Source organism: Sphingomonas sp. DC1600-2 (assembly GCF_049897605.1).
GTDB lineage: Bacteria > Pseudomonadota > Alphaproteobacteria > Sphingomonadales > Sphingomonadaceae > Sphingomonas.
Genome location: NZ_JAFCWO010000005.1, coordinates 54,547 through 112,217, shown reverse-complemented (window position 1 = coordinate 112,217; position 57,671 = coordinate 54,547). Strand labels below are relative to the sequence as shown.

At 64.7% G+C, this 57,671-nt stretch carries 44 protein-coding genes and 1 tRNA gene (1 of these 45 running past the window's edge); 25 read left to right on the top strand and 20 right to left on the bottom strand.

Annotation, left to right across the window (positions count from 1 at the left end; all coding sequences use genetic code 11):
- Positions 1-44: 44 nt before the first annotated feature.
- The 10 genes from ACP7BL_RS11930 to ACP7BL_RS11885 all read right to left on the bottom strand — a co-directional run bounded on the left by ACP7BL_RS11930 (position 45) and on the right by ACP7BL_RS11885 (position 14,384).
- Positions 45-2,444 carry a TonB-dependent receptor gene (locus tag ACP7BL_RS11930; protein ID WP_426258418.1) on the bottom strand — a complete coding sequence of 800 codons (2,400 nt, stop codon included), beginning with the start codon at positions 2,442-2,444 and terminating at the stop codon, positions 45-47.
- A gap of 122 nt (positions 2,445-2,566) precedes the next feature.
- Positions 2,567-3,787 carry a CaiB/BaiF CoA transferase family protein gene (locus ACP7BL_RS11925; protein WP_426258417.1) on the bottom strand — a complete coding sequence of 407 codons (1,221 nt, stop codon included), beginning with the start codon at positions 3,785-3,787 and terminating at the stop codon, positions 2,567-2,569.
- Entirely contained in the window at positions 3,784-5,724 is a 1,941-nt protein-coding gene (locus ACP7BL_RS11920) for an acetyl/propionyl/methylcrotonyl-CoA carboxylase subunit alpha (protein WP_033964082.1), read from the bottom strand. The genes ACP7BL_RS11925 and ACP7BL_RS11920 overlap by 4 nt, the downstream gene beginning before the upstream one ends.
- 1 nt (position 5,725) lies before the next feature.
- Positions 5,726-6,214: a nuclear transport factor 2 family protein gene (locus ACP7BL_RS11915; RefSeq protein WP_033964081.1), complete on the bottom strand. Its 489-nt coding sequence runs from the start codon at positions 6,212-6,214 to the stop codon at positions 5,726-5,728.
- 9 nt (positions 6,215-6,223) lie between these two features.
- Positions 6,224-7,825, bottom strand: coding sequence for a carboxyl transferase domain-containing protein (locus ACP7BL_RS11910; protein ID WP_426258416.1), 1,602 nt, complete (start codon positions 7,823-7,825; stop codon positions 6,224-6,226).
- A 169-nt stretch (positions 7,826-7,994) separates the two neighbouring features.
- Positions 7,995-9,146, bottom strand: a complete 1,152-nt coding sequence (locus ACP7BL_RS11905; protein WP_426258415.1) for an isovaleryl-CoA dehydrogenase — start codon at positions 9,144-9,146, stop codon at positions 7,995-7,997.
- 158 nt (positions 9,147-9,304) lie between these two features.
- Positions 9,305-9,378, bottom strand: a tRNA-Gly gene (locus ACP7BL_RS11900).
- A 172-nt stretch (positions 9,379-9,550) separates the two neighbouring features.
- Complete coding sequence (locus ACP7BL_RS11895; RefSeq protein WP_426258414.1) at positions 9,551-12,037, bottom strand: glycoside hydrolase family 3 N-terminal domain-containing protein; 2,487 nt, start codon at positions 12,035-12,037, stop codon at positions 9,551-9,553.
- Between the two features lie 78 nt (positions 12,038-12,115).
- Positions 12,116-13,369, bottom strand: coding sequence for an MFS transporter (locus tag ACP7BL_RS11890; protein ID WP_033964014.1), 1,254 nt, complete (start codon positions 13,367-13,369; stop codon positions 12,116-12,118).
- A gap of 4 nt (positions 13,370-13,373) precedes the next feature.
- On the bottom strand, positions 13,374-14,384 hold the full coding sequence (locus ACP7BL_RS11885; RefSeq protein ID WP_081988630.1) for a LacI family DNA-binding transcriptional regulator: 1,011 nt from the start codon (positions 14,382-14,384) through the stop codon (positions 13,374-13,376).
- A gap of 384 nt (positions 14,385-14,768) precedes the next feature.
- On the opposite strand from ACP7BL_RS11885, the gene ACP7BL_RS11880 reads away from it, so the two are divergent.
- The 5 genes from ACP7BL_RS11880 (at position 14,769) to ACP7BL_RS11860 (ending at position 23,832) form a co-directional block, all read left to right on the top strand.
- Positions 14,769-17,906: a TonB-dependent receptor gene (locus ACP7BL_RS11880; protein WP_426258413.1), complete on the top strand. Its 3,138-nt coding sequence runs from the start codon at positions 14,769-14,771 to the stop codon at positions 17,904-17,906.
- Positions 17,907-18,023: 117 nt separating this feature from the next.
- On the top strand, positions 18,024-18,800 hold the full coding sequence (locus ACP7BL_RS11875) for a SapC family protein (RefSeq protein ID WP_126845359.1): 777 nt from the start codon (positions 18,024-18,026) through the stop codon (positions 18,798-18,800).
- Positions 18,797-19,801, top strand: a complete 1,005-nt coding sequence (locus tag ACP7BL_RS11870; RefSeq protein ID WP_426258412.1) for a cupin-like domain-containing protein — start codon at positions 18,797-18,799, stop codon at positions 19,799-19,801. Before ACP7BL_RS11875 ends, ACP7BL_RS11870 begins: the two co-directional genes overlap by 4 nt.
- Complete coding sequence (locus tag ACP7BL_RS11865) at positions 19,798-21,300, top strand: tryptophan halogenase family protein (protein ID WP_341203689.1); 1,503 nt, start codon at positions 19,798-19,800, stop codon at positions 21,298-21,300. The genes ACP7BL_RS11870 and ACP7BL_RS11865 overlap by 4 nt, the downstream gene beginning before the upstream one ends.
- A gap of 153 nt (positions 21,301-21,453) precedes the next feature.
- Positions 21,454-23,832, top strand: coding sequence for a TonB-dependent receptor (locus ACP7BL_RS11860; protein WP_426258411.1), 2,379 nt, complete (start codon positions 21,454-21,456; stop codon positions 23,830-23,832).
- Positions 23,833-23,868: 36 nt separating this feature from the next.
- Here the strand turns inward: ACP7BL_RS11860 and ACP7BL_RS11855 are convergent, their stop codons facing one another.
- Both ACP7BL_RS11855 and ACP7BL_RS11850 read right to left on the bottom strand, forming a co-directional pair.
- Positions 23,869-24,975, bottom strand: coding sequence for an S-(hydroxymethyl)glutathione dehydrogenase/class III alcohol dehydrogenase (locus ACP7BL_RS11855; RefSeq protein WP_426258410.1), 1,107 nt, complete (start codon positions 24,973-24,975; stop codon positions 23,869-23,871).
- A 108-nt stretch (positions 24,976-25,083) separates the two neighbouring features.
- Positions 25,084-27,630 carry a TonB-dependent receptor gene (locus ACP7BL_RS11850; RefSeq protein ID WP_209516529.1) on the bottom strand — a complete coding sequence of 849 codons (2,547 nt, stop codon included), beginning with the start codon at positions 27,628-27,630 and terminating at the stop codon, positions 25,084-25,086.
- A gap of 119 nt (positions 27,631-27,749) precedes the next feature.
- Here ACP7BL_RS11850 and ACP7BL_RS11845 point away from each other — a divergent pair, with 119 nt between their 5' ends.
- From ACP7BL_RS11845 to ACP7BL_RS11825, 5 genes are all read left to right on the top strand, one after another.
- Positions 27,750-27,932, top strand: coding sequence for a hypothetical protein (locus tag ACP7BL_RS11845; RefSeq protein ID WP_033967126.1), 183 nt, complete (start codon positions 27,750-27,752; stop codon positions 27,930-27,932).
- Positions 27,933-28,074: 142 nt separating this feature from the next.
- A complete protein-coding gene (locus ACP7BL_RS11840) occupies positions 28,075-29,256 on the top strand; it encodes an efflux RND transporter periplasmic adaptor subunit (protein WP_426258409.1) in 1,182 nt (393 codons plus the stop codon).
- 6 nt (positions 29,257-29,262) lie between these two features.
- Entirely contained in the window at positions 29,263-32,457 is a 3,195-nt protein-coding gene (locus ACP7BL_RS11835) for an efflux RND transporter permease subunit (RefSeq protein ID WP_033967125.1), read from the top strand.
- Complete coding sequence (locus ACP7BL_RS11830; RefSeq protein WP_426258408.1) at positions 32,454-33,935, top strand: efflux transporter outer membrane subunit; 1,482 nt, start codon at positions 32,454-32,456, stop codon at positions 33,933-33,935. The genes ACP7BL_RS11835 and ACP7BL_RS11830 overlap by 4 nt, the downstream gene beginning before the upstream one ends.
- 141 nt (positions 33,936-34,076) lie before the next feature.
- The gene (locus ACP7BL_RS11825) at positions 34,077-34,613 is read left to right on the top strand and encodes a GNAT family N-acetyltransferase (RefSeq protein WP_426258407.1); all 537 of its coding nucleotides are present in this window, start codon (positions 34,077-34,079) and stop codon (positions 34,611-34,613) included.
- Between the two features lie 54 nt (positions 34,614-34,667).
- Here ACP7BL_RS11825 and ACP7BL_RS11820 read toward each other — a convergent pair whose 3' ends face one another.
- Positions 34,668-35,000 (bottom strand): phasin family protein, encoded by a 333-nt coding sequence (locus tag ACP7BL_RS11820; protein WP_052192537.1) that lies wholly within the window; start codon positions 34,998-35,000, stop codon positions 34,668-34,670.
- A 243-nt stretch (positions 35,001-35,243) separates the two neighbouring features.
- Here ACP7BL_RS11820 and ACP7BL_RS11815 point away from each other — a divergent pair, with 243 nt between their 5' ends.
- Together ACP7BL_RS11815 and ACP7BL_RS11810 are read left to right on the top strand one after the other, a co-directional pair.
- Positions 35,244-36,272, top strand: a complete 1,029-nt coding sequence (locus tag ACP7BL_RS11815; protein ID WP_426258406.1) for a hypothetical protein — start codon at positions 35,244-35,246, stop codon at positions 36,270-36,272.
- A gap of 63 nt (positions 36,273-36,335) precedes the next feature.
- Positions 36,336-36,839 (top strand): bactofilin family protein, encoded by a 504-nt coding sequence (locus tag ACP7BL_RS11810; protein WP_052192536.1) that lies wholly within the window; start codon positions 36,336-36,338, stop codon positions 36,837-36,839.
- 84 nt (positions 36,840-36,923) lie between these two features.
- Here the strand turns inward: ACP7BL_RS11810 and ACP7BL_RS11805 are convergent, their stop codons facing one another.
- From ACP7BL_RS11805 to ACP7BL_RS11785, 5 genes are read right to left on the bottom strand one after another with little or no spacing between them, the layout of a single operon-like run.
- Positions 36,924-38,339: a hypothetical protein gene (locus tag ACP7BL_RS11805; protein WP_426258405.1), complete on the bottom strand. Its 1,416-nt coding sequence runs from the start codon at positions 38,337-38,339 to the stop codon at positions 36,924-36,926.
- A gap of 40 nt (positions 38,340-38,379) precedes the next feature.
- Positions 38,380-39,774 (bottom strand): dihydrolipoyl dehydrogenase, encoded by a 1,395-nt coding sequence (gene lpdA, locus ACP7BL_RS11800; protein ID WP_426258404.1) that lies wholly within the window; start codon positions 39,772-39,774, stop codon positions 38,380-38,382.
- Positions 39,767-40,177, bottom strand: a complete 411-nt coding sequence (locus ACP7BL_RS11795; RefSeq protein ID WP_209516533.1) for an acyl-CoA thioesterase — start codon at positions 40,175-40,177, stop codon at positions 39,767-39,769. Before ACP7BL_RS11795 ends, lpdA begins: the two co-directional genes overlap by 8 nt.
- Positions 40,170-40,382 carry a hypothetical protein gene (locus ACP7BL_RS11790; RefSeq protein ID WP_033967106.1) on the bottom strand — a complete coding sequence of 71 codons (213 nt, stop codon included), beginning with the start codon at positions 40,380-40,382 and terminating at the stop codon, positions 40,170-40,172. Before ACP7BL_RS11790 ends, ACP7BL_RS11795 begins: the two co-directional genes overlap by 8 nt.
- Before the next feature lie 7 nt (positions 40,383-40,389).
- Positions 40,390-41,676: a pyruvate dehydrogenase complex dihydrolipoamide acetyltransferase gene (locus ACP7BL_RS11785; RefSeq protein WP_341203676.1), complete on the bottom strand. Its 1,287-nt coding sequence runs from the start codon at positions 41,674-41,676 to the stop codon at positions 40,390-40,392.
- 135 nt (positions 41,677-41,811) lie between these two features.
- On the opposite strand from ACP7BL_RS11785, the gene ACP7BL_RS11780 reads away from it, so the two are divergent.
- The 3 genes from ACP7BL_RS11780 (at position 41,812) to ACP7BL_RS11770 (ending at position 44,332) form a co-directional block, all read left to right on the top strand.
- A complete protein-coding gene (locus ACP7BL_RS11780; protein ID WP_126845347.1) occupies positions 41,812-42,267 on the top strand; it encodes a universal stress protein in 456 nt (151 codons plus the stop codon).
- Between the two features lie 78 nt (positions 42,268-42,345).
- Entirely contained in the window at positions 42,346-42,948 is a 603-nt protein-coding gene (locus tag ACP7BL_RS11775) for an anthrone oxygenase family protein (protein ID WP_426258403.1), read from the top strand.
- Positions 42,949-43,021: 73 nt separating this feature from the next.
- Positions 43,022-44,332, top strand: a complete 1,311-nt coding sequence (locus tag ACP7BL_RS11770) for a M28 family metallopeptidase (protein ID WP_426258402.1) — start codon at positions 43,022-43,024, stop codon at positions 44,330-44,332.
- 9 nt (positions 44,333-44,341) lie between these two features.
- On the opposite strand, the gene ACP7BL_RS11765 is transcribed toward ACP7BL_RS11770, so the two are convergent.
- Both ACP7BL_RS11765 and ACP7BL_RS11760 read right to left on the bottom strand, forming a co-directional pair.
- Complete coding sequence (locus tag ACP7BL_RS11765; RefSeq protein WP_033967069.1) at positions 44,342-45,238, bottom strand: RcnB family protein; 897 nt, start codon at positions 45,236-45,238, stop codon at positions 44,342-44,344.
- Between the two features lie 113 nt (positions 45,239-45,351).
- A complete protein-coding gene (locus tag ACP7BL_RS11760; protein WP_209516548.1) occupies positions 45,352-45,837 on the bottom strand; it encodes a GAF domain-containing protein in 486 nt (161 codons plus the stop codon).
- A 96-nt stretch (positions 45,838-45,933) separates the two neighbouring features.
- On the opposite strand from ACP7BL_RS11760, the gene arfB reads away from it, so the two are divergent.
- The 10 genes from arfB to pyrF form a co-directional block, all read left to right on the top strand.
- Positions 45,934-46,356: an alternative ribosome rescue aminoacyl-tRNA hydrolase ArfB gene (gene arfB, locus ACP7BL_RS11755; RefSeq protein ID WP_033967061.1), complete on the top strand. Its 423-nt coding sequence runs from the start codon at positions 45,934-45,936 to the stop codon at positions 46,354-46,356.
- An 80-nt stretch (positions 46,357-46,436) separates the two neighbouring features.
- On the top strand, positions 46,437-47,051 hold the full coding sequence (locus ACP7BL_RS11750; RefSeq protein ID WP_033967062.1) for a TetR/AcrR family transcriptional regulator: 615 nt from the start codon (positions 46,437-46,439) through the stop codon (positions 47,049-47,051).
- 327 nt (positions 47,052-47,378) lie between these two features.
- Entirely contained in the window at positions 47,379-47,774 is a 396-nt protein-coding gene (locus ACP7BL_RS11745; protein WP_033967064.1) for a hypothetical protein, read from the top strand.
- Entirely contained in the window at positions 47,771-49,045 is a 1,275-nt protein-coding gene (locus tag ACP7BL_RS11740; RefSeq protein WP_426258401.1) for an efflux RND transporter periplasmic adaptor subunit, read from the top strand. The genes ACP7BL_RS11745 and ACP7BL_RS11740 overlap by 4 nt, the downstream gene beginning before the upstream one ends.
- Before the next feature lie 256 nt (positions 49,046-49,301).
- Positions 49,302-52,499 (top strand): efflux RND transporter permease subunit, encoded by a 3,198-nt coding sequence (locus ACP7BL_RS11735; RefSeq protein WP_426258400.1) that lies wholly within the window; start codon positions 49,302-49,304, stop codon positions 52,497-52,499.
- 8 nt (positions 52,500-52,507) lie between these two features.
- Positions 52,508-53,911, top strand: coding sequence for an efflux transporter outer membrane subunit (locus ACP7BL_RS11730; protein WP_426258399.1), 1,404 nt, complete (start codon positions 52,508-52,510; stop codon positions 53,909-53,911).
- Positions 53,912-54,044: 133 nt separating this feature from the next.
- Entirely contained in the window at positions 54,045-54,737 is a 693-nt protein-coding gene (locus tag ACP7BL_RS11725; protein WP_340054485.1) for an endonuclease/exonuclease/phosphatase family protein, read from the top strand.
- On the top strand, positions 54,737-57,031 hold the full coding sequence (locus tag ACP7BL_RS11720; RefSeq protein ID WP_426258398.1) for a patatin-like protein: 2,295 nt from the start codon (positions 54,737-54,739) through the stop codon (positions 57,029-57,031). The genes ACP7BL_RS11725 and ACP7BL_RS11720 overlap by 1 nt, the downstream gene beginning before the upstream one ends.
- Before the next feature lie 170 nt (positions 57,032-57,201).
- Positions 57,202-57,525, top strand: coding sequence for a hypothetical protein (locus tag ACP7BL_RS11715; RefSeq protein WP_341203665.1), 324 nt, complete (start codon positions 57,202-57,204; stop codon positions 57,523-57,525).
- Positions 57,522-57,671: the 5' end (the start) of an orotidine-5'-phosphate decarboxylase gene (gene pyrF / locus ACP7BL_RS11710; RefSeq protein WP_426258397.1), read on the top strand. The gene runs 525 nt beyond the window's last position; the window shows 150 of its 675 coding nt (coding positions 1-150); it begins with the start codon at positions 57,522-57,524; its stop codon lies off the right edge, out of view. The genes ACP7BL_RS11715 and pyrF overlap by 4 nt, the downstream gene beginning before the upstream one ends.

The following is a 57,671-nucleotide window of genomic DNA, read 5'->3' as shown; positions in this document are numbered from 1 at the left end:
CCCGCTGCCGCCGCTCTTTGCGAGCGGCGGCAGGCCAGGCCGTATCAGAAGCTGATGCTTACCGTCCCGAACACCTGACGCGGGGCCAGCGGGAACACGCTGTAGGTGTTGGTCGCCGATCCGATGCTGAGCGACGATGCCGCCTTGCGATCGGTGATGTTGGTGACGTTCACGCTGACGTGCAGCGCCTTCGCTACCAACCGTTGGTCGAGCGGGATCGTCGCCCCGATCTGCCCTGCCAACGTGAAATAGCCCGCCACCGAGAGGTCGTTGGTGTAGGTTGCGTAGCGGCGACCGATATAATCGCCGATCAACTGCGCGTCGAAGATCCCGTGCCCAACCGACAGCACGGTCTTGTTGAGCCAGTCGGGCGAACCGGGCACGTTCTTGCCCTGCGTCGGCACCGTCGTCGTTCCGCTGATATAGTCGGCCTTATATTTCGAGGTGTTGTACGAAAGCGCATTGTACAACGACACCCGCGGCCCGGCGTGCAGCGTGAACGCGAAATCCACGCCATTGGTCTTCACGCCACCGACGTTCTGAATGATCGCAGCGCCGCTGGTGATCGAGTTGACGATCGGGTTGGGCGAAATGCCGAGCAGCCGGTTCGAGAAATCGACGTGATAGACGCTGAGCTGCCCCTCAATCGACAGGCCGCCCCCCAGTTGGTGATGCGAGCGCACGCCTCCTTCATAGGTCCAGCTCGTTTCGGGCTGGACGGTCGAGGAAAACAGGTCGAACGCCCCTTGGCTGCCCAGTGCGAAGGGCGACAGGCCAGCTGCGGCGCTCGTCTGGAACTGGCGGATGTTCTTCTGCGCGTTGACGAACAGCTGATCGTTGGGGGTCACCTCCCACACCGCACCGACTTCGGGCAAAAACACCTTGGTCGTCTCAAGCGCGCCATTGGGAAGCGCGACGGTTCCAGCGAACGAACCCAGCAGCGGCTGGACCTTGATACGCTGCGTGGCGAATTGATAGGTGGACTTGAAGCCGCCGAGGATCGTCAGCGTCGGCAGCACATGCCAGGCATCCTGCACATGGCTCTGCAACTCGTCGACGCGCACTTCGCTATAATATTGGGTGATCAGCGGGTTGAGCGTGTCGCGCGGGCGCTGGTATGGCGTCGACGGGTTATTGATGTCGAGCGCGTACCAGCGACGGAAGGCCGAAGAGCTTTGCCGCTCGAACCAGCCGCCAAATTCGATGTCATGGTTGCCCAGCGACAGTTTCAGCGTCTGGGCGATGCCACCGCGATCGATGCGATATTCGGTCGTGCGCGTCGCGAAGCCCGATCCGCCGAACACGGTCGAGAGGTTCTGCCCCGGATAGTAGACCGAGAAGAGCTGCGGCAGGCCAGCGACCGTGATCGGGCCCGCGACGACACCGACACCGTCATTGTGGTGATAATAGACCTTGGCGTCATAGGTCACCGCGCTGCTCAATTTCGCCGTCATCGCGACATAGCCGAGATAATCGGTGCGTTGCGCGTCGCTGTAATAGTTACGGTAATTGTCCTTGGCCGCCGCATATTCGGCCGAGGTCAGATAGGCGACCGCGGTCTTGAAGTCGGGGTAGAGGAATGGGCGCGTGTACGGCACATTGCCCGGCGTCTCGCCCTTGGAGATATTGACGACGGTCGCGTCCTCATTCGGTTCGGTCTTGTCCGAATAGGCGAAATAGCCGGTCAGCTTGATCGATCCGCTATCGTGCACGAATTTGCCATTCGCTTGATAGCCGCCTTGGTGGCCATTGAAATCCCACGCGCGCGCATCCTGTCGCACGCCCGAAACGTAGAAAGCGTTGCCGCCGCCAAGGTCGCCGCTGTCGAGCCGCACATAGGTGCGAAACGCGCTGTAGCTGCCAACGGTCTGTGCCACGGTGCCGCCGAAGGTATGCTTGGGATCGCTGGAGAAGGTGTCGATCGTGCCGCCAAGGTTGCTGGTGGACGCGGTGCCGAGATCGCCCGCACCGCTCGCCAACGTCACTTTGCCGACGTTTTCCGAAATGATCGCACGTTGCGGCGATAGGCCGTTGTAATTTCCGTAATTTTGATCGCCGAGTGGGATCCCGTCCAGCGTGTAGCCAAGCTGCTGCTGGTTGAAGCCGTGAATGAACAGCGAGATATTCTGCTCGTTATTGCCCCACGGATCGGCGGTCAGATAGGTTACGCCGGGGAGCGTCTGGATCGCCTTCAGCGGATTGATGCCGGGCAGGATCTTCTGGATCTCGGTGCTGTCGAGCTGGGTTACCGATCGCGTGCTGCGGCGCGCAGTGACCAGAATGTCGGTCGGTGCCGAATCGTCGGGTTGCGCAGCGGGGGCCGCCGCAGGTTCGCCAGGCACCGGCGCTGGTGCGGCGTCCGGGGTCGCCGCATTGGCGACGTTGGACACGCCCGCGAGCAGCCCAAGCGCCAACGCGACTCGCGAAACAGTGTGAAACGACATCGGAAGAAACCCCTTGTGCAATGCAACAATCGGGGCGTTACGAGCCTTGTGCGACGCATTCGCTACTAGGCAACGTCATTTTCATGACGCCAGGATTTCAGTTTTGCTACGTTGTCAGAGGTTTAGCGCGGAATCACGCCCTTCGCCGCCAGTTGGGCCAGCGCTTCTTCGGAAAGCCCCAACGTCTCGCTCAACGCCGCGCGCGTATCCGCCCCGGCACGCGGTGGCACGCGATCGTAACGGGCTGGGGTCCCCGACAATTTGACCGGGAAAGCGACGACATTCAGCGCAGTGCCGTCCTGCCGCGCCATCGGCTGGACGATCGCGCGGTGCACGACATGGGCATCGGCCAGAATTTCGGGCAGGCCGTTGACCTTGCCCGCCGGGAGCTTGGCTGCCTCCATCGCCGCGACCAGATCGTCCGATCGCCACCGCGCAACGGCGGGGGCGAGGTGCGCGTGCAGCGCCGCACGATTGGCGCTGCGCAGCGCCACGCTGGCGAAGCGCGGGTCCTCACCCAGCGTGTCCAGCCGCAACACGCGCAGGAAATCGCGAAACTGCCGATCATTGCCGAGCGCGACGACGATCTCGCCGTCGGCGGTCGCATAGTCGCGATAGGGCACGATATTGGGGTGGTCATTGCCCATCCGCCCGGGCACCGCGCCGCCGTTGAGATAGTTGGACGCCTGGTTCGACATCATCGCCAATTGCGTGTCGAGCAAGGCGCAGTCGATATGCTGCCCCTGCCCTGTGGCGTCGCGGTGGCGCAAAGCGGCGAGGATCGCGACGGTCGCATAAGTGCCGGTGAACAGATCGACGATCGGCACGCCGACCTTCATCGGCGGGCCGTCCGCTTCGCCGGTGACGCTCATCAGCCCGCCCATCGCCTGGATCAGGAAGTCATAGCCGCCCTTGTCCTTATACGGCCCGTCCTGGCCGAAGCCGGTGATCGAGCAATAGACCAGGCGCGGGTTGATCGCCGAGAGCGCGGCATAATCGAGCCCATATTTGGCAAGCCCGCCGACACGAAAATTTTCGACCACCACATCGCTCTCAGCGACAAGGCGGCGGATCAGATCGGCCCCCTCCGGCTGGGCGAGATCGATCGCGAGCGAGCGTTTGTTGCGATTGGCGCACAGGAAATAGGCAGAATCGCCGGAGTCATCGGCGAGCGCAGGTGGCCCCCAGCGGCGGGTGTCGTCGCCCTGCCCCGGCTGCTCGATCTTGAGCACCTCCGCGCCCAGATCCCCCAGTATCTGCGTCGCCCACGGACCGGCGAGCACGCGCGACAGATCGAGCACCTTGACGCCGGCCAGCGCGCCGGGTTTCGGGCCCTCGGTCATACGCCGGTGTCGAGCCGCACCAGCACGACGCCCTCCTGCACTTGCCCGCCAATCTCTGCGTTCAGCTCGGCAATCGTGCCGTCGAACGGGGCGGTGAGGCTATGCTCCATCTTCATCGCTTCGAGCGTGACGAGCTTCTGGCCCTTGGTGACGGTGTCGCCTGCGGCCACGTCCACCGCGATGATGCGGCCAGGCATCGGCGAGAGGATCGCGCCGTCGGCGGCGGTGCCTGCTACATTACCGCGCGTCGCCGATGCCGCAAACCGCCACGTTGCGCCCTGCAGCGTTGCAAAGACGGCTTCGCCTGAAACGTCGAGAATCGGGTAGGCGCGCTGATCGTAGGTTATCAGGCCATCGGTAGCACCGACATATTCACGGTCGCGGTCCATCATTCGGACGCTGTGACACTCATGCCCATTCAGGCGAAACCCAGTGGGCGCGATGTTATGTCTCGCTGGCGCTATCAGTTCAACGGCGACTTGATCGAGTATCCACTGTGGAGGATCAACCTCATAGATCACGTCGTCCTGATGTTGCTCGATAAAACCAGTGTGAACTCTTCCGCGCATAAAGTCGGGGTTCACCAATAAGGCATGAAGAAACGTCGCGTTGGTACGCAGCGGCCAAACCTGTGCGTCACCAACCAATATTGCCAAACCTAGCGCCGCGTCGCGCCGACCTTCGGCGTGGCAGACGATCTTGGCGATCATCGGATCGTAAAAGGAAGAGACCTCGCCTCCTTCAGCAACGCCGGTCTCGATTCGGCCAACGAAGGGATAATCGTTTTCATATTCGACACCGCGCACGGGGTGCCGCCAGCGAGTGGATCGCACTTTATTTGGCAAACGGAAGCGATCCAATCTCCCCACGGACGGCAAAAATCCTTTTAAGGGATCCTCCGCATATAGCCGCGCTTCCATCGCCCAGCCATTGATCGACAGCTCGTCCTGCCGCTTCGGCAGCGCCTCGCCGCTCGCCACGCGTAGCTGCCATTCGACCAGATCGACGCCAGTGATTTCCTCGGTCACCGGATGTTCGACCTGCAACCGCGTGTTCATTTCCATGAACCAGATGCGGTCGGCGCGGAGGCCCTCGCTCGCATCGGCGATGAACTCGATCGTGCCCGCCCCGACATAATCGACCGCTTTGGCCGCCTTCACCGCCGCCGCGCAGATCGCTTCGCGGGTCGCGACGTCCATGCCCGGCGCGGGGGCTTCCTCAATCACCTTCTGATGGCGACGCTGAAGCGAGCAATCGCGCTCGAACAGATGGACGACATTGCCGTGCGTGTCGCCGAACACCTGCACTTCGATATGGCGGGGCGAGAGGATGTATTTCTCGATCAGGACATCGGTATTGCCGAAGGACGACGCCGCCTCGCGCTGACACGACGCAAGCGCATCGGCGAAATCGGCGGGATTATCGACGCGGCGCATGCCCTTGCCACCGCCGCCCGCCACCGCCTTGATCAGCACCGGATAGCCGACCTGTGCGGCCTCCGCCGCCAGCCGTTCGGGGGCCTGATCCTCGCCGAGATAGCCCGGCGTCACCGGCACGCCCGCCGCGATCATGCGTTCCTTGGCGGCATCCTTCAGCCCCATCGCGCGGATGCTGTCGGGCTTGGGGCCGACCCACACCAGCCCGGCATCGAGCACCGCCTGCGCAAAGTCCGCATTTTCGGAGAGGAAGCCATAGCCGGGGTGGATCGCCGCCGCACCCGTCGCCTTGGCTGCGGCGATGATCTTCTTGCCCACCAGATAGCTTTCGCGCGCCGGACTGGGGCCGATATGCACGGCGTCATCGGCCTGGCGGACGTGCAGCGCGTGCGCATCGGCATCCGAATAGACCGCGACCGTGCGGATTCCCATCGCGCGCGCGGTGCGGATGATGCGGCAGGCGATCTCGCCGCGATTGGCGATGAGCAGCGACTGGATCACCTTAGCCCTCGCAACCGGTGGTGCGCGACGACCAGGTCAAATTCTGAATTTTCCAATGGCCGTTTTCGCGCACCAGATCGAAATGGTCGTATCCGCAATGGTGCACCTTGCCGTCGATCAGGAAGGTGTAGGGCCCCCACACCATCGCGATGTCCCCGTCGATTTCGATCGCGGGGTCGCCAAGCCGCTCCTGAAAGCGCTCGGGCCCGGGCGTGAAGCGCGCCAGCAACTCTGCGCGAGTCTTGTGCGTGATTGTCGAAGCGCCCGCTTGTTCGGTCGCGATCGTCGCCGTCGCATCGGGGCGCAGTGCCTCGCCGATCGCCGTCGCATCGCGCGCGGCGATGCCGTTGAGGAGCGCCGTGACCGGGGCCATCACTTGCGCTTCCTCGGTTCCGGGCGGCGGCAGGCCGGTGCCCTTGGGCAGCGGCTGCACCGGCGTCGTCATCGGCGACATTTGCGCGGCGAGGGCGAGGGCAAAGATCAGGGGCATGAAGAGTCCTTACATCCGGAACACGCCGAACGCCGGGCGCTCGGGGATGGGGGCGTTGAGCGTGGCGGCAAAGGCGAGGCCGAGCACGTCGCGCGTCTGCGCCGGGTCGATGATGCCATCGTCCCACAGCCGCGCGGTCGCGTACCAGGGGTTGCCTTCGTCCTCATATTTCTGGCGGATCGGAGCCTTGAAAAACTCGGCCTCTTCCTCGCTCCAGCCATCAGCATCGCGGTGAACCGTCGCCAGCACCGACGCGGCCTGCTCCCCGCCCATCACGCTGATCCGGCTGTTGGGCCAACTGAACAGGAAGCGCGGGCTATAGGCGCGCCCGCACATGCCGTAATTGCCAGCCCCAAAGCTGCCGCCGATCAGCACGGTGATCTTGGGCACGGTGGAGGTGGCGACGGCGGTGACGAGCTTTGCGCCATGTTTGGCGATGCCCTCGGCCTCATATTTACCCCCGACCATGAAGCCCGAAATGTTCTGCAGGAACAGCAACGGAATGCGCCGCTGGCAGGCGAGTTCGATGAAATGCGCGCCCTTCTGCGCGCTCTCGGAGAACAGCACGCCGTTATTGGCGAGGATCGCCACGGGGATGCCCCAGATATGCGCGAAACCGCAGACGAGCGACGTACCGTAGAGCGCCTTGAACTCGTGGAACTCGCTGCCATCGACCAGCCGCGCGATGATCTCATGCACGTCATAGGGCGCGCGGACGTCGGCGGGCACGATGCCGTACAGCTCCTCCGCGTCGAATTTCGGCGGGCGCGGGTCCTTGAGGTTCACCGCCGCCTGGACTTGCGGCTGAAGCGTGGAGACGATGTCGCGCACGATCGTCAGCGCATGCTCATCATTCTCGGCGACATGATCGACCACGCCCGAGCGGCGACCGTGGGTGTCGGCACCGCCCAGTTCCTCGGCCGAGATCACCTCGCCGGTGGCGGCCTTGACCAGCGGGGGGCCAGCGAGAAAGATCGTGCCCTGCCCGCGCACGATGATCGTCTCGTCGGACATGGCGGGCACATAGGCACCCCCGGCGGTGCAAGACCCCATCACGCAGGCGATCTGCGGGATGCCCTTGGCGCTCATGTTCGCCTGGTTGAAGAAGATCCGCCCGAAATGGTCGCGATCGGGAAAGACCTCGGCCTGGTGCGGCAAGTTCGCGCCGCCGCTGTCGACGAGGTAGATGCAGGGCAAGTGGTTGGCCTCGGCGATTTCCTGTGCGCGCAGATGCTTCTTGACCGTCAGCGGGTAATAGGTGCCGCCCTTCACCGTCGCATCGTTGCACACGATCATGCACTGGCGGCCCGAAACGCGCCCGATTCCGGCGATCATGCCCGCGCCGGGGACTTCATCGTCATACAGGCCATTGGCGGCGAGCTGGCCGATTTCGAGAAAGGGCGAGCCGGGGTCTAGCAGTCGCTCGACCCGGTCGCGCGGGAGCAATTTGCCGCGCGCGGTGTGGCGTTCGCGCGACTTTTCATTCCCGCCCAGCGCGGCCCGCGCAACGTCAGCGCGGAGGCGTTCGACCAGTGCGCGGTTATGCGCGGCGTTGGCGCGGAAGGTTTCGCTTTCCGGCGAGAGCGCGGAGGTGAGGACAGGCGCGGTCATGCGGCAGCTCCTCCCCGGCACGGGGAGGGGGACCATTTCGCCCCTTCCGGCGAAATGGTGGAGGGGGCGTGCAACGGGCGTAGCGCTTGTGGCAGGCCCCCTCCACCATTCGCTAAATGCTCATGGTCCCCCTCTCCGTTCCGGGGAGGATGAGAAGCAACGCGCGCCATCATGCCGCCCCGATCAGTTCGCGGCCGATCAGCATCCGGCGGATTTCGTTGGTGCCAGCGCCAATGTCGAGCAGCTTCGCGTCTCGGTAATAGCGTTCGACCGGCCAATCCTTGGTATAGCCCGCCCCGCCCAGCGCCTGCACCGCTTCGTTCGCCACGCGCACCGCATTCTCACTCGCCAACAGGATCGCGCCCGCCGCGTCGAAGCGCGTGGTCTTGCCCGCGTCGCACGCCCGCGCCACCGCATAGACATAGGCGCGCGCCGAATTGAGCGCGACGTACATGTCGGCGATCTTGCCCTGCATCAGCTGGAACGCGCCGATCGGTTTGCCGAATTGCTGGCGTTCGCGGACATAGGGCACGACCACGTCGAGACACGCCTGCATGATGCCGAGCTGGATCCCGGCGAGCACGGTGCGCTCATAATCGAGCCCGCTCATCAACACGCCGACCCCGCCATTGACCGGGCCCATCACATTCTCTTCGGGCACTTCGCAGTCGGTGAAGACGAGTTCGGCGGTGGGGCTGCCGCGCATCCCCATCTTGTCGATCTTCTGGCCGATCGCGAAACCGGGCATGTCCTTTTCGATCAGGAAGGTGGTGATGCCACGGCTGCCCTCGCCGGTCTTGGCGTAGACGACCAGCGTGTCGGCATACGCCGCGTTGGTGATCCAGAATTTGGTGCCGTTCAGGACATAGCCGCCCTGCACCTTGTCCGCCTTCAGCTTCATGCCGACGACGTCCGACCCCGCGCCGCTTTCGGACATAGCGAGGCTGCCGACATGCTCGCCCGAAATCAGCTTGGGAAGATATTTGGCCTTCTGCTCAGGCGACGCCCAGCGCGCGATCTGGTTGACGCACAAATTGGAATGCGCGCCATAGCTGAGGCCGACCGAAGCCGAAGCGCGGCTGACCTCTTCGCACGCCACGACATGTTCGAGATAGCCGAGACCCAGCCCGCCATCCGCTTCCGGCACGGTCACGCCGTGCAGACCAAGCGCGCCCATTTCGGGCCACAGGCTGTGCGGAAACCAGTCCTCGGCATCGACCCTGGCCGCGATCGGCGCGATCCGGTCAGTCGCGAAGCGCTGGGTCGTGTCGCGGATCATGTCCGCAGTTTCGCCCAGCGCGAAATCCATCTGGCCTATCATGTGCCTCTCCTCATCCTCGCTTTGCGCACCCGATAGCGCGTGTCGATTCAAATCGTAAGGCCTTGTGCCGACAGCGATTGAACGCGAAGAGCGATGGAGAAAATAACGCCTGCCCAGCAGGGCCCGGCGACTCGCACGACGATGTTTCAGCGAAGCGATGGAGCGGGTGAAGGGAATCGAACCCTCGTCGTAAGCTTGGGAAGCTTCTGCTCTACCATTGAGCTACACCCGCAAAGCCGACGCCTTGCGTGCAAATCGAAGGGGTTATCTCCCTCGCTGCCCGCCGCGTCGTCGATCCGGCGTCACTGGCACATTCGTGGGCGACAGGTCAACGCATTCTCGGTAATTTGCCGCCACTGCCGCTCGCCATTTCGGCACCGAATCCGGCGCAAGCTCGCCCGGTATTATCCTCCACACCGCAAAACTGTATCGGCGTTCATCCCGGTCGCGATCCGTGCCACGCTGATCTCCAGCGGCAATGCGGTCCGCAGAACGAAGGGCGCAGCAACCCGGGTCATCTCGGAGGCTTTGCCGAAACATTTGAACGGAACGGCGATCGAGCGCCAGCTCCCCACCGGGAGCGCGGCGGCCGGAATGGCAACGGTGCCGCGACACGCCCCGGCGCACGCAACCCCCAATGTCACATCCGATCCGACCGGTCGATCGACCCGCAGCGTCGTGACGAGCATCACGTCCCCATTGTTTTGCCGCCCGAGATCAAGCGGCTCCGTCGCCTGCACTGCAATCGTCTGCGGCCCGCCGCCAGCGAGTGAGAAGTGCCGCGCGCCCTCTTGCACGCCATAGTCGACTGCCGTCACCTTTACGCGCCCGCCAAGCGCCTGCGCGGGCACGGTGGCGATGCGCGTGCCGGAACCGCTACCATCGCCAATTTCCAGGGAAAAGCCCGGCGTTGCCCGCCCGGCTGCGAAATAGACGCCATCGGTCCCGGCATCGGCGACACCGGGGTCCTCCGGCAAAGCCCTCCAAGGCGTCGCGGCCTCTCGTCCGGTCAGGCCGTAACCGAAGGGAAACAACGGGGCATCGCCAGACTTTGCGGTCATCGGCCAGGCGGCGGGCAATTTGCCGGTGAACGGCGCGGCGGCGGTTTTGGCGGCAAACAACCGGTCGGCCACCCCCGCTCCTTCGGTGCCGGGCAACCATGCGACGACGAACGCGTCGGCGACGTTCAGTTCTGGGTTTACGAACAGCGGTCGCCCGGTCAGCATCACCGCCACGACCGGGATCCCCTGCGCCTTCAAACGGCGCATGGTCTCCAGTGGCCCGCGCAGGTCGGCGCGCAACTGCAGCGATTTGATGTCGCCCTGGAACTCGGCATAGGGCGTTTCGCCAAACACGACGATCGCGGCATCGGGCCGCGTCTTGAACGTGCCGTCGGGCGCGAATTCGGCATGGCCACCGCCTGCCTTGACCGCGTTTTCGATGCCGGCCCAAAGACTGGTCGCACCGGGGAATTTGCTATTGTCGAGCCCGGTGCCCTGCCAGGTGATGGTCCAGCCGCCCGATTGCCGCGCGATATCGTCGGCACCATCGCCTGCGACCAGGACGTTGGCCTGTGGCTTCAACGGCAGGACACCGTTGTTCTTGAGCAGCACCAGCGACTTGCCCACCGCCTCGCGCGCAATCGCGCGGTGCGCCGCCGCGCCAAGCACGCTCCAGTCGCCCGCAAGCGGACGCGTCGAGGGCTTGCCGACCTCGAACAGGCCGAGCCGGAACTTCACGCGCAGAATGCGCGCGACCGCATCGTCGAGCCGCGCCATCGGCACGGTGCCGTCCTTCACTTGCGCGAGCAACGAGGCGTAAAGCGGACGCCAGCTATCGGGGGCCATGTACATGTCGACGCCCGCGTTGATCGCCTGCGGGCAGCTTTCGTTGCTGCACCCGGCAATCTGGCCATGCGCGTTCCAGTCGGTGACGACGAACCCGCCGAAATGCATCCGGCCCTTCAACACGTCGGTGACCAGCCCCTTGCTGCCCGCGATCTTTTGTCCCTGCCAGCTTGAAAAGCTGGTCATCACGGTGGCGACCCCGGCCCCAATGGCGGGGAGATACGGCTTGCCGTGAATGTCGCGCAGATCGGTTTCACTGATCTTGGCATCGCCCTGGTCGCGTCCCTCGAAGGTGCCGCCATCGGCGAGGAAATGCTTGGTGCTCGCCAGAACGTGCGGGCCCGCCAGAATGCGGCTGCCGTCGGGCTTGCCCTGCAGGCCGACGATCATTCGTCCGACATAGCTGGCGACCAGATCGGGATTGGAGGAATAGCCCTCATAAGCCCGCCCCCAGCGATAATCCTGCGGCACGGTGATGGTCGGCGCGAAGGTCCATTCCTGGCCGGTGGTGCGGATTTCGGCGGCGGTCGCGGCACCGATCCGCTCGATCAACGCAGGGTCGCGCGTCGCACCAAGCCCGATATTCTGTGGAAACAACGTCGCACCGATGATGTTGCTATGCCCGTGGACGGCATCGATACCCCACAGGATCGGGATACCCGATCCTCCGGCAGACCGATCGACCGAGGCATCATAAAAGGCGTCGGCCAAGGCCAGCCATTTCGGCGCGAGCGCGAAATCGTCACCGCCAGGCCCGGAATTGCCGCCATTGAGGACCGAGCCCAGATGATAGCGACGCACGTCGTCAGGCGTGACGCTGGCAATGTCGGCCTGGATCACCTGACCGACCTTTTCCTCTACCGTCATATGCTTAAGCAGGGCCGCGATTCGCGCTTCGTCATCGAGCTTTGCCGCCACCGGCCACACGGCTTCGGGCCAGAGGGCGGGGTGCACGACGGGGGTCGCCACCTGCGCAGCGGCGGGCAGCGCACCTGCACCGGCGACAACGGAAAATGCAGCGCAAACCGCAAGCTTCGGGATCATGCCCCCTCCTCCAGAAAACCGGTCATCACCTGAACGGCGGATCCGTGGCGCGTTGTTGACAACGTTGACAACGCGCTGTCAAGGCCCGGCCGTGATCGCACGCTCTTCGACAGGCGGGAAAAAGGTAACCACCAGAACCGTGAGAAAGGCGACTGCCGCAAGGATCATGAGGATCGACCCATGCGGCGCAAACAGCGCGATCGCGATCAATTGCGGCGCGAGCGCCTGAGCCAGTTTGCGCGTGATCGTCGCCACCGCATAGACTCGCACCGCATATCCCGCAGCATGCGCCTCCTGTTCACACGCCGCTACCGCCCCGGGAACCAACGACCAGAACATGACCGACATCCCCTGGACCGCGATGATCGACAGCGTGATGCAAACGAGCATCGACGCCAGGCCCTGGCTGACAAAAGCCAACAAGATTGCCAGAAACAGCAGCACCGCGCCCAAACGCAAGGTGCGCGCCTGCCCGATGCGCTCAGCCAGTCGACTCCAGAGCGGTGCCGTCAACAACAGCGACAATGATGGGCTCAATGCAACGTAATAGCCGATATCGGCGGCCCCGACCTGGTCGAACAAGAACAGCAACGACTTGTTGAGCAGGGTAACAGCCAACCCGACCATCAAAATCGTGGCCATCAGCCGCCGCAACGCGGAGGATCGCAGCACCAGCGTGAACATTTCGGCGATGGTGCGACCAAGATGCAGGCGAGCGGTCGCAGGGGGGGCCACGCGCTCCCGCGTGCCCCAGCTCGTCGCCAGAAAAGCCGGCATCGCCAATCCCGCGAGAATGAGCGCGCCCAACCGAAAATCCGCGCCCCCAACCCGCCCGGTCGGAAGCAACGCGTAGGTCAGGGCCGCGATCAAGCCTCCAAGCGCTGCCCCCTGCATGCGCGCGCTCGTCAATATCATATGATCGTTCGCGTCGGGCGATATCCGTGCAGTCAGCGCGCCATAAGGAATATTTCCGACGCCATAAAAAAAGCGCAGCCCCAAATAGGTCAACAGCGCATAACCCGGCACCCATGCCGCAGGCACCGGCGGCGGTGCGAAAGCCAGGCACAATAGCAGCACCGAAAGCGGGCCTCCAACCGATACCCACGCGCGCAGCGGAACGCGCGGTGCCAACCGATCGGCCACCGCCCCGACCAGGGGATCGGTCACCCAATCGACCGCAGCGCCAGCAAGAAAAATCCCCGCAGCAACTCCCGGTGCCATGCCCAGGTCGCGAATATAGTAAAACAGAAGGTACAGTTCGATCGACTGCCACACGAAATTGAAGCCAAGGTCGCCGGCAGCATAATACCAAGATTCCCAGCGATTTAGCATTTGGCTAGGCGTGCGGCGGAGCAGCGGATTCGCGCACCAGGAGGGTATGGGAATGCAACACGCGGGCCAGCGGCTCGCGATCCTCGAGCTGCGCGATCACCATTTCCGTCGCCGCCACCGCCATTTCGAACACCGGCTGGCGCACCGTGGTCAGGCGCGGCCAGGTGATTCGCGACACCTCCGAATCATCGAAACCAACGACGGACAATCGCTCGGGAATCGACAGTCCAATCTCCCGTGCAGCCATCATCGCGCCCACGGCCATATCGTCATTCTGCGCCAGGATCGCAGTCGGACGGTCAGCGCGTGCGAGGATGTTGCGCCCGGCCGCAAGCCCGCTGTCGAAGGTGAACATGCCGGGCTCGATCCGGTCGAAGCGCAATTCGAGACCCGCCTGATGGAAGGCCTGCATATAGCCAAGCATGCGCGCCTCGGTCGACGGATGTGTCGGGTCGCCGCGGATGATCGCGATTTCGCGATGCCCAAGCCCGATCACATAGGCCGCCATCTCGCGCGCAGCAGCGACGTCGTCGACCAGATTGCTGGGCGCAGCCTCAATCATGCGTGTCGGCGCGATCCGCGCGCAGCGAATACGCGCTTCCTTCAACTGACTGAGAATTAACGGATGATCCGACGCAGGCGGAGCCAGCACTACCCCATCCAGCGCAGCCGAGCGCAACAGGCCGACCACCTCGGCGGCATTTTCCTGCACCGATCGGATCGGGATCACCACCAGCCGATAGCGTTCGTTGGTGAGCCGCTCCAGCACGCCCTTTTGCAGTTCGACGACATAACTCGGGCTCGGATTTTCATAGACCAGCCCGATCATATGCGATTTGCGGCGGACCAGCGCCTGCGCAAACACATTGGGATGATAATCCAACGCATCGGCTGCGGCCCGGACCCGCTGCTTTACCGCTGCGCTGACATGCGGCTCGTCATTCAGAACCCGCGATACGGTCTTGGCCGAAACCCCTGCCAGCCGCCCCACATCAACAATCGTCGTTCGTTTCATGCCACTCAAACCCAGATCCGCCGACAATAGACCAGAACAAAACCCCGCGCGCTAGATGCCTCTGATAACGTTGACACCATCGCAGCCGCATCGAGGAATGCCGAACCGGACTCCCACGGGCGGGCGGCACCTCCTCCCCTGCGCCCTGCCTTCGCCTCAGCACGCCGGGAAGTTAGCGAATTTCCTGTGATTTTGTGCGCCGCACCATATGATTTTTGTTTGCAAGGCTGCGCCGAGGCGATCGCCCGCAGGCCCGCAACGCGACAAAGCGCTGTTGACAACGTAAGACAATCTGGTAGCGCTCATCATGTCGAACTCGTTGGGGGCTCGGCATGGGGTTTCAGTGGCCAGATAAGGCCACGTCATTTTGGGAGGGGGGGCTCAATGAAGAGCTTTGGTCACGCGTCGGCTTATGTCTGGTCGGCTTCGGTAGTAGCGCTTGCCGCGGGGCTCGCGCTCCCGCAATCCGCCCATGCGCAGAGCGCGCCGGCTCCGCAGGACGCCAGCAAGCCTGCCGACTCGACCACGGGCGACGATATCGTCGTCACCGGCGTCCGCGCCAGCCTTGAGCGGTCGATCGCGATCAAGCGCAATTCGACCGGCATCGTCGACGCCATTTCGGCGGAAGATATCGGCAAGTTCCCCGACACCAACCTCGCGGAATCGCTGCAGCGCATCACAGGCGTGTCGATCGACCGCGTCAACGGTCAGGGCGCGCAAGTTACCGTGCGCGGCTTCGGCCCGAGCTTCAATCTCGTCACCCTCAATGGCCGTACGCTGGCCTCGTCCTACGTCCAGACGGTGGGCGGCGACGAAAGCGCCGACGGCACCGTCGGTGTGACGCGCTCGTTCGATTTCTCGAACCTTGCGTCGGAAGGCGTGAAGACGCTTGAAGTCTACAAGACCGGCCGTGCCGCGGTCCCATCAGGCGGTATCGGTGCGACGATCAACGTCGTGACGCGGCGTCCACTCGATTCGCGCCAGTCGGGCTTCAACGGCACGCTCGGCGGCAAGCTCAACTACGACACCAGCGCGAATGACTGTGTCGATTGCGGCTCGAAAGTCACCCCGGAAATCACCGGGCTGGCGAGCTGGTCGAACCCCGACCAGACCTTCGGCGTGTCGCTGTTCGGCAGCTATCAGGAACGGCATTTCTCGACCGTGTCGGCGACGTCGAACGCCTGGAATATCCGCACGCTCGCCGATTTCCTCAACCCCAGCAACGGCTTCGTCAACGCCGCGACCAAGATCAATAACAAGCCGAGCGACCCGAACCAGCTGGTCTCGGTCCCCAATGACAGCCGCTACCATTTTTCGGACGACAAATATCAGCGTCTGAACGGCCAGGCGATCGTCCAGTTCAAGCCGACCGACGCGCTGACCATCACCGCCGACGCGCTGTTTGCGCGCACGCTTCAGGACGAGCAGCGCTCGGATGAATCGAACTGGTTCAACCGCCCGTTCGACGTCGTCACCTTCGACAGCAACAAGGCGGTCGCCACCACTACCTATCTGCACGAGACCATTGCCGGCGTGAAGGACACCGGCTTCGAGCAACAGGCGCGCGCGCAGAAGAACCAGCTTGAGGATTACGGCCTCAACGCGAAGTGGGACATCGCGCACAATTTCACGCTGACGATCGACGGCCATTACGGCAAATCGTCGGTGCTGCCCAACAACAGCAACGGCACCAGCTCGACGCTGGTTGGTCTCGGTGCCAACGTCATCACCGCGCACTCGGTCGATTATAGCGGGCAGATCCCGGTGCAGGACATCTCGATCAGCGACGCCTCGATCCCCGGCGGCAACCACAATGGCGTGCTCGACGTGAACGATGTCGGCTCGTCGATCGGGCGCACCTACACCACCAGCCAGCGCCAGAAGGTCAAGGAAATCCGTGCCGATTTCGGTTGGGATCTGGGGGGCGGCAGCCGCTTCGATTTCGGCGGTCTCTATCGCGATACCGACACCAACCAGCAATTGACCTCGACCCAGCAGACGCTGGGCAATTGGAGCGTCGATTTCCCCGGCGACGTCCAGAAGATCGCGCCGGGCGTGCTCAAGGACTTCTGTCTGCTGTGCAAATTCAACAGCTACGATCCAAAGGGCACCGGTCCCAATCTGATCGCGTTCCGCGGCGACGCGCTGACGCTCTACAATGCGCTGTCGTCGTCTTATGCCGCAAAGGGCAACGCGGTGTCGATCACCGCGAGCCAGAACAACACCGTGAAGGAAACGATCTACGCGGGTTATGGCCAGGTCACCTGGAAGGGCGAGATCGCAGGGCACAATGCGACGCTCGTCGCCGGTGCCCGCTATGAACACACCAAGGACGAGGCGATTTCGCTGCAGGCGGTGCCGAACCAGATTGCCTGGGTTGCCGATAACGACTTCACGATCAGCGTCGGAGCCACGCCGCAGACGCTGCGCGGCTATGGATCGTACGACAATATCCTGCCGTCGTTCGATTTCCAGGTCGAACTCAAGCGCAATTTGATCGGTCGCTTCTCGGCCAGCCGGACGATCGCGCGACCGAATTACGACAATCTGTTCGCCTCGACGAGCGTCTTCGCACCGTCGCGGCCAACCGCGATCGGCGGCGTCGCCACCGCGAACACCGGCAACACCAATCTCGCGCCGCTGATCTCGGACAATTTCGATCTGTCGTTCGAATATTATTTCAAGCCCGACAGCTATTTCTCGGCGGGCTTCTTCGACAAGCGCGTGCACAATTTCATCGGCACGGGGCTTTCAAACGGCTCGCTGTTCGGCCTGCGCGATCCGAGCTCGGGGGCTGCGGGAACGCTGTCGGGAACGGCCAAGGCGGCGCTGAGTGCGCTGGGTGCCGATATCAGCGACGTCAACCTGTTCACCTATTCCGCGCTGATCCAGCGGGATGGCGCAGCGGCGGCGGCGACGCAGTTCAACGCGCATTACAGCTCGGTCACCAAGACGGTCGACCAGGCCTTCGTCAACCAGATCCTGTCAGCGGTCGACATCAACGGTTCGTCGTCCGATCCCCTGTACAACTTCACCATCTCGCGCCCGATCAACAACAAGGATGCGGAGATTTACGGCTTCGAAATCGCCGGCCAATATTTCTTCGGCCAGACCGGCATCGGTGTTTCGGGCAGCTTCACGTATGTGAAGGGTGACGTTGGCTTCAACAATGGCGGCGACCCCAATGTCGATCAGTTCGCGCTGACTGGCCTCAGCAACACCGCCAACGCCACGCTGATCTATGACAAGCACGGCATTTCGGCACGGCTCAGCTACAATTGGCGTGACAAGTTCCTGTCGCAGCTCAACCGCGACAGCTACAAGAACCCGGTCTACACCAAGGCGTTCGGCCAGCTCGACATGAACATCAGCTACGATCTCAACAAGAAGATCGCGCTGTCGGTCGAAGGCATCAACCTTACCAATGCGAGCCTGCGGACCTATGGCCGCTCGGAAAGCAACGTCTGGTTCGCCCAGGAATTGCAACGCCGCTTCCTGTTCGGCGCACGCTACCGCTTCTGATTTCCTCCACCTTGCCGGGTGCTTCGGAAGCGGAGCACCCGGTAATTTTTTGGAGGCTTTCGGTCGCACGGATCGCGTGCCGCTTGGCGCAATCCCGATCGGCGATTACCACAGCGTATGACCAACACGGTTCTTCTCGACACCATCGCCCATGCCGATTTGCGCGTCGCCATCGGCTATTCCGCTCTCTTTGGCGATGCGGTGAACGAATGCGTCCTCTTTCCCGGCGAAATCGATGAGGCGCAGCGCGATTATCCCATTCTGTTCCGCCGCGACGACGCGGGAACGTTTTACGCTGTCGCGCTGCTCGGGCTCGACCGCGACGAAAATCTGTTTCTCGATATCACCGGTTGGCAGGCGCGGCACATCCCGGTGATCCACCAGCGCGGGCCGTTCCTGATTGGCCTGGTCGATCGCACGGTCGACGGCCAGGCGCGGCGCGAGCCGATGCTGCATGTCGATCTCGACCATCCGCGCATCGCCGCTGCACCGCAAAGCCCCAATGCACAGGCCGTGTTCCTGCCTCATGGCGGTTCGTCGCCCTATCTCGACCATATCGTGCGCGTGTTGCAGGTCATCCATGATGGGCATCAGCAGCGCGACGCGATGTTCGCCGCCTTCGAACAGGCCGATCTGATCGAACCCGTCACGCTGGAAATCGCACTCGACGCGCATACCCGGTACGATGTGCCGGGTTGCTTCACGATCGGCACCGATCGTCTGGCTCGGCTCGACGCCACGGCGCTGCACGCGCTCAACCAGAGCGGCTATTTGCGGCACGCCTTTCAGATTGCCTCATCGCTCGGCAATGTCGCGCGATTGATCGAGCTCAAGAACCGCAAGCGCCGCGCCGAATTGGGTGAGCCGCAAGCGGGCGCACCGGTCCCGGTATGAGCACCCCCGCGCCGGAGCCGCTGCTCGATCCGGCGCGCTTGATCGCGCGGCAGCAGCCTGTCGTCCTGCGCGGCTTGGTGCGGGATTGGCCGCTGGTCGCCAAGGGCCTTGAGGGGCCCGAGACGGCGGTGGCCTATCTCAAGTCCTTCTACACCGGCACCGCGGTGGTCGGGTATAGCGGCCCGCCCGAGATTGGCGGCCGGTTCTTCTACAATGTCGACATGACCGCGATGAACTTCACCGCCACGCGCGTGAAGCTCGATGCCTTTCTCGACCGGATGCTCGCCACCCGCGACGATCCTCATGCAGAGGCCCTGTATGTCGGCTCGACCGACCTCGACACCTATCTCCCCGGCTTTCGTGCTGAAAACGATCTGGCCCTTCCACCCGAGGCGTTTGGCGGTGCCACGCCGCTGGCGAGCATCTGGATCGGCAATCGCACCACGGCGGCCACGCATTACGACATGTCGAACAACATCGCCTGTTGTCTGGTCGGGCGGCGGCGCTTCACGCTGTTCCCACCCGATCAGGTCGCCAACCTCTATCCCGGCCCGCTCGAGCCGACCCCCGGCGGACAGGTGGTCAGCATGGTCGATCTCCGTGCGCCCGATCTCGATCGCTACCCGCGCTTCGCCGCCGCGCTCGAGACCGCGCAGGTGTTCGATCTCGAACCCGGCGACGTGCTCGTCTATCCGGCCTTGTGGTGGCACAATGTCGAGGCGCTGGATGCCTTCAACGTGCTGGTCAATTACTGGTGGAATGCGGCCCCGCGCTTCCTCGACACGCCGATGACCACGCTGCTGCACGGCCTGCTCAGCTTGCGCGACCGCCCCTTGACCGAAAAGCAGGCGTGGCGCGCGCTGTTCGACCATTATGTATTCGGTCCGGCCGGTGCGGCGGCCGACCATCTTCCCGAAGCGGCGCGCGGGCCGCTCGCGCCGCTCGACGAACTGACCGCGCGCCGCTTGCGCGCGCATTTGCTGCAAAGGTTGAACCGATGACCGCCGCCCCTCCCCGCGCCGATACGCAGACGATCAAGCGTGTGGTCATCGCTGGCGGCGGCACGGCTGGCTGGGTTGCCGCCGCGGCCTTGTCCAAGCATCTGGGGCCATTGCTCGACATCGTGCTGATCGAATCCGACGAGATCGGCACCGTCGGCGTCGGCGAGGCGACGATCCCGACGATCCGCACCTTCCACCGCTTCCTCGAGATCGACGAGCGCGATTTTATGCGCGCGACGCAAGCGACCTTCAAACTCGGCATTGCCTTTGAAAACTGGGCGCGGCGGGGGGATCGCTACATCCACTCCTTCGGTCGCGTCGGCCAGTCGATCTGGATGGGCGATTTCCAGCATATGTGGCTGCGCGCGCGCGCCGAGGGCACCGGCGGCGCGCTGGGCGACTATTGTTTCGAGCTGACCGCAGCCGAAGCGGGCAAGTTCGCCACCGGCCCCGACGCCAAGATCAACTATGCCTATCATCTCGACGCATCGCGCTACGCCGTCTTCCTGCGCCAGTTCAGCGAGGCGCGCGGCGTAACCCGCGTCGAGGGCAAGATCGGCCAGGTTCATCAGCATCCCGAAACGGGATTTATCGAAGCGCTCGATCTGGCCGATGGCCGCCGGATCGAAGGCGATCTGTTCATTGATTGCACGGGCTTTCGCGGGCTGCTGATCGAACAGACGCTGAAGGCGGGCTATGAGGATTGGAGCCACTGGCTGCCCACCAACCGCGCGCTTGCGGTGCAGACCAAGGCCGTCCAGCCCGCTCTGCCCTATACCCGCGCGATCGCGCATGAAGCGGGCTGGCAATGGCAGATCCCGCTGCAGCACCGCGTCGGCAACGGCCTGGTCTATTGCAGCGATTATTTGTCGGACGATGCCGCGCACGACAAGCTGCTCGCGAACATCGACGGCGAGACGATAACCGATCCGCGCCTGATCCGCTACGTCACTGGTCGCCGCAAACGGGTGTGGGACAAGAATTGCGTGGCGCTGGGGCTCGCCAGCGGGTTCGTCGAGCCGCTGGAATCGACCAGCATTCACCTGATCATGATCGGCATCACCCGCCTGATCCAGTCCTTCCCGTTCAACGGCATCAAGCCCGCGCTGGTGGAGCATTACAATGCGCTGGCCGAAACCGAGCTGGAGCGCGTGCGCGACTTCATCATCCTGCATTATCATTTGACCGAGCGCAGCGACGATCCGTTCTGGGACCGCTGCCGCACGATGGACATCCCGGCGACGCTCGCGCAGCGCATCGCGCTGTTCCGCGAAGCCGCGCTCACCCCGCAAACCGCCGACGATCTGTTCCAGGCCGATTCCTGGTTGCAGGTGATGCTCGGGCAACGGCTGGAGCCCGCCAGCTATCACCATATGGGGCATATGCTCAGCATCGAGCATATGCAGCGCGCGCTCGGTGACCTGAAGGGCAACATCGCAAGCGCGGTTGCGCGGATGCCGACGCATCAGGCGTTTCTCGACCAATATTGCACGCCCTGATCAGCTCCAACGCTGCTTGGATCCCGACGCTGAAATGAGGAGGATCTTGCTGTAAAAGCAGCACAAGACCGACCGCCGCTACCAATCTCTATATCCGGCGATATATAGCGAGTCGCCAATGCGGAGCACCGCGGGTCAAAGCTGGGGATTTGTATGCGACCGTCGACCTTTGTTATCGCCACCGTCTCGGTGGCTGCCGTGATGGCGCTTATGCCCGGTGTCGCCAACGCCCGGCCAGACGCCGACGCACCCAAAGCCGACGCCGCGATCGACCCGAATAGCGACATCGTCGTCACCGCGCGCCAGCGGGCGGAGGATCTCGAAAAGGTGCCGCTCGCCGTGTCGGTGGTCGGCGGCGCGCTGCTCGATCGGTCCTACACCGTCAACACCAGCCAGTTGAGCTTGCTGGTGCCCGCGCTCAACTACAGCTCGGCCAACCCACGCAACACCGCCTTCACCATCCGCGGCCTTGGCAGCAGCGTCGTCGCGGTCAGCCAGGCCAATGACGGGCTGGAACCCGGCGTCGGCTTCTATGTCGACCAGGTCTATCACGCCCGCCCCGCCACTGCGGCGTTCGATTTCTCGGATATCCAGCAAATCGAGGTACTACGCGGGCCGCAAGGGACGCTGTTCGGCAAGAACACCACCGCCGGTGCCATCACCATCACCACCCGCGCACCGACCTTCACCCCGGAAGCGAGCGAGGAACTGTCGGTTGGCAGCTACAACTTCGTCCAGGCCAAGGCCTCGGCCTCGGGTCCGCTGATCGGCGATACCGTCGCCTTCCGCCTGTCGGGACTGGTCACGCGGCGCGACGGCGTGATCGACAATGTCCGCACCGGTGCCAAGGAAAACGGCATCGGCAATCAGGCGGTGCGCGCGCAAATTCTGTTCAAGCCGACCGCCGATTTCCAGCTCCGCGTGACCGGCGATTTCACCAATTTCGAAAGCGAATGCTGCACCCAGGTCTATCTGCGCGTCGGCCAGAGCCTGCGGGCCCCTTCCCGGCAATATCCGGCGCTGGCGGCGCTGTTCAACTACACCCCGCCCAGCACCAACCCGTATGACCGCGTCACCGATATCGACGCAGCCTTGGGCGTGAACACCAATGAAGGCGGCGTCTCGGCGATTGCCGACTGGAATGTCGGTTTCGCAACTCTCACCTCGGTCAGCGCGTGGCGCTTCTGGAACTGGGATGCCGCCAATGACCGTGATTATACCGGCATCCCGGTCCAGCTCAGCCAGCACATCCCGTCGCGCCAGGATCAATATAGCCAGGAACTGCGGCTCGCCTCGAATGGCGAGCATCGGCTCGGCTATGTCGCTGGCCTGTATTTCTTCGACCAGAAAATCACGGGAGAGCCGATCAGCATCTACGGCCCGGCGGCGGCTTATTATCTGATCGGCCAGACCACCGGCACGCCCGCCGTCGCGGTGCCCGCCAATTTGCTCGACGGCTATGGCACGGACGGCCACACCCGGCTGAAGGAAGATAGCTATGCCGCCTTTGCCGAGCTCAACTACAAGATCCTGCCGCGCCTTACCCTGACCGGCGGCCTGCGCCACACCTATGAAATTAAGGACGGTACGTACGACACTACCGTGTTCGGCGGCCCCGCCACGACCAATACGACGCTGCTCAACGCGCGGCTCGGCGTGCTGCGCCCGCAAAGCTATGTCGCGCATGACCGCGAGAGCAACGTGTCCGGCCGCGCCAATCTCGCCTGGCAGGCGACCGACACCGTGATGCTCTATGGCGGATATGCGCGTGGCTTCAAATCGGGCGGGATCAACTTGTCGGGTCTGCCGCTCAACACCGCCAACCAGCCGGTGCTGACCACCGCCGTAATCCGGCCCGAGCTCAACACCACCTATGAAGGCGGGATCAAGGCGGCGCTGTTCGACCGCCGGTTGGTGGCGAATCTCGCAGGCTATTACACCGATGTCCGCGATTTTCAGGCGACGATCGTCGACAGTTCGCAAACCGTGGCGCTGCGCGGTTACCTTTCCAACATTCCCAAGGTGACGGTGAAGGGCTTCGAGGCCGATGTTACCGCCAACGTCACCCGCGCCTTTCAACTGCGCGGCAACGTCGCTTATGCACATGGCACGTATGCGAACTATCCCGCTGGCCCCTGCCCGCTTGAGGTGCAGACCGCCGCGACCACGGCGTGCAACCTGACTGGTCGTCCGCTCGCCGGACTTCCGAAATGGTCGACCACGATCGGCGGCGACTACACGCTGCCGGTGGGCAGCGCCGCGCTGATCCTGCACGCCGATTCAAGCTGGCGCACCAGCTATTATGGCGACCCCAGCCTGTCGAAATACACGTTGATCGACGGCTATAACGTCACCAACGCCAGCCTCGGCTTGCGCAGCAAAAGCGGGCTCGAAGTCGCGCTGTTCGTGCGCAACCTGTTCAACGCCAATTACATCCAGAATCTGACGATCCAGGCGGGCAATTCCGGCCTGATCCTCGGCACTCCCAGCGACCCGCGCGTCATCGGTGTTACCCTGCGGGCGCGGCAATAACCGCTGCGCCTCCCCAACGGGGGAGGCGCAAGGCGCTCAATACACCACCACGCTGCGGATGCTCTCGCCTGCGTGCATCAAATCGAACCCCTTGTTGATCTCCTCAAGCGAGAGGACATGCGTGATCATCGGGTCGATCTCGATCTTGCCGTTCATATACCAGTCGACGATCTTGGGCACATCGGTGCGCCCCTTGGCCCCGCCAAACGCGGTCCCGCGCCAGTTGCGCCCGGTAACGAGCTGGAACGGGCGCGTGCTGATTTCCTTGCCCGCCTCGGCCACGCCAATGATGATCGAGGTGCCCCAGCCACGATGGCACGCTTCCAGCGCCTGGCGCATCACGGTCGTGTTGCCGGTGCAATCGAAAGTATAATCCGCGCCGCCATCGGTCAGCGCGACGAGGTGCGCGACCAGGTCGCCCACATCCTTCGGGTTGACGAAATGCGTCATGCCGAACTTGCGGCCCCATTCCTCGCGGTCGGGGTTGATATCGACGCCGACGATCATGTTCGCGCCCGCCATCCGCGCGCCCTGCAATACGTTGAGCCCGATCCCACCCAGGCCGAACACGATGACATTGTCGCCCACCTGAACCTTGGCGGTGTTGACCACCGCGCCCACACCCGTCGTCACGCCGCAACCGATATAGCAGCTCGTCTTGAACGGCGCGTCCTCGCGGATTTTGGCGACGGCAATCTCGGGCAGCACGGTGAAGTTCGAAAAGGTCGAGCAGCCCATATAGTGGAAGATCGCCTGGCCCTTATAGCTGAAGCGCGTCGTGCCGTCGGGCATCAGCCCTTTCCCTTGCGTCGCGCGGATCGCGGTGCACAGGTTGGTCTTGCCGCTGAGGCACGATTTACACTGGCGGCATTCGGGGGTGTAGAGCGGGATGACATGGTCGCCCGGCTTGACCGAGGTGACCCCCGCACCGACTTCGCGCACGATGCCAGCACCTTCATGCCCCAGCACGCTGGGGAACAGGCCCTCGCTGTCGAGCCCGTCGAGCGTATAGGCATCGGTATGGCAAATGCCGGTCGCCATAATCTCGACCAGCACTTCGCCCGCCTTCGGCCCCTCCAGATCCAGTTCGACGATTTCGAGCGGCTTCTTGGCTTCAAAGGCGACGGCGGCGCGGGTCTTCATGGCTGACACTCCTGGAAACGTGCGTCCTCACTTACGGCCACCGCCCCGCGCGTCAACCGCCCGCGCCGTTCAGCCGCCATGCCAGAAAAGCATGGCCGCTATCGACCTTTAGAAGAACAGCTTGCGGATCGACACCCGCACCGTCCGCCCCAGCGGGTTGAGATAATCGGGCTGATAGGCGACCGGCGTCGTGCCATTCGAATCGGTCACGCGCTGGCGCGAATCGAAGATGTTGTCGAAGGCGACCGCGACGCGCATTCCCCGCATCCAGGGGTGCTTCTTGACCAGCTCAAGCCGCTGCCCGAGATCCCCGAACAGACGCAGGCTGACGGTCGCCAGATCCGAAAAATGCAAGTCCTGCGGATTGGCGGCGGTGCCGCCATTGACGTTGGTGGCACTCTGCCAATTCGCCGACAGACGCACGCCGATGCCGTTATTGCTGTAACCGGCCTGCCCTTCCAGCTCGTGGCGAGGCTGACCGCCGCTGCCGCCGATCGCATCGCCTCGCAACAAATCGAGCGACGGGCCACCCTGCTGCACCAGCACGCGATCGGTGAAATGCCACGTATGGTAGAGCGCGAATTGCAGACGGCCGCCCGGCGCACCACGGCCACCCCCGCCCCCGCCAAAGCCGCCGCGTCCCCCACCACCGCCACCGGGGCCACCGGGGCCGCCGGGGCCACCCGCACCTGGACCGCCCGCGCCACCGCCGCGCTCCGCCCGTGCCTGCGCGATCTGCCGCGCGACGCTGTCGGGGACCTTGATCCCAGCAAACGGATTGGGCCCCTTGCCCGCGCGCCATGCCTCGATTTGCTTTTGCAGTTTCGATTTCAGCGGCACCGAGAAATTGATGCCCCAGCGCAGTTCCGACCGGCTGGTCTCGGCGAAATTGATCGGCCGCGTGTCGATCCGCTGCAGATTGCCATCGGCATCGCGGGTGAAGCGCGATGGAAATGCCGTCTCGATCGCCGAACTCGCGCTCGGAAAGCTGGCGACCGGGTTCTCGGTACGCACATCGACATAATTGGCCGACAGCGACAGGTCCTTGGTGCTCCATGGCTTCAGCGTGACACCCAGCTTGCGCGTATGGCTGTTGCTCGCGATCAGATTGGGGTTGCCACCCGAAACCGTCGTCACGACGGCATTCACGCCGCGCACATAATCGAAGACCGGCACATTAGGCGTCACCACTTGCGGGTTGCCGAGTTGCTGCGCGGTTGGTGCGGTGTCGCGATCGGTGACCGACGCGATGATCCGCAATGGCACCACCGGCGACCAATTGAGCCCATAACCAAGTGTCGTCAGCGTGCCGAAGTCCGACAGTTGATCGACCGCGACATTGCCGTTGACCGACAGGCTGCCAATCACCGGCAGCACATTCTTGGCGCGGCTGGTCAGTGGCACGTCGATATTGAGCTGGCCGTTGGCGGTATTGCGCGACACACTTCCGGGCGAAATCAGTCCTGCTCGATACGACGTGCTGCTGAAATCGCTGATATCGCCGCCGAGGTGCACGCTGGTCGAGACTTCGCCCGCCGGCAGCTTGAACAAAGCGCCGTTGACCAGAAGGTCCACTTGTCCCTCGTCCGAGGTCGAATAGCCGCGATTGACCGGTGCCAAAGCGGCGGCGGACCCGAGCCCGGTATCGGTAAAGGTCTTCGATTCATTGTGATCATAGGCACCGGTAACCGACCATTGCCACCCGCCCAGCGCCCCGTTGAACGCCGTGCCGAGATGCGCTCCAACGGTCGAGTTGCGCTGCTTGAGCGGGGTGACATTGCCGCTCGGCACGCCGTTGACGACCACCGCGTCGGCCGGAAGCCCAAGCAACCCCGTGGTATCGGTTGCCGACAGCGTCGCGTTCAGGGTGCCCGAAACGGCACCGAAGGTCCGCGCATAGGTAGTGTTGGCGTTGAACGTGCGGCCCGAGGGCAGCAACGTGCGAAACGGGCGTTGATCGACCGTACTGGTGGAGCTGCCGCCAGTGCCCGACGCTTTGGTGGTGGGCAGGATGTCGCGCTCGCTCTCGGTCAGCGCGTCGGATGCCAGATATTCCAGGTGCAGGTTGACCCGCCCCTTATTGGCAATGGCCAGCAGATCGAGTTCGGCTTGTGGTGTGTCGCGACCGCCCTCAGTCGCGCTTTTGTCCGACAGCTCCACCGTCGCCGCGCGGAAGCGCCGTCGCAGCACGAAATTGACCACCTTCTGATCGGCGCGATAGCCATATTTCAGCGCGACTTCCTCCGGAAGGATGTCGACGCGGGCGATTGCCTCGGTCGGCAAATCGCGAATCTCGGCGAATCCGGAAATGCGCTTGCCGTCGATAAGAACGACGGGCGCGCCGCCGCTGCCGCGATCACTGCGGATCTGCGGTGCCAGTTCCGTCAGCAATTCGGAGACCGAGCTTACGCCGTAGGAACGAATATCGGCGGGGCCCAACTGTTGCTCGGGCGGGATATCGCCAATCACCGCGCCCGGCTGCTTGGCCCCTTGGACGACGATGTCGGGGCCGTCCTCATTATCGTCCGACGCCGGAGGCTGGGTGGATTTGGCCGGTGCCTGCGGTGCCTGGCCCGGCTGCGGCGCCGCCTGCGCGCTGGCCAGCGCGGGGGTCGCCGCGAGTGCGAGCGTCAGCAAGGTCGTGGTGGCAGCCATAACAAATCCGTCGATGGAGGTTAGAGACAATATTGGCCGCCTAGCCGCCAAGTGTCGCAAGAGTGTGTCACGCATGCGATACGCTGGCGCAGGCCGCGCGATTGGGGTAGCGCGCCGCTATGAGCGAAGATCGATTCGAACGCCACCGGCAACCATGGACCACCGACGAGATCCAGAAGCTCCACACCCTCGCAAAGAAGGGGATGGCGCTCAAGGCCATTGCAAAGGCGCTCAAGCGCAGCGAGGAATCTACCAAGGACCGCGCGAAGGCCGATGGGTTGACCATCGCCAAGCTGCGGTGACATGTTGCGCCGCAATAGAGTCGGTTAGGGCCGAACCGAGACAGTTGATCCGGGCCCGGAACAATCCCTAACAGACAACGTTTGGCGACGATTGCGCAGGGTATCCACCGTGCGCCGACTTGGCCCGGAGCGGTGGACAGCAATGACGGTTCGGTTTTTCCCCCTGCAAACAATTGCGCTCCTTGGCGGTTCTGCCCTGCTGCTTTGCAGCTGCGGCGCTGCGTCGCAGAACAAGAAAAACACCGCCAAGGGGCCGCCCGAAGTCGGCTTCGTCGTCGTGCAGCCAACCAGTGTGCCGATCGTCACCGAACTTGCCGGGCGGACCGCCGCCTATCAAAGCTCGGAGGTGCGGCCGCAGGTCAGCGGCCTGATCCTGCATCGTTTTTTCACTGAAGGGGCTTTGGTACGCCAGGGCCAGCCGCTCTACCAGATCGACCCGAGCCTGTACCGCGCATCGGCAAATCAGGCGCAGGCCAACCTCGCCAGCGCTGCCGCCAATGCCGAGGCAACCAAGGCGAAGGCCGATCGGTACAAGCCGCTTGTCGAGATGGAAGCGGTCGCCAAACAGGATTATACCGATGCCACCGCAGTCGCGCGCCAAGCGGCGGCTGCCGTCCAACAAAATCGCGCCGCGCTCGATACGGCGAAGATCAACCTGCGCTTCACCACTGTCCCTGCCCCGATCACCGGGCGCATCGGCCGCTCGCTCTTCACCGAAGGGGCGTTGGTGACGGCAAGCCAGACGAGCCCGCTGACCACGATCCAGCGGCTCGATCCCATCTATGTCGACATCCAGCAAGCGAGCGCGGATCTGCTGCGCCTGCGCCGTGCGCTCGCGTCGGGCGGTGCTATTCCGACCCGCGCCGATGTGCAGCTGAAGCTTGAGGATGGCAGCAATTACGGCCCGACCGGCGATGTCGAATTTTCGGAAGTCGTGGTCGATCCCGCAACCGGCACCGTTACGCTGCGCGCGCGCTTCCCCAACCCCCAGGGGTTGTTGCTTCCCGGCATGTTCGTCCGCGCCAGCTTTGCGCAGTCGATCGATACCAAGGCCTTCCTCGTGCCGCAGCAAGCGGTGTCGCGCGACCCCAAGGGCAATGCGACGGTGTTCGTGGTCGGGCCCGGCAACAAGGCGATCCAGAAGACGGTCGTCGCGCCACGCACTCAGGGTACGTTTTGGGTCGTTACCGACGGCCTGAACGCAGGCGACAAAGTGATTACGCAGGGCGTCGGCAAGGTGAAACCCAACCAGCCGATCAAACCCGTCAATGCCGATACGCCGCAGACGATCAAGGCACCGACCTCTGACAAGTCGAAGGGCTGACCGCCCGTGATCTCGCGCATTTTCATCGACCGGCCGATCTTCGCCTGGGTCATCGCCATCATCATCATGCTTGGCGGGATCGGCGCGATCTATACCCTCCCCGTCGAGCAATTCCCCGATATCGCGCCGCCCAACGTCAACATCCGCGCGACCTATCCCGGCGCATCGGCCGAGACGCTGGAAACGTCGGTCGCACAGGTGATCGAGCAACAGCTCACCGGCATCGATGGCTTGCTGTATTTCAGCACCAGTTCCTCCTCGCGCGGCCAGGTCAACATTTCCGCGACCTTCGCCAAGGGCACCGATCCCGACATCGCACAGGTGCAGGTGCAGAATAAGGTCCAGCAAGCCCTGCCGCGCCTGCCGCAGCAAGTGCAGCAGCAGGGCATTACCGTCACCAAGTCGAACCCCGACTTCCTGCTGATCGCCGCGATTTACGACACCAGCGACCGTACCACCAACCAGGACGTGTCGGACTATCTGGTTTCCAACCTGCAGGATTCGATCGGCCGGCTGAAGGGTGTCGGCGATATCAACGTGTTCGGCGCGCAATATGCGATGCGCGTGTGGCTCGATCCCAACAAGCTCGCCAGCTACAGCCTCATCCCGGGCGATGTCGTCAACGCGATTACCGCGCAGAATACCGAAGTCGCGGCCGGCGAAATCGGCGGCACGCCCAACGGACCCGAACAGGTGCTCAACGCCACGGTCACGGCGCAGTCGCGCCTGTCGACCCCCGACCAGTTCCGCGCGATCGTGCTCAAGACCCAGCCCGACGGATCGACGGTGCGGCTGTCCGACGTCGGCCGGATCGAGCTCGGCTCAGAGAATTACGGCATCACCAGCCGTGTCAACGGCCATCCCGGCGCAGGTCTCGCGGTCAGCCTGGCACCGGGCGCGGATGCGCTCAGCACCGCCGAACTGGTGAAGAGCGAGATCGAGCGCGCCTCGAAAAACTTCCCCAATGGCTATGCCTACAGCTTTCCGCAGGATTCGACCGCGTTCATCAAATTGTCGGTCGAGGAAGTCGAAAAGTCGCTGATGGAAGCGATCGCGCTGGTCGTCGTCGTCATGTTCGTGTTCCTGCAAAGCTGGCGCGCGACCTTGATTCCAACGATTGCGGTGCCCGTCGTGCTGCTCGGCACCTTCGGTATTTTCTCGCTGGCTGGGTTTTCGATCAACACGCTGACCCTGTTCGGGCTGGTGCTGGCGATCGGTTTGCTGGTCGATGACGCGATCGTCGTCGTCGAGAATGTCGAACGCCTGATGGACGAACATCCCGAAATGTCGCCGCGCGACGCGACGATCAAGTCGATGGACGAAATCACCGTCGCGCTGATCGCGATCGCACTGGTGCTGTCGGCGGTGTTCCTGCCGATGGCGTTCTTCGGCGGTTCGACCGGTGTGATCTACCGGCAATTTTCGATCACCATCGTATCGGCGATGGGGCTGTCCGTGCTGGTCGCGCTCGTGCTGACCCCGGCGCTGACCGCCACATTGCTGAAGCGTAAGGACAAAACGAAGCAAGAGAGCTGGCTCGACCGCAAGACGCGCGGTGCCTCGGAATGGTTCAACACCGGGTTTGACCGTATGGTGACGCGCTATGGCAATGCCGTGTCGCGCGTGGTCGACCGCAAATGGCTGTTCCTGCTGATCTACGCCGGGGTCGTTGCGATCCTCGCGATCATGTTCGTGCGCTTGCCGACCGGCTTTCTGCCGACCGAGGACCAGGGCATCGCGCAGATCCAGTTCAACCTCGCACCCGGTGCGACGATCAACCAGACGCGCGCGGCGCAGATGCAGATCGAGAAATACTTCTCCGGCCCAGAGGCCAAGAATGTGGACGGATTTCTGACGGTTGCCGGCTCGGGCGGCGGCGGCGTGGCCGGCGGGCAGAATGCCGGCCGCGGCTTCATCGCGCTCAAGGATTGGGCCGATCGCAAGGGCGCGGTCAACGGGGCCGACGCGATCACCCAACGCGCGACCAAGGCCCTGAGCGGGCTGCGCGACGTCGAATTTTACGCGACCGTCCCGCCGATCGTGCGCGGACTTGGGCAATCCAACGGCTTTACGATGGAGTTGCAGAATACCGGCGGGCTGAGCCGCACCGATTTCAAGGCCGCGCGCGACAGCTTGCTTGCGGCGGCGCGCGCCGATCCGACATTGGCCGCCGTGCGCCCAACCGACCTTGACGATCAGCCGACGCTCAAGGTCGATCTCGACGCGCAGAAACTCAGCGCGCTCGGGCTCACCCAGTCAGACGTCAACACCACCTTGGCGACCGCCTGGGGCGGCCGCTACGTCAACGATTTCAACGATCGCGGTCGGGTGAAACGCGTCTATGTCCAGGGCGACGCGCAGTACCGCGCGGCCCCCGAGAATCTTGCGCAATGGTATGTCCGCGGATCGAGCGGGGAAATGGCCCCCTTCTCCGCTTTCTCCACCATTTCATGGAGCAAGACCCCGCCGACGCTCGCCCGCTTCTCGGGCATCTCGTCCTATGAGCTGTCCGGCCAGGCCGCCCCGGGCACCAGCTCGGGTACGGCGATGAACCGCATGAGCGAACTGGCCGCGCACTATCCCGGCATTAGCGTGGCGTGGAGCGGTCTGTCCTATCAGGAACGACTGTCCTCGGGACAGGCACCGTTCCTCTACGGCATTTCGCTGCTGGTCGTGTTCCTGTGCCTTGCCGCTTTGTATGAAAGCTGGTCGATCCCGATCGCGGTGCTGCTGGTCATCCCGCTCGGGCTGGTCGGTGCGATCTTCGCGGTCACGCTGCGCGGGCTGCAGAACGACGTCTATTTGCAAATCGGGCTGCTGACGACGATGGGCCTTGCCGCGAAGAACGCGATCCTGATGATCGAATTTGCGGAACAGGCCGAAAAATCGGGCAAGCGCGTGATCGAGGCTGCGCTGGAGGCTGCGCGCATTCGCTTGCGGCCGATTTTGATGACCAGCTTCGCCTTCATCTTCGGCGTGCTGCCGCTCGCCATTTCGACCGGCGCGGGCGCAAACAGCCGCATCGCCATCGGTACTGCGGTGATCGGCGGAATGCTGACCGCGACGATCCTCGCGATCTTCTACATTCCGCTGTTCTTCGTGCTGGTCCGCCGGGGCACACGCGACGTGTTGAAGCATCTGCACCACGAACACCCCACCCCGCCCGCTGCGGCCCCAGGCCAGCCGGAGACGACGGCATGATCCGCAAAACCATCCCGCTGATCGCGCTGACGTCACTCGCAGCGTGTTCGATGGCCCCCAAATATGTGCGGCCAGATCTGCCCGTGCCGCCGAGTTGGCCCGTCGGCGATGCGTATCTGAAACAGAGCGAAGCGGCGCTGCCGAGCGTCAGTTATCGCGACATTTTCCGCGATCCGCGCCTGCAAAAGATCGTCGAGCAGGCGCTGGTCAACAATCGCGATCTACGGATCGCGGCCGCCAATATCGCGACGGCGCGGGCGCAATATCGCATTCAGCGCGCGGCATTGTTGCCCGAAGTCGATGGCGGGCTCAGCTTCAGCCATCGCGACAACGGGACCAGTGGCGTCTCCTCGGGCAGCACCGGCGGATCGACGAGCGGCGGCACAACGACCGGCGGATCGGGGGTTCGCGACACATATTCGGCCAGCCTGGGCATTACGGCGTTCGAAATCGATCTGTTCGGTCGCGTTCGCTCGCTGACCACCGCCGCGCAGAACAGCTATTTCGCGACCGAATCCGCCGCGCGCGCAACCCGACTGACCTTGGTCGGTGACATCGCTTCCGCCTGGCTCAATTATGCCTCGGACCAGAGCCTGTTGAAGATCGCGCGCGATACCGCGGACAACGCGCAGCGCAGCGTCACGCTCACCAAGGCGCGGCTCGACGGCGGCGTCGCGCCGCGCACCGACCTCGACCAGGCGCAGATCGTTCAGCAAACCGCGCTGTCCGACCTCGCGACCCAAACCACCGCCGTCGCGCAGGACATCAACGCCCTGCAGTTGCTGGTTGGCGCGCCGGTCGACCCGGCCTTGCTGCCGGCTTCTATCGACGAAGCCGCCCCGACGATCGCAGAGCTGCCTGCGGGGCTCGATTCGGGCATCTTGCTGCGCCGTCCCGACGTGGTGCAGGCCGAATATACGCTGCGCGCCGCCAATGCCCAGATCGGTGCCGCGCGGGCGGCGCTGTTCCCGCGCATCTCGCTGACCGCCCTCGCCGGGCTCGCCAGCACCTCGCTCAGCAGTTTGTTCACTGGCGGTGCCTTCAATTATTCGGTTGCGCCCAGCGCGAGCTATCCGATTTTCCGCGCGGGGGCCGGCCGTGCCGGTGTCGCGCAATCGCAGGCGCAACGCGACGCGGCGCTCGCCAGCTATGAAAAATCGATACAGACCGCCTTTTCCGAAGTGGCCAATGCGCTTGCCCGCCGCGGCACGATCGGAAACCAACTGGCGGCGCAAGAGGCACTGACCAAATCCGCGGGTGACAATTACCGCCTGTCGGAGGCGCGCTATCGCGGTGGGATCGACACCTTCCTGCAGAGCCTGGTCGCGCAACGATCGCTCTATTCGGCGCAGCGGACGCTCGTAACGACGCAATTGACCGGGGCCACCAATCTGGTGACGCTGTACCGGGCACTTGGCGGGGATGCGGCGTTGGACGTTACTCCGGCAGGTCCGCAACCGGTCACACCGCGCCCGTGAGCGCGGGACTGGGGATTGAGAAACATTTTACCCGCGCGAGAGGTGACAATCGCAGACGGGCATGCCAGCCTCGGTGCCGGAGCGGTCGATCGGATGGCATAGGCCAGGCTTGATCGCGGGGGCTTTGGGGAAACGATCAGCATGGGTCATCACATTCGCCGGTTCGCGGCAAAAGACGAAACGGCGATGCAAGCTTTTGCCGAACGCTTGCCCGAGCATGACCTGTTGTTCCTCGGGCGGGATTTGCGGCATCCGCGCGTGATCGCCGCCTGGGTTGAGGCGATCGGAGAAGGCGCGATCGACAGCCTCATCGCCGAGGACGATCAGGGGAGGCTGGTCGGCGCGGCGGCGTTGGTGCGCGACCCGCTGGGCTGGAGCGGCCATGTCGGCGAAGTCCGTTTGCTCGTCTCGCCGGAGAAGCGGGGGGCCGGGCTGGGCCGCGATTTGCTCGAGGGCATTTACGCGATCGCGATGGACCGTGGCCTCACCAAATTGACCGCACAGATGACCCCGGATCAGATAGGATCGGTGATGCTGTTCGAGAGCCTGGGCTTCCGCGCCGAGGCGCTGCTCAAAGGCCAAGTCCGCGATCGCGCCGGGACGGCCTATGACCTCACCATTCTCAGCCATGATATGCCCGTTGCCGGGAAATCCCGGACTGTCGAGGACCCAGCCTGACCCTCCCCTTATTGTCCGCAGACAAGGGCACCCGGAGCGAGCGCCCTTGTCCGGTCACGCGTCCCCGCGCACTGCCCCCACCGCGTCGCGACCGAATTGCAGGATCACTTCACCGATTTCGCGCGCCTGGGTCATGCTGCGGCTGCCCTGTTCGCGCAGAAATTCGCCTTGAATCTTCATCACTTCCGAAAGATCCTTGGCTGAGGCGGCAGCGCGCATCGCGGCAAACGCCTCTCGCGTGTTGGTTTCGGCCTGGTCCAGCAACTTAAGCCCGACACTGGCGCTGTTCTCGGCGATCTTCGTGCCGGCGTCGCGAATCGATTCCGCCGCCTTTTTGGCCGGATCGGCGATTGTCTCCTTGAAAGCGTCGCTTGCTGTATCCGTCATGCGCTCGTTTCCTTCTGCTGATACGCCGTCTTCAAACGGTCAGTCGCGTCAACGCACGAGCAGACGAAGGGTGGCGGTCTCTCGCCGCTTGGCTGCAGCATCGTCACTCTCCGGCCGACGTCTTATGCGTCGCGGCACCGATGGTGAACCTCGCCGCGTCCCGGAGCAAGAGGCGTTGGCTTCTCTGCAAAGAACGGCTGCGACCTTAACGCGGCCTTAGCCCGACATTGGCAAGACAAACGGGTGAACGCCGCCTTCATCACGATGCCTGCGCGCCCGGAACGGCAGCGCTTGCCGCCAGTAGCCGTGTCGCTGCCGATTGCCGGGGCGTTCGTCATTGCCGCCACGCTTTGGGCGACGCCCTTTGCCGCATTTTGCGCTCTGCTTGGCATCGTTGTCGTGGCACTTGCCGGGCTGGCGGTACTGCGGCGGCTCGATACGGCCGAGCCCGGCCGACGTGCAGCGCTTTTCGCGCTTGGGCCGTGCGTCCTGTTCGGTGCGGGCCTGGCCGACCTGAACGATGCACTGTGGATGGCAGCCTGTCTGATGGCGCTCGCCGCAGCGCTCGATCGCCGCCATATCCTGATGCTGCTGTGCTGGGGGAGCGCTCTGGGCATCGATCCGCAGGCGATGTTCGTCGCGCCCTTTTTTCTGGCATTGCTCATCGATCGGCGCGTCCCGGTATGCCGTTGGGCAGTCGCCCCGCTGGTCGCCGCAGCGACGCTGGCGGCGCGTTTCGCGGCAGGCTGGCCAATAGGCGGCTGGGCCTGCGCCTTTTTCGTGAAGGCCGACGACGTTCAGCAGCTTTCGGTCAATGCCCCCAATATCTGGACGATCGTACAGGTGCTCCCCCTCGGGGGAGTTCCGCTGTCCGGACTCGCCTTAGCGGCGACTATCGGGGTCAGCGGTGCCTATGTCGCGCGTATTTCAACGCTGCGACTGAGCGGGCATTCGCTTGTGGCGGCGGCCTTGCTCGCTTCGCTGATCATGGCGGGGCTACTGCCGCACCTCCACCCAAGCGGCGTCTTTCTCGCCGACATGCTCGTGCTGATCCTCGCGCTGAGCAAGCGCGACCCTGCGAGCTGGCGCATCGCATTACTGGTACAAGCCGGATCGGCGCTTGGCGTTTTGGCGGACCTATCGGGGCTTGGCGGCCTCGCCATCCTTGGCGCGGGAGCGCTGGTGACGGCAACGCTGTGGCTCGCGCGCAGCGTCCTGAAGCCCGCAGCCAACGACAATCCCCTTATGGCACGCCAGCCCGCGAGAACTTAGTTCTGTAATTTCTGCAGGCTATGGTAGCAAAACTCCAGATTCGGGGTGTGTGGGGACAGGTAGATGGCGATTTTCACGAGCAATTCGCGCGGCGACCGGGATGCGGGTTCGGGGCTTCCCCCAGCGCCGCCGACGCTGTCGCAAAACGCCAATGGCAAGCGTGGCATGTTCTCGGTCCTTGGCCCAGACGTGGTGATCACCGGAAATGTCGCGGCCACCGCAGATTTGCACATCGACGGTCGGGTCGACGGGGACGTCCATTGCGCGACGCTCGTCCAGGGCAATGACAGCCGCATCAACGGTGCGGTAACCGCCGAAATCGCACGCCTTGCCGGTGCGATCGAGGGCTCGGTCTCGGTCCGTCAGCTTACGATCGAACGGGCTGCCCGCATCGTCGGCGATGTCGAATATGAATCGATCGCGATCGAAACCGGTGCCTCGATTGATGGGCGTCTGAAGCACATCGCGGCCGACTCCGGCACGCGCGCCTTCGACCGCACCCCACCCGTCACCGCGAAACGCGACGACGATGTGGTGCAATTTACGACGGCACCGACCGCCGCCTGATCGACTCCCCCCCCCCCGGCCCAAGCATTGCGATCCAAAGGGTTCGCGTGCTTGGCCGGGCGCGGTCATCAACCGCCGCGTTTCCTACCGCAGCAAATCGCGATAGCTGGTCGGCGGAGTCGGCAGGGTCAGCCGTGCCACGGTTCCAGCAACCAGCACCACGGCAAGGGCCAGTCCGCCGATCCGCCCAGCGCGCTTGCTTTGCCGCCAGTCCCCCCACAACAGCACCGTCGCCAGTGCCGTCGCAACCATCGGCCACAAATGGTAGCGCAGGTCCGAGGCAATGCTGAGCGCGCCGAAACTCAGCTCCAGCGTGATCGCCGAAACCAACAGCGCCAGCGCCAGGTCACGCGGCGGTCCGCTCGCACGGGGAGCGGCCACCGCCAGCCCGACGATCGCAACCGTCAGCCACGCAAAGGGCCACCCCAGCGGCGTCTCCGCCATCCACCGCGCGGCCACCTGCCACCCGCGCGCCACCACGCCGGGATTGCCAAGGGCAAAATCGTTGGGCTCGCTCCGCGCGGGCGGAGCCGCCCCCGCCCAGCCAGCCGGCACCAGCCAGCGCTCGGTAGAATTGAAATGCGCCAGACGGTGCGCCGCATAGGCGACGGGATTGCGAAAGATCGCAGCGAGCAGCATTCGATAGAGGGCTCCGGCAGGCAACCGCTGCAGGCGCGCCACGATGGGTGCGCAGCGCGTTTCCTCGCCCAGCGGATCCCAGAAATAGGGTTTTACGCAATGCCCGGCCTGCAATGCCCGCGCTTCGAGCGGAGTAAAGCCAATCGCCGTATCGGGCGCGCGCACCGCAATTCCGGCCAGATCATAGAGCGCTTCGGTTCGCTCGACCCCGCTCGACGTCGCTCCCAACGGTCCGTGATTGAGGATCGGTGATACCATCAACACCGCCGCCACGCCCGCCAGACCGAGCGCGAGCCGCGTCCACCAGCGCCACGTCCCGAACAGCATCACCGCCAGCGGCACGGTTGCGAACACCGCATTTGCGCGCACCAGCGTGGCATAAGCCAGCAACGCCGCCACCGCGATCAGCGTCCATACCGGGACCCGCGCACCCCGGAGCCGCCACCACGCGACCGCACCACACGCCGCCAGCACAGCGCCAAGCATTTGCGTGTCCTTGAGCACCACCGCTTGCCAACCGAGGAACAGCGGCAGCGCGCCAATCGCCAGCACGGCCGCAGCCGCCCCGCCCCGCCCCAGCCGCGCCAACGCCGCTGCGATCAGGCCGAACCCGGCCCAATACAACACCATCTGTGCAACGAACATCGGCTCGCTTGTGCCACCGAAGGCGGCGTGGAGCAGGCTCCACATCCGTGCCATCGCGGGCGGGTGCCAGTCTTCATAGGCCCCGCTCAGCACCTGGGCGAACTGGCCGACGCTATCGTACATCGCGATGCCCGGCCAGAACAGCGCCAGCGCGCCCGCCAGCAATAGCAGCGTCACCCCGGCAACCGTCCAGATGCGGGGCGGCGACGGTATCATATAGGTCGCGGACGTCCCGCTACGGGCGCACGAGCATCCATCAGATGTGCAACGCGCGACCGTACGCGCCGAGCACGCTTTCGTGCATCATTTCGCTGAGCGTCGGGTGCGCGAACACCGTTTCCATCAGCTCGGCCTCGGTCGTTTCCAACTGGCGCGCGATGACATAGCCCTGGATCAGTTCGGTCACTTCGGCACCGACCATGTGTGCGCCGAGCAATTCGCCGGTCTTGGCATCGAACACCGTCTTGACGAAACCCTCGGCCTCGCCGAGCGCAATCGCCTTGCCATTGCCGATGAAGGGGAATTTGCCGACCTTCAGCTCGTAACCCGCTTCCTTGGCCTTGGCCTCGGTCAGCCCCACGCTCGCGACTTGCGGGCGCGAATAGGTGCAGCCGGGGATGTTCCACTTGTCGAACGGATGCGGCTTGAGGCCCGCCAGTGCCTCGACGCAGACGATGCCCTCATGGCTGGCCTTGTGCGCGAGCCACGGCGCGCCGGTCACGTCGCCGATCGCATAGATCCCCTCGACATTGGTGCGGGCATAGCCATCGACCTTGATGTGGCCGCGATCGGTTTCGATCCCCAGCGCTTCCAGCCCGATATTCTCGGTATTGGGCACGATGCCGATGGCGACGATGACATGGCTGAACTCCTCAGAGGTCACCGTGCCATCCTTACCCTTGATCTTGGCGGTAACGCCCTTGGGCGACGTGGTCAGGCCTTCGAGACCGGTGCCGGTCAGCAGCTTGATTCCCTGCTTGGTCAGCGCCTTGTCCATGAAAGCGGAGACTTCTTCGTCTTCCACCGGCAGGATGCGCGGGAGCATCTCGACGATTGTAACATCGGTGCCCATGTCATTGTAGAAGCTCGCAAACTCCACGCCGATCGCGCCCGAGCCGATGACCAGCAGCTTGGTCGGCATTTCGGTCGGCACCATCGCGTGGCGATAGGTCCAAATGCGCTCCCCATCCGCCTTGGCGAAGGGCAAATCGCGCGCGCGTGCGCCGGTGGCGATGATGATGTGCTTGGCTTCCAGCTCGGAGGTCTTGTCGCCCTGCTTGACGCTGAGCTTGCCCTTGCCCGTCAGCGTGCCGACGCCTTCATAGACCGTGACCTTGTTCTTCTTCATCAGGCCCTTGACGCCAGCGTTGAGCTGGCCCGCCACCTTGCGGCTGCGCTCGACGATCTTGGGCAGATCGAAACCAACCTTCTCGGCCTTCAGGCCATAGGATTCGGCGTGCTGCATATAGTGATAGATTTCCGAGGTGCGCAGCAGCGCCTTGGTCGGGATGCAGCCCCAATTCAGGCAAATGCCGCCCAGCCGCTCGCGCTCGACAATGGCGGTCTTGAGCCCGAGCTGCGCCGCGCGGATCGCGGCGACATAACCGCCGGGGCCGGAGCCGAGGATGACGAGATCGAACGTATCAGCCAAGGGAGGATCCTTCTTGTAGCGGAACTACTTTAAGCGGGAGCGGACGGTCGTCCTCCCCCATCGAAACCAATGTAAAGCGGCCGGCCGCGGCTTGCGAGGTGCCCTCGCCGTGCCGGTCGCGTCGCCAGACCTGTACAGCGACGGTCATCGAGGTCCGCCCGGTGCCAACGATCTCGGCATGAAAGCTCACCTCATCGCCAATCTCGACCGGAGCGGTGAAACTGAACCCATCGGCCGCCACCACCGGCGCGCGTGCGCCGCAAAAGCGCGAGGCGACCGATCCGGCGGCCAGCGCCATCTGCCCCATCAGCCAGCCGACGAAGATCTTGCCATAAGGGTTCGCATCGCACGACATCGCCGTCGCGCGAATCGCGGGCGGGTAGTCGGGGGGAAGCTCAGCCATCGGCGGGCCGGTCGTCGTGATCCGCCCGCCAGGCCAGCCGCAACGGCCGGATTCCCATCAACACCACCACGACCATCACGCCGTAGGCGACACCCCAGATCGTCGCGGCGGCATGGGGCAATGCCCAGACCGCCCCCGCCGCAAACACTGCCGTCGCGAAAATGCCCGCCGCGATGTGGAGCAACTCGATGAGGGTGCGACGCATCGACGGATTATGCCAGCATCGACAACGGCGCTTCGACCAGCGTCTTGAACGCCTGCATCAGTTGCGCGCCGTCGGCACCGTCGATCGCGCGGTGATCGAAGCTGCCGGTGGCCGACATTACCGTCGCCACGCCGAGCGTGTCGTCGATGATATAGGGACGCTTCTCGCCCGCGCCGATCGCCATGATCATGCCCTGCGGCGGGTTGATGACTGCCTCGAACTGCTTGATCCCGTACATGCCCATGTTGCTGAGCGAGGCGGTGCCGCCCTGATATTCCTCGGGCTTCAGCTTGTTGTCGCGCGCGCGCGCGGCGAGATCCTTCATCTCGGTCGAGATCGCGGCCACACCCTTGGTGTCGGCCCCGGCGATGATCGGCGTGATCAGCCCGGTCGGCGTCGACACCGCGACCGAAATATCGGCACGGCTGAAGCTGATCAGCTGGTCGGGGGTGAACATCACGTTGCACTTGGGCACCTGGATCAAGCTGGCGGCGAGCGCCTTGATCAGCAGATCGTTGACCGACAGCTTTACGCCGCGTGGCTCCAGCCCCTTGTTGAGCTCGCCACGCAGCTTGAGCAGCGCGTCGAGCCGGATGTCGACCGTCAGATAAATGTGCGGAACCGTCTGCTTCGATTCGGTCAGGCGGCGCGCAATCGTCTTGCGCACATTGCTGAGCTTTTCGGCGGTGTGCGGAATGTCGGGGATTGCGGCGGGCTTGGCCGGGGCGACCGCCGCCGGCGCGGCGGGTGCCGCAGCAGCTTCGGCGGCCTTGGGTGCCGCCGTGGCACCGGCCTTCGCGCCCTCAAGATCGGCCTTCACGATGCGTCCATTGGGGCCCGAACCGGTGAGCGTGGCGAGATCGATGCTCTTCTCCGCCGCAATCCGGCGCGCGAGCGGGCTCGCCTTCACGCGATCGCCGCTCTCGGCCTTTGGCGCAGGGGCCGCCGGGGTTGGTGCGGGGGCCGCCTTGGCCGCCTCCGGCGCTGGCGCAGCGACGGGAGCCGCAGCGACCGGTGCAGCCTTCGGGGCGGGTGCCGCATCTGCACTTTCGCCCTCGGCGATCAGCGTGGCGATGACGGTGCCGACCTTCACATTGTCGGTCCCTTCGGCCACCAGGATCTTCCCGATCACCCCTTCATCGACCGCCTCGAATTCCATCGTGGCCTTGTCGGTTTCGATCTCGGCCATCAGGTCGCCGGATTTGACCGTATCGCCCTCTTTCACCAGCCATTTCGCCAGCGTGCCTTCCTCCATCGTGGGGGAGAGAGCTGGCATTTTGATTTCGACCGGCATCAACGCGTCCTCATCTAACCGAATCCGTAGCGCCCGTCTCTCGCGCCCGATGCGCGAACGGTCAAGACCACTGCTTGTCAGACGCATCGGTTCGCCCCACTTAAGCGCGACAATCGCTTCAGGGGGCGGGCGACAATGCGCATTTATCTGGTGGTGATCGACGAGACGCCCGAAAGCAGCATCGCCTTGCGCTTTGCCGCGCGGCGCGCGGTAAAGACCGGCGGCGGGGTGGAAATCCTGGCGCTCGTACCCCCCACCGAATTTACCGCCTTTGCCGGGGTGCAGGCCACGATCGAGGAAGAGGCACGCCACCATGCCGAGGGACTGGTAGCGGCAGCGGCGGGGGCCCTGATCGAAGAATCGGGCCTGAAGCCGCAGATCACGGTGCGTCAGGGCGAAGGCCCCAAGGTCATTCGCGAGATGATCGCCGCCAATCCCGACATCGCCGCGCTGGTGCTGGCGGCAGCGGCGAGCGGCGCGCCCGGCCCGCTGGTCGCGCATTTCGCCGGAGCCGACACCGGTGCCCTGACCATCCCGCTGATGATCATTCCCGGGTCGCTCGACCGCGAGGCGATCGACCGGTTGAGCTGATCCGGCGCACCCGAAATCGCTAAACGGACGCGAACGAGCGCGGTACAGCGATTTCGGAACGGTATAGGGATGTCGGAGATGACCCGTCGCGAGAATATCACCAAAGCGTTCCTGTGGCTGGCGGTGCTGGTCGGCGGCCCCTTGCTCGGCGCGAAGCTCTTCGATCTGATCGTGCTTGCCGGGGCGTGGAGTGCCCATCCGCCGCATTCGCTGGCGATGATGCCCTATGGCAAAGCGTGGCCAGTCGATACCGGTGTGTTCTTCATCCCCTTTTCGGCAGCGATGCTGATTGCCGCGTTCGGCGCGCTGGCGGCGGGCTGGACGACGCCGTGGCGCTATCGCTGGCTGCTATGCGTCCCGTCGCTCGGCATTCTGGCGCTGCTCGTGCTGACCGTCATCGCCTTTTGGCCGATGAATGCCGCGCTGTGGTATCACGGCATCGCCTCCCCGCGGGACACGATATCAGACGCCGAATCGGTCGCCATGGCGCGGCAATGGGTGGAACTGGACTGGGTGCGCGTCGCAGGTGCGGCGGCCGCGTTCGTTGCGGCGCTGCGCGCGCTCACCTTGCCGTGGCCAACCGAGGTGGCTCCACGCGATTCGCTGGTCGTCCGGTTGCTGCTTTGGGCTTTCCTGGCTGGCGTGGCCGCGTTCGTCATCTGGTTCGTCTCGAACATCTAGCCCGCCAATCCCGCCTTATGGGGACGGCGGACAGCAACTTGCGTCGCTTCCGATATCCCGCCACCATATGCCCATGCGTTCCCTCCCCACCGCAGCCGCGCTCGCCATCGCGACGCTCACCACCCCCGCTTTCGCGCAGGATACCGCCCCGGACCCGGCACGGCTGAAGGCCACCGTCGAAAAACTCGTCAGCTTCGGCACGCGCCACACGCTCTCTTCCGCCGATGATCCGGTGCGCGGCATCGGTGCCGCGCGGGCGTGGGTTGCTGGCGAAATGACGCGGATTGCCGATGCGTGCGACGGCTGCATTACGGCCGCCAATATCGCGCGCACCTTCACCAACGCGCGCGCGCCGAACGGCGTCAACGTGGTCGACGTACTCGGCTTCCAGCAAGGGCTCGACCCCAAGCGCGTGATCATCGTCGGCGCGCATATCGACAGCCGCGTCAGCGACGCGATGGACGCCACGCACGACGCCCCCGGTGCGAATGACGATGGCTCGGGCGTCGCCCTGGTGCTGGAAGCGGCGCGGATCCTGTCCAAGGAAAAATTCCGCGCGACGATCGTCTATGCCGTGTTCTCGGGTGAGGAACAGGGGCTGTTCGGCGGCACCCTGCTGGCCGAAACCGCCAAGCAGCGCGGCTGGACCGTCTCCGCGATGCTCAACAACGATATCGTCGGCAACACGATGGGCCAGAATGGCGTGCGCGTCGCCGACCGCGTCCGCGTCTTTTCCGAAGGGATCCGCGCGACCGAGGACGTGCCCGCGCAAATGGCACGGCGCGGCAATGGCGGCGAGGATGACGGCCCGTCGCGCGCCCTCGCCAAGGCGATCGATGGAGTGGCCGGCACGCTACCCGGCGGGCTCGACGTGTTCGTCGATCGCCGCCCCGATCGCTTCGGGCGCGGCGGCGACCATGAGCCGTTCCTGAAACTCGGCTATCCTGCGGTCCGCTTCTCGGTCGGGGCCGAAAACTGGACGCAGCAGCACCAGGACGTCCGTGTGGAAAACGGCATCGCTTACGGCGACACCGTCGACAAGATGGATTTCCCCTATCTCGCCAAGGTCACCGCGATCAACGTCGCCACCATCCGCCGCCTCGCCGCCGCCCCCGCCGCGCCGGAGGGCGTGACGGTCGCGGGCGCACTGAGCTTCGACACCACAGTGAAGTGGAAACCGGTCGCGGGTGCCGCCGCCTATCGTATCCACTGGCGTCGCAACGACGCGCAGGACTGGCAGAAATCCACCGATGTCCCCGCCTCCGCCACCAGCACGGTGCTGAAGGACATCAGCGTCGACGACCATTTCGTCGGGGTCGGCGCGGTCGCGGCGAACGGGGCGGAAAGCCTGGTGACCTTTGCCGGCCCCGAACCGCGCGGCTAAGCGGCCGCGTTAGCTCCCCTGGACCGGCTGTTCGACCTTACGGCAGCCACAGCTCGGCCGCCGCACGGGACGATAATGCCGCTTTGGCGCGGCGCGATAGACCCGGCGCGCCGCGACATAGCGGGTCCGAGATTCCTCGATATATTCGGTCGTGGTGGTGGTCGTCGTCACGATCGGCGGGCCCTGGATCACCACGGTCGTCGTCGGACCAGCATAAGCATAGCCGCTCGCTGCATAGCCGCCCTGGACATAACCACCGGTCGAATAGGTGGTTACGGTGCGGTTTTGCACGACCGGAGGCAGGGAAATGTAAGGCTGGGAACCGTAAGACGGGCCATAGGATTGGCTGTAGCCGCTGGCATAACCGTCATATCCGCCCTGACCATAGCCAGCGCCATCCCAATCGAGCCCGTTCACCGAATCCCACACGCGCCCGCGCCCATCGACCAGCACGGCGTCGTCATAATAGCGATGCCAGCTATAGCCCGCAGGCGGCGGGGCGAGGCCGTAGTTGCCGTAATCGGCGATATAGAAGCTCGGCGAGAACCAATATTGCGGCAACGCATAGCCGCGATGCGGGCGGCGATAGGCCTTCCAGCCTCCGGGTGCGTTGTTCCCACCCGACCAGTGCCCGCCATTGTTGCCACCCCAGCGCCGTGGCACGCTCGGCTGCGGCGGGCGACCCGGGTAAGAAGGTGCGGGATAGGACTGCGGCGGCGCGGCTTGGCCGGGATAGGCCACCGGCGGCATCTGCTGTGGCGGTGCCGGCATCGACGGTGCGGGATAGGATGGCACCGGATAAGGGGCCCCGGCGGCACCGCCACCCTGCCCGATTCGCTGCGCTTCCGCCCCGCCCGCGCCGAACGCGGTAACCATTGTGAGGGCAGCAAGAGCTAGGGTTCGCATGGTAAACTCTCCGGTTGCGGTGCCGCCGCCCAAAGGCACGCCACCAAATGATTAACGGACAAGCTACCATTTTCCGCAGTTTTCCGCCACATTCGGGTGTGTCCCGAAACGGATCACCCCGCGATGCGCGCCGCCAGCACCGCCATCAGCGCTTCGCATCCAGCCGCATCCGCGGCATCGAAGCGTGCGGGCGTGGGGCTGTCGAGATCGAGCACGCCGATCAAACGCCCGTCATGGACGATTGGCACGACCAGTTCCGACCGGCTCGCCGCATCGCAGGCGATGTGGCCGGGAAAGGCGTGGACATCCTCCACCAATTGCGTCTGGAGCGTCGCCGCCGCCGTGCCGCACACGCCGTCGCCGATGGCGATGCGGATGCAGGCGGGTTTGCCGAGAAACGGCCCGACCACCAATTCCCCTTCGATCAGCCGATAGAAACCGGCCCAGTTAAGATCGGGCAGATATTGCCAGATCAGCGCCGCGACATTCGCCATATTGGCGATCGCGTCGGGCTCCCCCGCGGTCAGCGCGTCGAGCGCGGACTGGAGGTCGCGGTAAAGCTCGGCCTTGGACTCCGCCGAAATCGTAAAATCGTACATTGCTATCTCCGTCGCGCTCCATTTGGCGAAGCATGAGGGACGGAACAAGCCCGCAACCAATCGACCAACGCCTGCGCATGTTTTAGGAGGACGCACATGGTCGCCATTCCCGTCACCCGATCGATCAGCATCGACAGCGACGAGCTGCAGGAATCCTTCACCCGCGCCGGGGGCCCCGGCGGACAGCACGTCAACACCACCGACAGCGCCGTGCTGTTGCGCTTCGATGTCGGCGCATCGCCATCGCTGCCCGATGCGGTGAAGAACCGGCTGGCGGTGCTGGCAGGATCACGCCTCACGCGCGACGGCGTGCTGGTGCTGCGCAGCGAAGGCGCACGTTCGCAATTGCTCAACCGCCAGGAGGTGCGCGAACGCCTGATCGAGCTGATCCGCGAAGCGACCATCGTCCCCAAACGTCGCCGCCCCACCAAGCCCTCCAAAGCCGCCAAGGCCAAGCGGATGGAGGGCAAGACCAAGCGCTCGACGGTAAAGTCGCTGCGCGGCCGCGTTACCGACTAGGGGGCGCAAAGGCTCTGTCGCGTGCCTCGGACAATCACGACACTGGACCTTTGGCGACAGCGGCCTATATACCGCTCGGTATGAATAGCGTTTGTTCCCTCCCAGCCACGAAAGGCCGCCCGCGCGAATTCGACCTCGACGAAGCGTTGGCGGCGGCGTTGCTGGTGTTCTGGCGCAATGGCTATGAAGCCGCGTCGATGACCGAATTGACCAGCGCGATGGGCATCACCAAGCCCAGCCTCTATGCGGCGTTCGGCAACAAGGAAGCGTTGTTTCACAAGGCACTCGACCTCTACGAGCGCGAAAAGCTGGCCTATATGAAGTCGGCACTCGAAGCGCCGACCGCGCGTGGCGTGGCCGAGCGGCTGTTTCGCGGAGCGCTCGAAATTCAGATGAGTACGTGCGACCCCAAGGGCTGCCTCGGAGTCATCAGTTCGGCCACCTGCGGAGCCGAGGCCGAACCGATCAAGGCCGAAGTCGTCAAGCGCCGGGCCTCTTCGGAAGCCGCCCTGATCGCGCGCTTCGAACAGGCCCAGGCGGCGGGCGAATTGCCCGACGGAATGACCCCGGCCGCGCTGACGCGCTATTTGTTCGCGATCCTCCAGGGTCTGGCGATTCAAGGGGGGTCGGGCGCCACCTGCGAAGAACTGTCGCAACTGGTCGAAACCAGCATGGCGGTCTGGCCGACACAGTAAGGACCGGAATAAATATTCCGACCGGTACAGAAAGCGGTTGACGCACTGCACAACCGCTTTATATACCGAATGGTATTCAAACCGGGGCCTAATGTGGAGCCGGTGTCGGAAAAAGGGTCTCCGCCAATGTCCGTCGCACTCATCTGATTGATCCGTCAGCGGTTCGACCGACTGGCGTTCCACTTTTTTTAGCTGGTCGACAGGAGCGCCGCGCGCTTGCTGCCCAGGTTTTGCACGCTTGAAGACAGTTTTGCCGGGACGACCGCTCGTTCCCGCTCGGGGCTGTTCGCCCACAGGATTGCCAAAGACCCAAAAGGGGGATTTTTCATGGCTTATCTGGATATCGATTCAATGTTCGCTGGCCCCGTCACCACGTCGACCGACGATGCCGCGACGACCCCGCAGGAGGGCTTCTCCGCACTCGAATGGAGCGTCATCGCCCTTGCGCAGCGCGACACCCTCGCCAGCCTGACCGAACCCGGCCGCATGTCGCGTGCGCTGGGTAGCCTGTTCGGGCGGGGCCCGTCCTCCCGGCTGGCCGACCCCAAACTGGAAGCGTTACGCCGCGCGGCGGTGCTGGCCCGCCATCGCGGGTTCGCGCTGCCCATGTCCGAAATCCATCATTTCCATTCCGTCGGCTTCAGCGAAGCGCAGATGGAAACGCTCGTCACCAGCGTGACGGGCATGCGCGTCGGCCGGACCGACCAGAGGATCGCCGCATGAATATGATTGCCCCCATCGATACCACCCAAAATGTCGTTCCCGACGCGTCGCATCCGCCTGTAAAGCGGTGGACTCGCTGGCAGAAACGCACCGCCATCATCGTGCCGATCGCCATTGCCGGTGTGATCGGCGTGAAGCTGTTCGATCATTCCGATGCGGTCGCCGCCGCGCCGCCGCCCGCGCCCGTCACCATCGCCACCCCGCTGGTGCGCGAGATCAGCGAATGGGACGATTATGTCGGCCGCTTTGCCCCAAGCCGGACCGTCGAAGTGCGACCGCGCGTGGCGGGCGAAGTAACCGGCGTCCACTTCCGCGATGGCGAAGTCGTGAAGCAGGGCCAGTTGCTGTTCACGATCGACTCCCGCCCCTTTGCCGCCGCGTTGGCTGAGGCACGCGCCAATGAGGCTAGTGCACAGAGCGCGCTGGTGCTGGCGCGCAACGATCTTGGGCGTGCAACGCGGCTGATTGCCGATGATGCGGTTTCCGCCGGGGAAATCGATGCGCTGCGCGGCAAACTCCAGGCGGCGCAAGCGGCGCTGGCGGCGGCACAAGCCCGCGTCCGCGCCCGCGCGCTCGACATGTCCTTTACCCAGATCCGCGCGCCGATCGGCGGGCGCATCTCCGATCGCCGGGTTGACCCGGGCAACCAGGTCGCGGGCGGCGAAGGCACCGGAGGCACGGTGCTGACGACGATCAACGCGCTCGACCCGATCTACTTCACCTTCGACGGGTCGGAGGCGTTGTTCCTCAAGACGCAGCGCAACCGCCAACCAGGTGCCGCCGCGCCCGCAGTGGAAATCCAGTTGCAGGATGAGACCAGCCACCGCTGGAAGGGCAAGCTCGACTTTACCGATAACGGCCTCGACACGCATTCGGGCACGATCCGCGGCCGCGCGGTGCTGCCCAATCCGGGGTTGTTCCTGACGCCGGGCATGTTCGGCAACATGCGGCTCGCCAGTGCCGGGACCAAGCCTGCTTTGCTCGTCCCCGACGATGCGGTGCAGACCGACCAGGCGCGGAAAATCCTGCTGACGGTGGACGCCAACAATGTCGTCACGCCCAAGCCGGTGACGCTGGGCGCAGTGGTCGACGGGATGCGGGTGATCCGCTCCGGGGTTGGCCCGAACGACCGGATCATCATCAAGGGTACGCAAATGGCGATGCCCGGTGCCAAGGTCGCGCCCACCGTCGGCAAGATCGTGGCGTCGGCGGATACGGCAGCACCCACCGCACAGCCGATCGCGGGCGAAGCGACTTTGTCCGGGCATTAAGAAGATTGCGAGGATCGTTTCCAACACACGCACCCTTCCCCGTTCGCCCTGAGCCTGTCGAAGGGCACCTCTCCAAGCGGACGCCCGCTCCCGTGGAGAGGAAGGCTTCGACAAGCTCAGCCCGAACGGGTCGGGGGCGCGGTTTGAAAACGACCCCAGCCGAATAGCAGACCGATTCATCACTGCCGTTCCTCGCCTGGGCCCCGGCGTTCGCCGGGGTGGGATGGGGTGTGGCCGCCGTTTAGGAACATGCACCATGCGCTTCTCGCGCTTCTTCATCACCCGGCCGATCTTCGCCGGGGTCATCGCGGTGGTCATCACCATCGTCGGGCTGATCGCCTATCTCGGCCTGCCGGTGTCGCAATATCCCGACATCGTGCCGCCGACCGTCACCGTCAGCGCGGTCTATCCCGGTGCCTCGGCCGAGACGGTCGCGGAAACCGTCGCCGCGCCGATCGAGCAGGAAATCAACGGCGTCGACAACATGCTGTACCAGTCGTCGCAATCGACCGGCGACGGCAAATTGACGATCACCGTCACCTTCAAGATCGGCACCAACCTCGATGCAGCGCAGGTGCTGGTGCAGAACCGCGTCGCGGTCGCGGTGCCGCGCTTGCCGGAGGACGTGCAGCGCCTCGGCGTCGTCACGCGGAAAACCAGCCCCGACTTCCTGATGGTCGTCAACCTCGTCTCGCCCGACAACTCGCTCGATCGCGGCTACATCTCCAATTACGCGCTGACGCAGGTGCGCGATCGCCTCAGCCGCATCGACGGCGTCGGTGACGTGCAATTGTTCGGCGCGCGCGATTATTCGATGCGCATCTGGATCGACCCCGGCCGCGCCGCTGCGCTCGATCTGACGGCAGGCGAAATCGTCGCCGCCTTGCGCGCGCAGAACGTCCAGGTCGCCGCCGGTACGCTCGGCCAGCCGCCTTATGCCACCGGCAACGCCTTCCAGCTCAACGTCGAGACGCAAGGCCGCCTGACCGACCCAAAGCAATTCGCCGATGTGGTGATCCGCACTGACAAGGACGGCCGCCAGGTCAAGGTATCGGACGTTGCCCGCGTCGAACTCGGCGCGCAGGATTATGGTGCCAACACCTATATCAGCGGCAAGCCAACCGTCATCGCCGCGGTGTTCCAGCGTCCCGGTTCCAACGCGCTCGCCGCCGCGCAAGCCGTGTCGGCCGAGATGGAGGCGATGTCGAAGAAATTCCCCAAGGGCCTCGCTTACCGCGTCATCTACAATCCGACCGAGTTCATCGCGCAGTCGATCGACGCGGTGAAGCACACGCTGATCGAGGCGATGATCCTCGTCGTCCTCGTCATCCTCGTGTTCCTGCAGAAATGGCGCGCGGCGATCATCCCGATCGTGGCAATCCCGGTCTCGCTGATCGGCACCTTCGCGGTGCTGGCGGCCGTCGGCTATTCGCTCAACAACCTCTCGCTGTTCGGGCTGGTGCTGGCGATCGGCATCGTCGTCGATGACGCAATCGTCGTGGTCGAGAATGTCGAACGCAACCTCGAACACGGGCTCTCGCCATTGGAGGCGGCGCGCAAGTCGATGGACGAAGTGTCGGGCGCATTGGTCGCGATCGTGCTGGTGCTCTGCGCGGTGTTCATCCCGACCGTGTTCCTCACCGGCCTGTCGGGTGCCTTCTACCGCCAGTTCGCGGTGACGATCTCGACCGCGACGATCATCTCGCTGCTGCTCTCGCTCACACTGTCGCCAGCACTCGCGGCGATGCTGCTCAAGCCGCACGCCTCGGCGGATTCGGGTGGCCGCATCACGCGCTTCGTCCGCCGCGCAGGCGACGCCTTCAACCGCACCTTCGAACGGATGAGCGTCGCTTATGGCACTCTCACCCACCGTCTCGTCACCGCGCCGCGCAAGATGATGCTGGCCTATGGCGCGCTGATCGCGCTCACCGCCTTCGTCTTCACCGTCACCCCCTCGGGCTTCGTCCCCGCGCAGGATCAGGGCTACTTCCTGACCGTCATCCAGTTACCGCCCGGCTCCTCGGTCGAGCGTACCGATGCGGTGATGCAGAAGGTCGCCAAGCGCATCCTGCCGCTCGCAGGCGTCAAGGGCGCGGTCATGCTCGCCGGGTTCGATGGCCCGTCGCAAACGCTCGCCCCCAACAGCGCCGCTGCCTATATCCCGCTCAAAAGCTTCGAGGAGCGCCAGAAACTCGGCGTCACCTTCGCCGGGATCATGGCCGAAGCACAGAAAGCCACCGCCGACATCAACGAAGCGCGTTTGCTGATCGTCCCGCCCCCGCTGATCCAGGGGATCGGCTCGGCCGGTGGCTATCGCATGATGGTGCAGGACCTGCAGGGGCATGGCTATCCCGAAATGGGCAAGACCGCGTATGGCCTGATCGGACAGGCCAACCAGACCAAGGGCCTTGCCCAGGTCTATACCTTCTTCGATACCGCCACCCCGCGCATCTTCGCCGATGTCGATCGCACCAAGGCCAATCTGCTGGGCGTACCGCCCGAACGCGTGTTCGAGGCGTTGCAGGTCTATCTCGGCTCGGCCTTCGTCAATGATTTCAACCTGCTCGGGCGCACTTATCGCGTCACTGCGCAGGCCGATGCACCGTTCCGCAACACCACCGCCGACATTGCCAATCTGAAGACGCGCTCGAACACCGGGCAGATGGTGCCGATCGGATCGGTCTCGACCTTCCGTGACAAGACCGGGCCGTATCGCGTCGTGCGCTACAATCTGTTCCCGGCAGTCGAGGTCGATGGCGACACCGCCAGGGGCTATTCCTCGGGCCAGTCGCTGGTTGCGATGGAGAAGCTGGCCGATAGCACCTTGCCGACCGGCTATGCGCATGAGTGGACCGGCATCGCTTTCCAGCAGAAATCGGCGGGCAGCACGGCTGGCCTCGTCTTCGCCATGGCAGTGCTGTTCGTCTTCCTGGTGCTCGCCGCGCAATATGAGAGCCTGACGCTGCCGCTTGCGATCATCCTGATCGTGCCGATGTGCCTGTTGGCGGCGATGACCGGGGTGAACCTGCGCGGCATGGACAATAACGTCCTCACGCAGATCGGGCTCGTCGTGCTGATCGCGCTTGCCGCCAAGAATGCGATCCTCGTGGTCGAATTCGCCAAGCAGGCCGAGGAGCAGGATGGCCTGTCGCCGGTCGAGGCGGCGGTGCGGGCGGCGCGGGACCGGTTGCGCCCGATCCTGATGACCAGCTTCGCCTTCATCCTCGGCGCCGTGCCGCTGGTGATTGCCGAAGGTGCCGGTGCCGAACTGCGCCAGGCGCTCGGCACGGCGGTGTTCTTCGGGATGATCGGCGTCACCGGCTTCGGCTTGCTCTTCACCCCTACCTTCTACGTCGTCGCGCGGGCGCTGGCGAAGCGGCTCGAGCGCCGCCGCCCCGCCCCCGTCGAGCCATATGGCCCCGTCGCGCCCCACGCGCTGCAGCCAGCCGAATAGGAACGATCATGAAAGCCGCCCTCCTCACCAGCCTCTCCGCGCTCGCGCTCTCCGCTTGCGCCGTCGGGCCCAACTATGTCGCACCGATCGCGCCACCAAGCGCCACCGCGCCGTTCGTCACCGCCAATACGGCGACCGTCACCACGCCCGCAGACCAGAATTGGTGGCGGATGTACCGCGATCCGGCGCTCGATGCGCTGGTCGCCGATGCGCTTGCCGCCAATACCGATCTGCGCGTCGCGGTGGCGCGGCTCGATGCGGCCAAGGCGTCGCTGCGCGGCGCGCGGGCCGACCGCTTGCCGCAGGTAACCGCAGGCGCGAGCGGCACCTATGGCCGTTTGCCGCAATCGCAGCGCCTGCCCGGCAGCAACCGCGAAGCGGCGGTGTTCGATACGGGGTTGGACGTCTCCTATGAAGTCGATCTCGCCGGTCGTGTCCGCCGCAATATCGAGGCGGCACGCGGCGATGTCGCGGCTTCTGCCGCCGATGCCGATGCGGTGCGCGTGGCAATCGTCGCGGCCACCACCCGCGCCTATGTCGACGCCGCCGCTGCTGCCGAACGGCAGGCGGTGGCCGAACGCATCGTTGCCTTGCTGAGCAAATCCGCCGAACTGACCGGCAAGCGTGTCGACGCCGGGCGCGCGACCAAGTTCGATTATGTCCGCATCGCGACGCTGCGCGACCAGCGCGCCGCGCTCGTGCCCGCGATCATCGCCGAGCGGCAGGCCGCCTTGTTCCGCCTCGCAACGCTCACGGGCCGCACCCCGCAGGAGTTGCCCGCTGCGGCAAGTGCCCGCACCACCACACCGCGGCTCGACCAGCCGATCCCGGTCGGTGACGGGGCCGGGCTCCTCGCGCGCCGCCCCGACGTGCGCGCCGCCGAACGCCGCCTGGCCGCCGCGACCGCGCGGATCGGGGTGGCGACCGCCGACCTGTACCCGCATATCACGCTCGGCGGATCGGGCGGGGTGACGGGGCCTTCGCTGGACGACCTGTTCACCGGCGGTCCGGTGCGCTGGCTGGTCGGCCCCTTGCTCAACTGGTCGCTCAACCAGTCCGCCGCCCGCGCAAAGATCGCAGGTGCGCAGGCCGACACGCGCGGCGCGCTCGCGAGCTTCGATGGCAGCGTGCTCACTGCGCTTGAGGAAACCGAAACCGCGCTGTCGACTTATGCCCGCGAGCTCGACCGGCGCGCGCAACTGCAATCGGCGCGCGACAATGCCGAGACCGCCGCCCGCATCACCCGCGCCCGCCAACGCGAAGGGACGATCGACTTCCTCGAAGTGCTCGACGCCGAACGCACCTTTGCCGATGCCGATGCCGATGTGGCCGCCGCCGACGCCCGCATCGCCGATGCGCAAATCGACCTGTTTCGTGCACTGGGCGGCGGCTGGCAGACACGGGTCAGCTAGTTCCCCTTTCCCAATGCGCGCGAAATCCCTAACCGGGGTCGGTGATCGTTGCTAACGACCCCGGTTTTGTCACCGTGACCTGTCGCTGCAGGCGGCGGTCGCGTGTGGCCGCTCGATCCGGCGCGCGCGCGCGATGATCAAGGTCGTCAGCTACAACATGCACAAGGGCATCGGGCTGGATCGCCGCCGCGATCCGCGCCGTATTCTGGATGTGCTGCGCGAGATCGATGGCGACGTGATCGCGCTGCAGGAGGCCGACCGCCGCTTCGGCACCAAAGCGCAAGTGATCCCGCACGCCCTGATCGAGGATCATTCCGCGTGGCACGCCGTTTCCTTCGGGCATGAGGGTGCGAGCATGGGATGGCACGGCAATGCGATGCTGGTGCGCAAAGGGAGCGCAGTGCGCGCGGCCACGTCGCTGCATTTGCCCGCGCTCGAACCGCGCGGCGCGATCCGGGCGGATGTTGCGATCGACACCGGCACGATCCGCGTGCTCGGGATGCACCTCGATCTGTCTGGCCTGTGGCGCAGGCGGCAGGCGCGCGCGATCCTCGCCCACATCGACGCCTGCCCCGCCCCGCTGCCGACGGTGCTGATGGGCGACCTCAACGAATGGACCGCGCGCGGCGGCTGCCTGCACGATTTCGGACACGACTATCCGAGCGTACCGACCGGCCCGAGCTTCCACGCGCGCCGCCCGGTCGGGCGGCTCGACCGGATCATGACGCGCGGCTTTCGCGTGCTTGGCTGCGGCGTGCATGACAGCGCGCTGGCGCGGCGCGCGTCGGACCATTTGCCGATCTGGGCGATACTGGAGCCGCTGTAATGCGCGAAAAGGAACTCCGCCTCGCGCTCGTCTGCTATGGTGGCATCAGCCTGGCGGTGTACATGCACGGCATCACGAAGGAGATCTGGCGGCTGGCGCGCGCCAGCCACGGTTTCCACGCCGGAACCCCGCCCGTCGGCGGCAGCGAGGGCGTGTATCGCACGCTGCTTGAGGAAATCGAGGCCGAGACCGGGCTGCGGCTGCGCGTGCTGGTCGACATCATCGCCGGGGCCAGCGCGGGCGGCATCAACGGCGTGTTCCTGGCACAGGCGATCAGCGCCGGGCAGAGCCTGGAGCCGCTGACCGATTTGTGGCTCGATTCCGCCGATATCGAGGCGCTGGTCGATGAAAAGCAGGCCCCGGCCCACCCGATGACCAAGATCTGGGCGCTGCCGCTGGCGTGGATGGCGGCACGGCGCAGCACCGATGGCATCGACGCCACGGTCGAGCCCGCTGCCCGCGACGAAGTCCGCGCGAAACTGTCGCATTTCGTGCGCTCGCGCTGGTTCGAGCCACCGTTCGGCGGAGAACGCTTCACCGGGCTGATCCTCGATGCGCTCGACGCGATGGCCGCCGCACCGCGCGAACCGCGGCTGCTGCCCGATGGCCAACCGCTCGACCTGTTCGTCACCGTCACCGATTTTCGCGGTCACCCCGAACGGCTGCGGCTCAACTCGCCGCCCGAAGTGCTCGAGACCGAACACCGCGTGGTCGTGCCCTTCACCGACCACGGCATGGCCTCCGAAACGCTGGCACACCCCGCCGAACTCGCCTTCGCCGCGCGCGCCACTTCCAGCTTTCCGGGGGCCTTCCCGCCCTTCATGGTCGGCGAGCTCGACCGCGTGCTGGAGGCGCGCAAGGTGCCGTGGATCAACCGCGCCACCTTCCTCACCCGCATTCTGCCGCGCCAGGCCGCCGCCAATGCCGCCGATAATGCGGTGCTGATCGATGGCTCCGTGCTCAACAACGCGCCGTTTCGCCCGGCGATCGAGGCACTGCGCGAGCGTCCGGCGCGGCGGCAGGTGGACCGGCGCTTCGTCTATATCGATCCGCATCCACGCGGCGGTTTCGGCTTCGGCGCGACCAAGGCGGGTGCCCCCGGCTTTTTCCAGACGATCATCGGCGCGATTTCGGAGCTGCCGCGCCAACAGCCGATTCGCGACAATCTCGAGGAAATCGCCGAACGCTCAGGGAGGATCGAGCGGATGCGCGCGATCATCTCGGCGATCCGGCCCGAGGTGGAAAAGCAGGTCGAGGCGCTGTTCGGCTACACGCTGTTCCTCGATTCGCCGACGCCCGCGCGGCTCGCGGCATGGCGTCAGCGCGCGCAAACTGCGGCGGCCAAAAGCGCGGGCTATGGTTATGCCGCTTATGGCCACCTCAAGATCAACGGCGTGGTCGAGACGATTACCGATCTGCTGCATCACGCGGGCGGCGAGCCCGGCCCGCAGCGCTGGCGCGGCATTCGTCGCCACATTGCCGATGCGGTCAGCGCACGCGGTTTCGACGACATGCAGCCGAGCTTTTCGGGCGGGGCGAGCGCGACCACGATCGGCTTCCTGCGCACCTTCGATCTTGGTTTTCGCCTGCGTCGGCTGCGCCTGCTCGCGCGACGCATCACCGATCTCGAAGGCGACCAACCCGACGCCGAGCTCGATCCGATCCGCGAGGCGATCTATATGAGCCTGGCCGACTATCTCGAGTGCAAGCGCACCGAACGCTATCTCGCATTGGGCAAGGACGTGCGGCTGCTGCGCGGCAATGCCGGGCCGTTGCTCGACAAGCTCGGCGCGGCGATGGACCTGACCGCGCTCGACCTGCGCACCGAGGAACGCCTTGCCGCAGCTTTTTCCGGGCTCGGCCGCGAGATCAAGCGGCCGATCCTGCTGAGCTATCTTGGCTTCCCCTATTTCGACGTCGCCACGCTGCCGCTGCTGCAAGGCGAAGGCCTCGACGAGTTCGACCCGATCAAGGTCGATCGCATTTGCCCGGACGATGCCACCGGCATTCGCAGCGGTGGTGCGGAGGCGACGCTGAAGGGCATCCAGCTCAACAGTTTTGGCGCATTCTTCAGCCGCGCGTATCGCGAGAATGATTATCTGTGGGGGCGTCTGCACGGTGCGGAACGCCTGATCGACATCGTGCTGTCCGCGCTCGACCCCGCCCGCACGCTCAAACCCGGCCGCACCGCCGCGATCAAGCGCGCACTGTTCCTCGCCATCCTCGACGAGGAGGAACCCAAACTGACCGCCGTCCCCGGCCTGTTCGAAACGCTGCGCCGCGAAATCGGGTAGCAGTTTATTTTCTCCTCTCCCTGGAAGGGAGGGGTTGGGGGTGGGTTGGCCCGTAAATTGAGCGCGCCCCCTGCCACAGCCGACCCACCCCCGCCCCCTCCCTTCCAGGGAGGGGAGGAACGGCACCAAGCAGGCTGGCAATCGTGACGCGATCGCACTAACCTCGCGCCATGCAATTTCTGAAAATCCTCTTCTGGTGCCTCATCGCCTTCATCGCGGCGATCTTCACGCTGGAAAACTGGACCAGCGTCACCGTCCAATTGTGGGGCGGGGTCGAGGTGCTGATCAACTTGCCGCTGCTGCTGTTGCTGACCTTTCTCGCCGGGCTGTTGCCGACCCTGGCATGGCATTCGACACTGCGCTGGCGCTTGCGCAACCGGCTCGCCACCGCCGAGCGCACGCTGGCCGACCTGCGCGCCGCGATGGCCCCGCCGCCCGCCCCGGTGCAAGCGCCCGACCTTGTCGCGGCCCCGACATCGGAGCACGCGGCATGAGCAACCGTCTGTTCGTCGCGCTCGACACGCCCCAGCTGGACAAGGCGCGCGCGCTGGCGAGCAAGGTCCGCCATCATGTCGGCGGCATCAAGCTCGGCCTCGAATTCTTCATGGCCAATGGGCGCAGCGGCGTGCGCGACATGGCA

Bases quoted from the DNA above. Each gene is read 5' to 3' on its own strand.
- ACP7BL_RS11930 (WP_426258418.1), bottom strand. From the start codon at position 2,444: ATGTCGTTTCACACTGTTTCGCGAGTCGCGTTGGCGCTTGGGCTGCTC.
- ACP7BL_RS11925 (WP_426258417.1), bottom strand. From the start codon at position 3,787: ATGACCGAGGGCCCGAAACCCGGCGCGCTGGCCGGCGTCAAGGTGCTC.
- ACP7BL_RS11915 (WP_033964081.1), bottom strand. From the start codon at position 6,214: ATGCCCCTGATCTTTGCCCTCGCCCTCGCCGCGCAAATGTCGCCGATG.
- ACP7BL_RS11910 (WP_426258416.1), bottom strand. From the start codon at position 7,825: ATGACCGCGCCTGTCCTCACCTCCGCGCTCTCGCCGGAAAGCGAAACC.
- ACP7BL_RS11905 (WP_426258415.1), bottom strand. From the start codon at position 9,146: ATGATAGGCCAGATGGATTTCGCGCTGGGCGAAACTGCGGACATGATC.
- ACP7BL_RS11895 (WP_426258414.1), bottom strand. From the start codon at position 12,037: ATGATCCCGAAGCTTGCGGTTTGCGCTGCATTTTCCGTTGTCGCCGGT.
- ACP7BL_RS11890 (WP_033964014.1), bottom strand. From the start codon at position 13,369: ATGCTAAATCGCTGGGAATCTTGGTATTATGCTGCCGGCGACCTTGGC.
- ACP7BL_RS11885 (WP_081988630.1), bottom strand. From the start codon at position 14,384: ATGAAACGAACGACGATTGTTGATGTGGGGCGGCTGGCAGGGGTTTCG.
- ACP7BL_RS11880 (WP_426258413.1), top strand. From the start codon at position 14,769: ATGAAGAGCTTTGGTCACGCGTCGGCTTATGTCTGGTCGGCTTCGGTA.
- ACP7BL_RS11875 (WP_126845359.1), top strand. From the start codon at position 18,024: ATGACCAACACGGTTCTTCTCGACACCATCGCCCATGCCGATTTGCGC.
- ACP7BL_RS11870 (WP_426258412.1), top strand. From the start codon at position 18,797: ATGAGCACCCCCGCGCCGGAGCCGCTGCTCGATCCGGCGCGCTTGATC.
- ACP7BL_RS11865 (WP_341203689.1), top strand. From the start codon at position 19,798: ATGACCGCCGCCCCTCCCCGCGCCGATACGCAGACGATCAAGCGTGTG.
- ACP7BL_RS11860 (WP_426258411.1), top strand. From the start codon at position 21,454: ATGCGACCGTCGACCTTTGTTATCGCCACCGTCTCGGTGGCTGCCGTG.
- ACP7BL_RS11855 (WP_426258410.1), bottom strand. From the start codon at position 24,975: ATGAAGACCCGCGCCGCCGTCGCCTTTGAAGCCAAGAAGCCGCTCGAA.
- ACP7BL_RS11850 (WP_209516529.1), bottom strand. From the start codon at position 27,630: ATGGCTGCCACCACGACCTTGCTGACGCTCGCACTCGCGGCGACCCCC.
- ACP7BL_RS11845 (WP_033967126.1), top strand. From the start codon at position 27,750: ATGAGCGAAGATCGATTCGAACGCCACCGGCAACCATGGACCACCGAC.
- ACP7BL_RS11840 (WP_426258409.1), top strand. From the start codon at position 28,075: ATGACGGTTCGGTTTTTCCCCCTGCAAACAATTGCGCTCCTTGGCGGT.
- ACP7BL_RS11830 (WP_426258408.1), top strand. From the start codon at position 32,454: ATGATCCGCAAAACCATCCCGCTGATCGCGCTGACGTCACTCGCAGCG.
- ACP7BL_RS11825 (WP_426258407.1), top strand. From the start codon at position 34,077: ATGGGTCATCACATTCGCCGGTTCGCGGCAAAAGACGAAACGGCGATG.
- ACP7BL_RS11820 (WP_052192537.1), bottom strand. From the start codon at position 35,000: ATGACGGATACAGCAAGCGACGCTTTCAAGGAGACAATCGCCGATCCG.
- ACP7BL_RS11810 (WP_052192536.1), top strand. From the start codon at position 36,336: ATGGCGATTTTCACGAGCAATTCGCGCGGCGACCGGGATGCGGGTTCG.
- ACP7BL_RS11805 (WP_426258405.1), bottom strand. From the start codon at position 38,339: ATGATACCGTCGCCGCCCCGCATCTGGACGGTTGCCGGGGTGACGCTG.
- ACP7BL_RS11795 (WP_209516533.1), bottom strand. From the start codon at position 40,177: ATGGCTGAGCTTCCCCCCGACTACCCGCCCGCGATTCGCGCGACGGCG.
- ACP7BL_RS11790 (WP_033967106.1), bottom strand. From the start codon at position 40,382: ATGCGTCGCACCCTCATCGAGTTGCTCCACATCGCGGCGGGCATTTTC.
- ACP7BL_RS11785 (WP_341203676.1), bottom strand. From the start codon at position 41,676: ATGCCGGTCGAAATCAAAATGCCAGCTCTCTCCCCCACGATGGAGGAA.
- ACP7BL_RS11780 (WP_126845347.1), top strand. From the start codon at position 41,812: ATGCGCATTTATCTGGTGGTGATCGACGAGACGCCCGAAAGCAGCATC.
- ACP7BL_RS11775 (WP_426258403.1), top strand. From the start codon at position 42,346: ATGACCCGTCGCGAGAATATCACCAAAGCGTTCCTGTGGCTGGCGGTG.
- ACP7BL_RS11770 (WP_426258402.1), top strand. From the start codon at position 43,022: ATGCGTTCCCTCCCCACCGCAGCCGCGCTCGCCATCGCGACGCTCACC.
- ACP7BL_RS11765 (WP_033967069.1), bottom strand. From the start codon at position 45,238: ATGCGAACCCTAGCTCTTGCTGCCCTCACAATGGTTACCGCGTTCGGC.
- ACP7BL_RS11760 (WP_209516548.1), bottom strand. From the start codon at position 45,837: ATGTACGATTTTACGATTTCGGCGGAGTCCAAGGCCGAGCTTTACCGC.
- arfB (WP_033967061.1), top strand. From the start codon at position 45,934: ATGGTCGCCATTCCCGTCACCCGATCGATCAGCATCGACAGCGACGAG.
- ACP7BL_RS11750 (WP_033967062.1), top strand. From the start codon at position 46,437: ATGAATAGCGTTTGTTCCCTCCCAGCCACGAAAGGCCGCCCGCGCGAA.
- ACP7BL_RS11745 (WP_033967064.1), top strand. From the start codon at position 47,379: ATGGCTTATCTGGATATCGATTCAATGTTCGCTGGCCCCGTCACCACG.
- ACP7BL_RS11740 (WP_426258401.1), top strand. From the start codon at position 47,771: ATGAATATGATTGCCCCCATCGATACCACCCAAAATGTCGTTCCCGAC.
- ACP7BL_RS11735 (WP_426258400.1), top strand. From the start codon at position 49,302: ATGCGCTTCTCGCGCTTCTTCATCACCCGGCCGATCTTCGCCGGGGTC.
- ACP7BL_RS11730 (WP_426258399.1), top strand. From the start codon at position 52,508: ATGAAAGCCGCCCTCCTCACCAGCCTCTCCGCGCTCGCGCTCTCCGCT.
- ACP7BL_RS11725 (WP_340054485.1), top strand. From the start codon at position 54,045: ATGATCAAGGTCGTCAGCTACAACATGCACAAGGGCATCGGGCTGGAT.
- ACP7BL_RS11720 (WP_426258398.1), top strand. From the start codon at position 54,737: ATGCGCGAAAAGGAACTCCGCCTCGCGCTCGTCTGCTATGGTGGCATC.
- ACP7BL_RS11715 (WP_341203665.1), top strand. From the start codon at position 57,202: ATGCAATTTCTGAAAATCCTCTTCTGGTGCCTCATCGCCTTCATCGCG.